Genomic DNA, 48,808 nt, shown 5'->3' on the forward strand with positions numbered 1-48,808 from the left:
TAAATCTAAAAAGTTCATGGCAAAAATTGAAGAGTGGAGAAGAAATGATCTGTTGATTTATTTCCTCCCTCCATATTCACCGGAATTGAACCTGATAGAAATCCTGTGGCGGAGAATCAAATATCAATGGTTGCCTTTTGAAGCTTATCTCAGTTTTCAGAATCTCAAAGAACGCTTGTCGTACGTTTTGAATAATTTTGGTCCCAAATACGACATTAAATTTTAATCGTTACTAAATTGAGGTGTGACTCTAAATAATTTGATACTGTCTGTAGATAATCAACATGTGACGACAAATTATTTGATGTTGACACCAAATAATCGCCCCTGGTGTCTCCGTGAATTCGTGTTAAAATTAAAGTTGTGCCCCTTCTCATTTTCCCTCTCACACACGTCTCGTCTCACCCTCGTGTCTTTGCGTCCGCGCGTTTAAAACAGAATTGATCCCTGGCAATGTCAACCGTTGATCAACGGTTATCGAACCAGCTGCGTTGCTTATCGATCTTGAGGTCTTTCAGCATAGCCGACGAAGCGTTGATGGTGAAGCTGTAGCTTTTGCGTTGCCCGAAAGGCACAAAGTTGAAACTCATGTTCCAGCAGTGTAGCCGCCGGTTCACATTGAAGGTCGTGAAAGAGAATTCGCGGGCCTGCACATCAAAGTTGGTGGTTAGCGACATGTTCCATTCGCGGGTTAAATTTAAGCGTCCGCTAAAATTCAAACTCTGGTTGATCTGCGCGTCGTGATAAGGGCTTCGCTTGGAATAACTCAAGCTGTAATCGAAGCGGAAATCCCAAGGAATGTCAAAGTCATAGTATTCAATGTAGCCATCCGGATGAACGATTTGCTCTACATTGTCGCCTTCGCCTTCCTCCTTATTCTCCTCCTTTTTCGATTTAAAGGACATTCCAAACGACAAGTTGGCATTGGTTAGCCGCCCAAGTTTGGACAAACCCGAGCTTTCGTTCCACATGTACTTATTAATCTTATTGCCATTCAAATCGGTAGCGTATGGATCCAGCGTTCCCCCAAAATTAAGGTTGACCCCTTTGATAGTCGTCCGTCCGCTAATCCGGATATTACTCAGGTTTAACGAATCCGCAATCAGGTTATAGGAGCCGCTGAAGCCCAGGTTGTCGATAATTTTCACCTTTTCGAATTTATCTTCATCCGAAGTAATGGTGTCACTTTTAGCCGCGACTTTAGCTTCCAGGTTATTGGTCAAACCGAAATTGATTGAGCCACTTTCCCGCCCGGTAGCCGAGCCAAAAATCCCGTCGCGAAAGCGGTTGTAGGCAACCTCTTTTCCATTTTCATCAATATAGGTATCCCAAAAGCCGTACTTCGGATCGGTAAAATCAGGATTATAGCTTAAACTTACCGAGGGCGACATTTTATGCCGGATGGCTTTCACCCGCGAGTTGGGGTTTTTAATCTGGTACATCCCATAAATATTGGTTTGCGAACTCAATGAAAAGGAATAGTTGTAATTCCGTTTAAAAGCGTAAATCGTATCCAACCATAAGGTTCCCTCTTCAGCAATGTGGTCGTAGGCATAACTCTGCTCGATGTAGTTGGTGTACCAGCGTTCCGAATAACTGATGCTCGGACTAACGTTGATGTACTTAAACAAATTGAAGTTCGGCAGCGAGATCGGGATCGAGTGCTTCCATCCGTTTCGCCAATCCGTAATCAACGACTTTTTCAGAATTTCTTCTTCATGCGCAGTGATCGAATTTTTGATGTTCCCCGTATAACTAAAGCCGATTTTCTCGTACCACTTAGCCGCGCCTATCCTGCCCTTTTGTTTAAACGGGTATATTTTCGACATTGAAAAAGTAAGCTCAGGGAAGCTGAGTGAAATGGTCGAATCGCGCGAGTTTTGCGAATGTCTGAAACTGGAGGACATGTTAAAAGGTGAGTTTTCCCACTTCTTGGAATAGGAAATACTCGACGACTTGGTAGTCTGCAAATAGCTTTGCACATCGTTCGAGTTCTGTTTGTCGTAACTCGTTGTTGAAAGGTTGACGTTGGCCGAAAAGGTTTGAAACGGGTTGGCCTTTGCATCCTGCGAATGCGACCACTGCACGGAAAAACCCGGAGATCTGCTAAAATCGGGCAAGCCTGGATCACTGTAGCGGTTCACATTATAGCGGAAGTCGAAGCTTCCGGAGAATTTGTACCTTTTTTTATAATTGGTGTGCAGGTTACTTCCCCATGATCCTTTCGAGTAAATATCACCTTTTACTGTCAAGTCGAAATACTGGCTGGCCGCCCAGTAGTACCCACCTTCGCGCAAAAAGAAGCCCCTATTTTGTTCTTCGCCGTATGTTGGAATGATTATTCCCGAGGAATAACTGGGCGAGTTTGGAAAAAAGCCAAAGGGTATCATTGGAAAATAAATCGGAAAATCTTCGAGCACCAAATATGCCGGACCGGTAATGATTTTTTTATTCGAAATTACCTTGGCTTTGGTCATACGCAAATAGAAGTGCGGATGATCGGCATCGCAAGTGGTGTATTTTCCCCTTTTCAGAATAAAAGACTCCGCATCAATTTTCTTTGTCCGGTCACTGTGCACATAACCATCGCCCTGTTGGGTTTTGACATCGGTAATAATCCCTTTTTGAGTTTCGAAATTATAGCGCAAGGTTTTACTCTCAAACTCCTCACTCCCATCTTTAAACACCGGGGTTCCCTGAACCACGTCTGCAGAATCCGGAACGCCTTCGGCGTAGACCTCTTTGGTCTGCAAATCCAGCTCAATGTAATCGGCCTTCAACTCAATAGTTTGGTAGTTAACCGTCGCCCCTTTATACAGGAAAACTTTTTTGCCATCCAGCGAAACCAGAATTGAATCTTCGGCATTGTATGTGATCGGAGCTTCCAACACTGTTTTTTGGCGTGGCTCTTTTTCTGCAATCGTATCCTGGGATGCCTCCATCTGTCTTAAAAGAATGGAGTCAGGCTGCAATTCCAATTCGGGAGTGATCACCGGGATGGTATCAGTCAATTCCTGTGCATACGAGGAAAAACACAATAAAAGCAGCAAATATGTAATTCGAATTTTTATCAAACCAGGTATAATGTTAGCCATCGCGGTTACATTGGATTGCAAAAATATAAATTCAATGCAGACAAATGGGTGAACAAATGCAAAATAATTTTAATATTTCTATTTTTGTTTCGTTCTACTTATTATGCATATGGATATTACAAAAAAGTTGATCTTTGTTTTTGCTGTCGTTGTTTTTAATCTTTCTCCGGTTGCTCAAGCAAAAACCGCACCAGACACCGCACCAGACAGACCATTTACGGTGATCATTGATCCCGGGCATGGGGGAAAGGATCCGGGTGCCGTATATAAACAGATCAGGGAAAAAGATATTGTTCTTGGAATTGGGTTGAAACTCGGAAATTACATCCGCGAACATCTGCCCGATGTTAAAATAATTTACACCCGCGACCGGGATGTTTTCGTGCCTCTGCACGAACGCGCCGAAATTGCCAACAAAAACAAAGCCGACCTATTTGTTTCGTTGCATGCCAATTATTGCGGTACACCATCGATCACCGGAACCGAAACTTTTGTGTTGGGCTTACACCGAACACAGGAAAACCTTGAGGTTGCTAAAAAGGAAAATGCCGTAATTTTAATGGAGGACGACTACTCCACCACATACCAGGGTTTTGACCCGAATTCTTCAGAATCGTACATCATGTTTGAAATGGTTCAGGACGAACACCTGTTTCAGAGTATAAATCTGGCAGCCGAAATACAAAGTCAGTTTAAAAACCGGGCCGGCAGAAGAGACCGAGGCGTGAAACAAGCCGGTTTTTTGGTTTTGCGCCGCACCAGTATGCCCAGTGTACTAGTTGAAGCAGGCTTTTTAAGCAACAGCTACGAAGCCAACTATATGAACAGCGACGATGGACAAGCCTATCTTGCTTCGGCTATTTTCAGAGCTGTAAGAGACTATAAAAAAGCCATCGACAGTAAAAGCGACTATAAACTTTTGGCTTCAAACACAGAGACCGAAACACCTGTCGTTGAGCATCCGACACTAGAAAATGAAACCGTCGAAAGTCGGGTTGAAGGCATTTATTTTCGAATTCAACTAGCCGCAACCAGCAAAAAAATTGAACCCGCAGCTTCAAACTTTAAAGGACTCAGCAACGTTGAACGAATGCAAGTAAATCCGGTTTATAAATATTTCTATGGCAAAACAGAGTCTTTTGAGGAAATACAAACCCTGAAAAATCAGATTGTCTCCTTATTTCCTGATGCCTTTGTTGTTGCTTTTGAACACGATGAAATCATTCCGTTGAAAAAGGCACTCCGAAAAATAAAACCATAGTTCGCAGATCAATGTTTGTATACTATTGTAATGCTTACTAATATTGTATTAAACAAGCTGAAAACAACTATGAAACTGTCCAAGTACACCAAATTAGGTCTGTTGATCGTCTTTAGTTTCGCCATCTTTATTTGGGGAATGAACTACCTCAAGGGCATCGATTTCTTTAAGAAAAACACTACCTACAATGTTCTTTATGAACGTATTGACGGACTGCTCGAATCCAGCGCGGTAATAATGAACGGATACCAGGTTGGACAAGTAAAATCAATTGATTTCTCAGACAAGAATGATGGGAGCCTCGTTGTAAGTTTTTCTCTTGAAGGTGATTTCAGAATCCCGAGAGGCTCAACTGCCCGGATTATTTCATCCGACATTATGGGAACAAAATCCATCAAACTTCAGATTATACCCTCCAATTCGTACTATCAGCCCGGCGACACGATTCCTGGCAGTATCGAGGAGGATCTGAAAGAACAGGTGAGCATGCAGGTGCTCCCTTTAAAAAACAAGGCAGAGCAGTTACTGGCTTCGCTCGACTCTGCGATCACTGTCATAACCTATGTGTTTAACGCCGAAGCCCGGAAAAATCTTTCAGAAAGTTTTACACGAATAAACCAGACTATCCTCAACCTTGAAACCGCTTCGAATGAACTGAGCGACATTCTGGTTTCCGAAAAGTCAAACCTTAAAGGGGTCATTCAAAACATGAATGAACTTACGGCAAACCTAAATGAAAATAGCGATGATTTTTCGAACATTGTCAGTAATTTTTCATCCATCAGCGATAGCCTGGCTGCCGCAGACATGGCAAAATTGGTAGTTGAACTGCGTGGGTCGGCCGAAGGAATTAATAGCATCATCGAAAAGGTGAATGCAGGAGAAGGCTCTGCGGGCAAACTGATAAGCGATGAAGAATTGTACAGCAACCTGACCGAAATGAGCCAAAGTCTCGACTACTTGCTAAAAGATATTCGGAACAACCCCAAACGTTACGTCCATTTCTCTGCTTTCGATTTGGGAAAAAACGTTTATGTTTCACCTCAAACTGCCAAATCCGGAAGCAAAGATGATTACCGACTCAAAGTTCACTTGATCTCCAGTCCATCCAGACTTTCCCTTGAAAATTCAATGTTCAGTGAATTTGATCAGGTTGAAGAAGTTGAAATCTCCGGCGTTTACAGCTATTTAACAGGCAACACATCGGATATCGAAAAAATTATGAAAACTCACACGGAAGCTAAAGTAGTTTTCCCGGATGCCAGTATTGTAGCTTTTAAAAATGGTCGAAATGTAAGGCTGGAAAAGGCTTTAAAGAAATTAGGAAATTAGCATCTTAAATTTTCTCAAAAAAAGTTAAAATCCGCAACCGACTCTAAATACAGACGTTTCAAACACTGCTCATTCTAAATAGCTAATAATGTGATTGTTATACAGCATAAAAAAAACAAAATTCTTAACTACTTGACTAATAAGTAGGTTATATTGGTTTGTTAAAAGTCAAGTCAATTTTCATTTTTTTAATACTTTTTTTTTCACAAAATTTGTTTCCGGGAATCCAAATAGGGAAAATTTTTGTCGAATATATATTAATCCTGCTGTTCAAAATGAGTAACAATCATCTTGCTGTATGGAATCGTTGTCTTGCTGTAATTAAAGATAATGTTCCTACAATTAGTTTTAAGACCTGGTTTGAGCCAATTGTACCGGTGAAAATTAACGATCAAGTGTTGACCATTCAAGTGCCAAGTCCATTCTTCTATGAATATTTGGAAGAACAATACATTGACTTGTTGCGAAAAACCCTGCGTAAAGAGGTTGGTAACGATGCCAAACTCGAGTATGTTGTTGTTATGGGAAATAACCAAAGTAATTCGCAGCCTTACACGGTTAAATATCCAACCAACAACAACAGTAAGATCCAGAATAAACCGCTCAACATTCCCCTAAAAACAGAGGGAAAGGCTTCTATCAGAAATCCTTTTATCATTCCCGGTATTCAAAAGCTTCAGGTTGATCCCCAACTGAAGGCTGACAACACTTTTGAGAATTTTGTTGAAGGAGAATGCAACCGCCTGGCACGAAGCGCCGGTTATGCCGTAGCACAAAACCCAGGGGGTACAGCCTTTAACCCGTTGATGATTTACGGAAACTCCGGACTTGGAAAAACCCACCTGGCACATGCCATTGGTATTGAGGTAAAAGAACGCTTTGCCGACAAAATCGTTCTGTACGTCAACGCCAATAAGTTTCAAACCCAGTTTACCGAAGCCATTCGGAACAATAACAGGAATGATTTTCTTCACTTTTACCAGATGATTGATGTGCTGATCCTCGATGATGTACACGAATTTGCAGGGAAGGAAAAAACGCAGGAAACATTCTTTCACATTTTCAACCATCTTCACCAAAGCGGCAAACAATTGATCCTTACATCAGACAAACCACCGATCGAGCTTAAAGGAATGGAACAACGCTTGCTTTCCCGATTTAAATGGGGTTTGACGGCTGATTTGCAGGTGCCCGACTTTGAAACCCGCATGGAAATCCTGAAACGGAAAACTTATAAAGATGGCATTGAAATAAGCGACGAAGTTCTGGAATACATTGCCTCACACATCGGCAACAATGTGCGAGAGTTGGAAGGAGCATTAGTCTCACTTTTGGCGCAGTCAACCTTGAACCGCAAGGAAGTAACCATTGAGCTGGCGAGCGATATGGTTAACAAACTGGTTAAAAGCTCCAAACGGGAATTGTCAATCGATTACATATCAAAAGTAGTATGTGACTATTTCAATATGCCGGTTGATTCTCTTCAGGCCAGGACACGCAAACGCGAAATTGTTCAGGCTCGCCAATTGGCGATGTATTTTTCCAAAAGCCTGACAAAATCATCATTGGCCTCTATTGGAGCACAAATTGGCAAAAAGGACCATGCCACCGTATTGCACGCTTGCAAAACGGTCAACAACCTGAAAGACACGGACAAAAATTTCAAGTTCTTTGTCGAAGAAATAGAAAAGAAATTAAAAATGTAACTGTAACTAGTGCTGGCAGATCAAAACGATCTGCCTTTTTTATAATCCAAAAATGACAGACTCATTTCTGACCATTGCAAAAGCCGAAGAAGGATTGTATAAAGACAAAGGTAGTAAGTTCATTGCCTATGCTTTTCCTGTTGAGTCAGAAGATGAAATTAAAGACCACATCCAGAGTCTGAAAAAAGCGCATCACTCGGCACGTCACCATTGCTATGCATGGCGGCTGGGAGCCGAAAAAACACACTTCCGGGCAAACGATGATGGCGAACCTTCATCAACAGCGGGCAAACCAATTTTAGGGCAAATCATACGATTAGATCTGACGAATATTTTGATCGTGGTTGTTCGCTATTTTGGTGGCACCCTGCTGGGTGTTGGTGGCCTGATTAACGCATACAAAGCAGCAGCAGCTGATGTTTTGGCGCACTCAAACATTATTGAAAAGCTCGTTGAGACCAGTATTACCATAGACTTTGACTATCCTAACATGAATGCGGTGATGCAAATTTTCAAAGAGGAAAATCTGGATCAAAAGGAAAGCCAATTCGAACTCCGCTGCAAAATCAAAACATCGGTTCGAAAAAGTGAAGCCGAACGAATTACTGAAAAGTTTCGAAAAATCGAAGGCGTTGATGTAGGCCTTCTTGATTAATGCCTGCTTTGTTAATAAATCGGTGATAAAACCTACATCCAATTATCGCTTAACAAGGAACAAATTATTTAATTTTGGGTTTTGATGAAGCGTTTAAACGTTCGATATAATTTCCCAACTGGTGACCAGGATCACCCGAAAAAAAAATTCCCTTTATTTAAACGTTCTATCAAAGCATTCAAGAGACATTATCAGGCTCAGCAAATTAGTTTATTACCGGCATATTACCCGGATAATGAAAAACCAACAGTGATTTTTAATCCTGTTGGTTTTTTTTTGAACCCATTTTAATGAAAGAAAACATATGAGTAAAAAAGATTTAATTTCCATCATGGATTATTCGAAGGAAGATTACCTGAGAATAATGGATATGGCTGCTGATTTTGAAGAAAATCCGAACCAGACCCTACTGGAAGGCAAGGTTGTAGCCTCGTTGTTTTTCGAGCCCTCAACCCGTACCCGGTTGAGTTTTGAAACAGCTATTAACCGGATGGGCGGACGTATTGTAGGCTTTTCTGACTCTGGCTCCTCCAGTGTGTCAAAAGGAGAAACCCTGCACGATACCATCCGCATGGTTTCGCAATATGCCGATTTAATTGTCATGCGGCACCCACTGGAAGGAAGTGCCCGCTATGCCGCAGAAGTCTCCTCAGTTCCGGTGATTAATGCTGGCGATGGAGCCAACCAGCATCCAACCCAAACCCTGCTGGATATGTACTCTATTTTGAAGACCCAAAAGACCTTCGACAACCTGAATATCTTTATGGTTGGCGACCTCCGCTACGGACGCACGGTTCACTCGCTTTTGATGGCCTTGTCGCAATTCGAAAATCCAATTTTCAATTTCATAGCACCCGAAGAACTTCAAATGCCGGAAGAATACAAAATCTACCTGCGTGAAAAAGGAATCCGCTTCTTCGAACATCGCGAATTTACAAACATCATTTCAGAAGCTGACATTGTTTACATGACCCGCGTTCAAAAGGAACGGTTCTCCGATCCTATGGAATACGAAAAAGTTAAAAATGTCTACATCCTCAGAAATAGTATGCTGAAGAATACGAAACCGAACATGCGCATACTGCATCCGCTGCCACGAGTCAATGAAATTGCCACCGATGTAGATCAAAATGAAAAAGCATATTACTTCCAACAGGCGCGTAACGGAGTATTCGCACGCGAAGCTATTATTTCTCATGCACTAAACTTAAAGTAATTGTCATGAAAGAGCAGAAAAAGAAATTAAAACTCAAGGTAAGTGCCATTAGCGAGGGCACAGTGATTGACCACATTCCTTCTGAGAGTTTATTCGATGTCATCTCTATTCTGGAGCTGGACAAAACCCGCAATATGATCACCTTTGGAGCCAACCTCGACAGCGGGAAACTCACCAATAAAGCCATCATCAAAGTGTCAAACCAGTTCTTTGAAAATGACGATATCAATCGAATCGCGCTGATTGCTCCCCATGCAAAGCTGAATATCATTCGCGACTACGAAGTGGTGGAGAAAAAGGTCGTCGAAGTTCCAGACCGGGTAGTTGGTATTGTCAAATGCTTCAATCCTAAATGCATCACCAACGCAGAACCGATCACAACCTCATTTTTGGTGATTTCAAAGGAACCAATTACATTGAAATGTAAATATTGCGAGAAAATTACGCATGAAAAACAAATGGTAATCAAGTAGTTAAAAAACAAAATGAAAACAGATTTTTCAGAAACGCTAAATCAGATAAAAGATCTGGTGAAAAGCAACCCGGAGAATTTGCGCTTGCAAATTTGCCAGTTGTTAAAAGAAGAAGTTTACCACTACGATTGGGTCGGGTTTTATCAATTAAATGACGGAGTACTGCATCTGGGCGACTATGCAGGTAAAGCAACTGATCATACCCGAATAGAAGTTGGTAAAGGTGTTTGCGGACAGGTGGCCGAAAAAAAAGAGACCATTATAGTGCAAGATGTCAGCCAGGAAGACAACTACATTGCCTGTAGTCTGGATGTTCAATCCGAAATTGTAGTTCCGATATTACGGCGGGGCGAATTTATTGCCGAGCTGGATATCGACAGCCACTCGCCTGCCCCATTTTCTGAGGATGATCAAATTTTTCTGGAACAGGTTTGTGCCTTAGTTGCCGATAGCTTTTAACTAAAAAGGTTCGTCCGGGAAATCCCAGACGAACCAATATTTTTAGTACAATATAAAAGCCACAAAATTAATAGCGATCTCTTCTCGGAGATCTTTCCGGCCGGGGCCGGGCCTTATTAACTTTTATATTCCTTCCATTTAGTTCAGCTCCATCCAGTTCTGCAACAGCCTTATCACCTTCTGCTTCAACGGCCATTTCAACAAAGCCAAAACCTTTAGCTCTACCAGTTTCACGGTCCTTTACGATTTTCACGGAAACAACTTCTCCGTACTCAGCAAAAATTTCACCCAGTGCTTCTTCTTGAAGATTGTAGTCCAGGTTACCTACGTAAATGTTCATAATTTAAGAATAAAAATTAGAAATGAATAAAAACATAACTGGTGGAGTAAGAAATGTGGACCGGAAACCTTTACTTTGAGATTTTAAAATTATTACCGAAGTCTGGCATGTTCAACCCCACCCAAAATACATAAAACAACGTTGACAGCTGGGAATGAATTTGAATTCATTTTATGGGAAAAGGCCTGATTTTATCTTAAAAACTTCCAGTTCTCAACCATACTATATACAAAAATAAGTATTGTTTTGAATCTGCAAATTTTTTAAATGTTTTTTTTACGATAAGATTCTTAAGAAGTGGTAATGTTATCTTGCAGTTAATCAATGTACAAAACCAATCCTTTCAGATATTCTCCTTCCGGATGGTAAATATTGACAGGGTGGTCGGCCGGCTGATGAAGCTGGTGTAAAATACGCACCTTCCGCCCAGAAATGGCCGCCCCGGAGAAGACTGCTTCTCAGAATTGATCCTTGCTAACAACCTGCGAACAACTAAAAGTAAATAAAACCCCACCAGATCGAATTTGCTCAAAAGCCTTGGCATTTAAGCGCTTGTATGCCTGTAGTGCCGGGCGCAAAGCTCCGCGGTGCTTGGCAAATGCCGGCGGATCAAGAATAATCAGATCATAGCAGTTTTTCATGTCGCGTATAAAGTCGAATGCGTCGGCTGCAAAAGCCTCGTGTCGCTGATCGTCTTTAAAATTCAGGGCTACGTTTTGATTAGTCAACTCAATTGCTTTTGCCGATGAATCAACCGAATGCACCAGCTTAGCGCCACCCTGCATGGCAAAAAACGAAAATCCCCCACTATAGCAAAACATATTCAGCACATCGCGTCCTTTTGAAAAATGTTCAACCAACTTTCGGTTTTCCCGTTGATCGATGAAAAAGCCGGTCTTCTGGCCTTCAATCCAATCGACGTGGTACGAAAGACCATATTCCTTCACCACACCAGGGCCGGAAGATCCCAGTAGATAGCCATTCTCTGGCTGAATATCAGCTTTAAAGGGAAGCGTTTTGTCACTTTTATCGTAAACAGCGATCAACGAGTCACCCATCAACTTTTTTAGAAGTTCTGCCAACTCGTAACGAATATGATACATACCCACAGAATGAGCCTGATAAACCGCCGTGCCGTTATAAAAATCAACAATTAAGCCCGGCATCCCATCGCCTTCGCCATGAATCAGACGAAAAACATTGGTTTGCTCACTTCCCAGCAACCCCAAGGCACGCCGAAGATTGAGCGCTTCCAAAAGCTTTTTCTCCCAAAATGCAGCATCAATGGCAACATCCTCGAAAGAGACGATGCGAATAGCAATGGACCCAATTTGATAATGACCAATCGCCAGAAAATCTTGCTTGCTGGAAACCACCCGAACCAATTCGCCTTCTTCAAGTTCCTGACTGACAAAGTTAATGGCACCCGAGAAGATCCAGGGATGAAACCGATTCAGCGACTGTTCTTTCCCCGGTTTCAGTGTTACGATTGGTATGGTCATGATTGTGCTGTAATTAGCGAATTGAATATCTCACAGGAAACCCAGGCGTCGGTGGCAGCATAACTAAGTTGAGCTTCTGTTAGTTGATCGGCTTCCCAGTTGGATAGCCGTTGCGATTTTGAAATACGGAATCCCAACACGATTCCGGTAATCTTCTTCAGACTGAAATCCTGGATGCCATAATCTTTTACTTCATCTTGCAATTCGATAAAACCACGGGGAATGAAGCGGTTAATTTTTTGTAAAGCTTTGATATCATCACGAATGGCCACACCAACTTTGGTGATGTTTTCATCAGCGAGAATGTCTTTCAGCACATTGGGCAACCCAATTTTACTAACTCTGATGATGAAAGCTTTATCACAAGTTGACAGCTGCAACAGTGCTACCTGATGGACCTGTCCGCGTTTAAAAGAAGGTTTCGTTTCGGTGTCAAATCCCAAAACATCCTGATTTTTAAGATAATTGATCACTGATTTCAGCTGTTCTTCATTTTCAATCAGAACAATCTCCCCGTCAAAGGCATGTAAAGGTAAGTCGGCCAGTGCTTCTTTCGTAATACTTTCTATAAACATATCTAATCTCCCTGGTTGTTAAATAATTGATTGAGCCAATCTGGCTTACTACTTCCCCCGGATTCATCATCATCATCATTTTCAGATGCCAGCTTCATATGAGCATCTAAATCTTTGTCGCTATAAACAAGCGAATGAACAGCCCGCAATGAATTGACCAGGCGTTGTCCCCAAAAAGTCTTGAAGTTATCCATGCACAGCCACAAGGCCTCCTGCATAACCAGCTCATCGCCGGTTCGGTAGGACATTAGGAAATCCTTCAAATCTTGGTAAATATCGGATAAGCATTCCGAAATACTTGCAACTAACGGCGCATCGCTAAATTGCATTTCAGTATCAAAAACCTCCTGGAAATCATCATGCTCACCCAACAAATTCATGACCTTCTGTTGCAAAAAATTATAATCCACCTCGCTCACAAACTTCTCAAGTCCCATTTCCTCGTAGCTTTCCACTTCGGGCAAAACCGAGATTTTCAGATAGAGCAACGGTAACATCTTTTGAACTTTATCCAGAAAAGCACGTGGAGTCAGTGTCCTGGCTGCTTCCAGAAAGCTACAGTACTCATTGGCTACGGTAACGAACTCAATTACATTTTTCGAATATACTGTTGGATTTAAACTTTCCTCGGCCATAATATTCACATTAATCCTGCAAAAATAATAAGATTTTCCGTTTCACTCGGGTTTTGCACCATTTGCCTGCTGATTTCGCTTCCATTCCAGCTTATTATCAATGCGCTTAACAATTTTACCGTTATCCATCAGCCAATGAATAACTTTAATCTTGCGGTCCTCATTCCCTTTTAACTTCATGATCAGTTCTTCAAAGGAACACGCCTCAGTCAGGTTTTCCCTAATCTCTCCCGCAAGGCGGTCAAACTCCAGCTTGCTCAAACCCAACTCATTTCGCTCCAGGCAAACATCACAATTACCGCAGCGAACCGATTCATCTTCACCAAAATACTGTAACAATACCTGGCTGCGACACTTCAGCTTTTGGGTTGAATAATGAATCATCGCTTCCACCCTTTTCTGGTAATCATGTTTACGATCGGTGTAATGCTCCTTCGAAATTTTTAACCGGCTGATATCAATCCGCTCTTTTGGAAAATAAATATAGGGCGTATTTTTCCGGGGAATGTAATGAATGATCTTATAGGAATTTAAATGATTCAGAAACCGATAAACCACCTCAACCGTAAGCCCTGCACGCTTGGCCAGCAACTCTTCATTGATCGGAACATAATCGGTAAACAAGCCCGAGTAGGAACGAAGAATCAACTTGATAAATCCATCAAAGCTGGCATTGGCCACCTGAAACTTGTACAAATCATCGCGGCCAACAATAAAAATCAGCCGGGACGGATTGTCAGATTCATCCGTCAACTCCAGATACCCCTCACGCTGCAAAATCTTGATGCTGTTGTAAATGGTCTGAATCTGCATGGTATATTTCGATGCAAATTCACCCAAGTTGAAATCCCTTGTTTGATTGATTCCATAACCAACAGCCAACTGAAAAGTATTGCAAAGTGCCTGGTACACGTTTTTAATCACCTGAATTTCGGGAAACGATTTCTCGATATTTTTCTTCAGAGCCAGCACGTCCGACTTGCTATAAATTAACACAGCATAGGCTTTGTTTCCGTCACGTCCAGCCCTGCCCGCTTCCTGAAAATACGCTTCGGGCGAATCGGCTGGCCCATAGTGAATCACAAAGCGAACATTCGCCTTATCAATTCCCATTCCAAACGCGTTGGTGGCGACAATTACCCGTGTTTTTCCCGATTTCCAATCGTCCTGCTTCTTCTCGCGGTTTAAGCTACTCAAACCGGCATGGTAATAATCAGCCGAGATGTTATTTTTACGTAAATATTCGCTGATTTCTTTTGTCAATTTGCGGCTACGGACATAAACAATTCCTGTTCCTTTGGCCCGCTGGACCGATTGCAGTAAGTACGGCATTTTGTCTTCGCGTTCGCGGACAATATAGATCAGATTATCGCGGAAAAAACTTTTCCGAAGCACATGCTCTTTCTTGAAATCAAGCTGTTTCTGAATATCTTTTTCCACCTCTCGGGTCGCCGTTGCCGTAAGTGCCAAAACCGGTACATCAGGCAACAGTTTCCGAAGTTCGGTGATTTTTCGGTAGCTCGGTCTGAAATCATAGCCCCACTGCGAAATACAATGAGCCTCATCCACCGTAATAAGGTTGATGTCCATATTGGCCAGATGATCTTTAAACCGCTCGGTGTTGACACGTTCTGGCGACAAATACAGAAACTTGTAATCGCCCCAACTGGCTTTATCGAAGGCAATTTTAATTTCGCGCTGGCTCAATCCCGAATGAATAGCCAATGCCTTAATTCCCTTTTTATTCAGGTTTTCTACCTGATCCTTCATCAGCGAAATGAGTGGCGTAATCACCAGGCAAATCCCCGGTTTGGCAAGGGAGTATACCTGAAACGTGATGGATTTACCTCCTCCGGTTGGCATCAGACCAAGCGTATCATGCCCGTCAGCAATCGACTGGATTATCTCTTCCTGCAAAGGGCGAAAATTAGAATAACCCCAATAACGAGTCAATATGGACTTAAAATCACTCACACGAACGAATTTTTTGCAATGATTATAAAAACAGATTCAACTTAACAAATTTTAATGAAATTTAATTTTTTTAATGGAGACTTGCAACGCCATAGCCAAAGCTTAATCCGGTTATTTTTTGTAGTTTTGGCCTATTAATTTCAACTAAAAATCCGCTTCATGTCGTTTCACACAGATAAGATCGTTTCAGAGGGGCTAACATTCGATGATGTTCTGCTAATTCCCTCCTATTCTGCTGTTTTGCCCCGCGATGTGGATTTGAGCTCGTCATTTTCGCGCTCCATCAAATTAAACACGCCCATTGTTACAGCTGCTATGGATACGGTTACCGAATGGACCATGGCAATTGCCATTGCACGCGAAGGTGGTATTGGAGTCATTCATAAAAACATGAGCATAGAAGAACAAGCCCGGCAGGTAATTTCGGTCAAACGTGCCGAAAATGGTATGATTTACAACCCAATTACCATTGAACGGGAAAAACTGGTCCGCCATGCGTTGGAAATTATGAGAACGTACAAAATCGGTGGTATCCCCGTGGTCGATTCCAACAACATCCTAGTCGGTATTGTCACCAACCGCGACCTGAGGTTTGAACAGGACATGGACCGACCGATTGCCGAAGTTATGACTTCCGAAAACCTGGTTTACACCGCCGAATCGACGGATTTGGAAAAAGCGGCTGAAATTCTTCAGAAATACAAAATTGAAAAGCTACCGGTTGTTGATCAGCATAAAAAACTGATAGGACTGGTTACTTACAAAGATATTACCAAAGCTAAAGACAAGCCTTTGGCCTGCAAAGACGAGAAAGGCCGGCTGCGTGTCGCAGCCGGAGTAGGCGTCACCGCTGATACGATGGATCGGATTGACGAATTGGTCAAAGCGCAAGTGGATGCCATTGTGATTGATACAGCGCACGGACATTCGAAAGGCGTGTTGGAGACTTTGCGTCAGGCCAAGGCAAAATACCCGGAGATTGACTTTATTGCGGGAAACATTGCTACAGCCGAAGCAGCCACCGACCTGGTTTTAGCGGGTGCTGACGCGGTAAAAGTTGGCATTGGCCCCGGATCGATCTGTACAACCCGCGTGGTGGCCGGAGTCGGAATCCCGCAACTATCGGCGATTTACGATGTGGCAAAAAGCTTAAAAGACAGTGATGTTCCGGTGATTGCGGATGGCGGCATCCGGTATTCAGGCGATATTGTAAAGGCCATTGCTGCCGGGGCCAACTCCATTATGGCCGGATCGCTGTTTGCCGGAGTGGAAGAATCGCCCGGAGAAACCATCATTTTTCAGGGACGAAAATTCAAATCTTACCGAGGCATGGGTTCGGTTGAAGCCATGCAGGCGGGATCGAAAGACCGCTATTTTCAAGATGTTGAAGATGATATCAAAAAACTGGTTCCTGAAGGAATTACTGCCCGAGTGCCTTACAAGGGAACCTTGTATGAGGTGCTTTACCAGTTGATCGGTGGACTGAAGGCTGGCATGGGGTATTGTGGCGCAAAAGACATTGAAGAATTGATGCACGCCAAATTCACCAAAATTACGGCATCCGGGGTTCAGGAAAGTCACCCACATGATGTTTCCGTTACGCGCGAAGCTCCCAATTACAGCACCCGTTGAGGGTTACCGTTCCAAATCGTGACAGACAAATTTAACTGATATTCATTCTATGCATCGTCTCATTTTCTTGTTTTTTGCCATTTTAACCACCACAACCGGACTTGGACAGACAGATTCGGACATCCTTGTTCAAATTGATGACCAAGCCATAACCAAAGAGGAATTTGTGTGGCTCTATAAAAAAAACAACAGCTATTTATTGAATGACTCAGATAAAAAGACACCTTCCGAATACCTCGATTTGTTTATCAATTTCAAACTAAAGGTGATGGAGGCCCAGCGTCTGGGATACGATACCATTCCAGGCTTTGTAAGCGAACTGAAAACCTATCGCGAGGAATTGGCCAAACCCTACCTGACAGCGATTCAGTACACCGACCAAATGGTGGAAACAGCCTACGAACGCATGAAAACCGAAATAGATGCCAGCCATATTTTAGTTTTACTTGATCAATCCGCGATGCCCAATGACACCCTGCAAGCCTGGAACAAAGTGATGGAAATTCGAAACCAGCTGCTCCAGGGAGCTGACTTTGGCGAACTGGCCGTCAAGTATTCCGAAGACCCCTCATCCAAACAAAACAAAGGAAGACTTGGCTATTTCAGCGCTTTTCAAATGGTTTATCCATTTGAAGATGCGGCATATAAAACAGCTGTCGGCGAAATCACCCAGCCTGTTCGAACCTCATTTGGCTACCACCTCATCCGGGTCAATGGCCGGCGGCCGGCGAAAGGCCAGATTAAGGTGGCCCACATCATGAAACGATTGGATGAACACACCAGCGAAGAGGCCGTCAATCAACAAAAACAACAACTGGATAGCCTTCTCGCTGAGCTGAAAAGCGGATCCGATTTCGCGACGTTGGCCCGGCAACATTCAGACGATCGGCGCACAGCCCAAAACGGAGGTGAACTCTCTTGGTTTTCTTCGTCAGGCATGATGCCCGAATTTGCTGACCCCGCTTTCGAGCTAGAAGATGACGGCGATCTCTCGCACGTTGTCCGCACCCCTTATGGCTGGCATATTATCAAGCGCATTGAATACCGCCCGGTGCCTGACTTCGATAAGCTTCAGGATTTTTTGAGCGAGAAAATTCGCAACAACGCAGAGATCAGTCAGCACAGTTCCGAAATTTTCATTCAAAATCTGAAAAAGGAATACAACTTTGAACAGGATCATCAGTGCTTGGATCAACTAAATGCGGCGATCGCATCCAGCACCCTCAAATCCTTTCGTCCCGGTAATCCAGACGAAGTCCTGTTTCAATTTGCTGATCAAAAAGTATCGACAAAGGAGTTTGCAGATTTCCTGAAAGAAAAAGCAAACGACAAAGTTTCAGCCCAACAGGCCTATGGGAATTTCGTGGCCAGAACGCTCACGAAATACGAAAACTCAAGACTGGAAGCGAAATATCCGGAATTCCGGTTTTTAATGCAGGAGTACCATGATGGCATTTTGCTTTTCAATCTCTCCGAAGACACGATTTGGGATGCAGCAGCAAGGGATTCGGTGGGCTTGGAGGCTTTCTATCAAAAGAACAAATCGAAATATCACTGGGAAGAGCGATTTCATGGGTGGAGTATCAAATGTGAAAACCAGGAGGTGAAAGACTTCGTCGAGGCTGTCTTTGAAGAAGATCCGGAAATAAGAGAAGATGAGTTGAGCGACCTGTTGAAAAATCATTTTGAAAAAACCAGTGCCAAAATTCGCTTCGGATACTTTGAGAAAGGCGCTGACAAATTGGTTGATCACCTGGTGTGGAATGCGCCAAAACCGGATGATTTCAAAGATGGTCTGCATTTTGTAAGGGGAAACAAAGTATCACAACAGCCCAAAACGCTCGGAGAAGCACGTGGATTATACATTTCTGACTACCAGAACCAGCTTGAGGAACAGTGGATCAAGGAATTGCGAAAACGATATCGGGTAAGAATAAACCGAAAAGTATTAAAAAAAATTGAACAGGAACAATGAGGCTGAAGCTATTTTATGTGATCTTGTGGCTTTTCGTCGTTTCTGCCTGCTCGGAGGAGCAGGAGAAAATTCCTTTGGCACAGGTTGGCTCCAGATTTCTGTATCTCGAGGAGGTTGAAAAAGTATTGCCTGAAAACCTTCCGGAGCCTGAACGCAGCTTATGGATGGATGATTTTATTCAGAGATGGGTACAAAGCGAATTGATGGTTTTAAATGCTGAAGAGAATCTCACAGCAGCGCAAAAAGATGTCACCCGCGAATTGCAGGAGTACCGCAACTCGCTTATCACCTTCCGCTATAAGAAGGCGCTAATGGAGCAAAAGATGGACACGGTGATTACCGATTCGGCCATTGAAGCCTACTATGAAGGCCATAAAAATGAATTTGTCCTTAAGAATGATATCGTCAAAGCGGTATATTTGAAAACTCCTTTGGAGGTGGCAAGGCCTGAATTGGTGAAAAGTCTGTGCATAGACAATGATCCACAAAAGTTGCAGGAACTGGACGAATACGGTATTCGTTATGCCAAAACTTACGACCGTTTCGATGATAAGTGGATTGATGCCAGCCAGATTTTGGTTCAAATTCCGCTGGAAATTGACAACCTCGAGCGTTTTTTACGCAGAAACAAGTTTATCGAAAGCGATGATACAGATTATTATTATTTTATTTGTATCCGCGATTTCAGATTTGAAGGAGAATATGCACCCATTGAGTTTGTCAAATCATCTGTTAAAAATATCCTTCTGAATCAGCGTAAGATCAACTTCCTGAAAAAAATTGAGGAAGACGTTTATCAGGAGGGACTGAAATCGAAGAAATTTAAACTTTATAATATTCAAAACTAAAAAATATGTTCAGAAAAGTATTAGCTGGTATTTTGTTCTTCAGTTGCCTTACAACCGTATCGCTGGCTCAAGATAAAACGATCGATCAGATTGTCGCTGTTGTCGGTAGCAACATTATCCTCAAATCGGATATTGAAAGCATGTACATCCAGCAGCAGGCTCAGGGAATAGTCTCTGACGGCGATATGAAGTGTGAAATTCTCGAAGATTTTTTGGTAGAAAAACTCTTGCTGGCCGAAGCCGAACTGGACACCAACATCATTGTAAGCGATAGCCAGATTAACCAAAGCTTGGACCAACGGATGCAATATTTTGTTCAGCATCTGGGTTCAGAGCAAGCCGTTGAAGCCTATTTCAAAAAACCCCTCTCACAAATTAAAGCAGACCTGGAAGAGGTAATCCGGAATCAATCCATGACCAGCCAGATGCAGGGAAAAATTGTGGATAAAGTGCAGGTTACGCCCTCTGAAGTGCGGTATCACTTCCGGAATATGAAGAAGGAAGATATCCCAATGGTTGAACCCATGGTAGAATATGCACAAATCACCGTATTTCCTCCCATTGAGCTGGAAGAAGAAAACCGGATCAAAGCACGTTTACGCGAATTCAAAGAGCGCGTTGAAAATGGCGACAACTTCGCCACGTTGGCTGTTCTTTATTCCGAAGGACCTTCGGCAGTAAATGGTGGCGAACTTGGTTACATGGGACGTGCCCAACTTGACGCTAATTACGCAACAGCCGCTTTCAACCTTAAAGGCGACCGGGTATCAAACGTTGTAAAAAGTGAATTCGGTTATCACATCATTCAGCTGATTGACCGTCGGGGTGACCAAGTGAACACACGCCATATACTGCTGAAACCAAAGGCGAATATTGAAGCGATGGAAGAAGCAAAAAACCGGCTCGACAGCCTGGCAAACTTTATCCGCAAAGAAGAAGTTACATTTGCTGAAGCAGCCATGCGCTATTCATTCGATAAAAACTCCCGAAACAGTGGCGGAAAAGTAATCAATCCGCAAACCATGTCAACAAAATGGAGACAACAAGAACTTGATCCTGACGTAAGCAAAGTACTTGCCAATCTAAAAGTGAACGAAATATCAGAACCCTTTAAAACCATCGACGACAAACAACGCACGGTTTATAAGATTGTCAAACTGGTAGACAGGACCGAACAACACCGGGCGAACTTGCAGGAAGACTATCAATTGCTGACCGAACTCTATCTGCAGGAGAAACAGGAAGAAGCCATGAATCAATGGATTTCGGCACAACAGGCCAAAACCTATATCAGCATTGACAGGACTTATGCAAATTGCAATTTCAAATTCAAAGGTTGGGAAAAATAAACTTGAACACACGCTATGAATTTCAAAAATGACGTAGAAGCCGTCGATGCCTTTAAAGAAAGAATTGATTTACTTCAGAATGAGATTAGAAAGCGTATTTACGGCCAGGATGAAATTATTAAGCAAGTGCTCATTTCGCTCTTTAGCCGCGGACATTGCTTATTGATAGGCGTTCCCGGCTTGGCAAAAACCCTGTTGGTAAATACCATTGCGGAGGTGTTGGGCCTAACATATAGCCGGATCCAGTTTACCCCTGATCTAATGCCCTCTGACATCATTGGCACTGAAATACTGGATAAGGACAGGGAGTTTAAATTTATCCGGGGGCCCTTGTTTGCCAATATTGTTTTGGCTGATGAAATTAACCGCACTCCGCCAAAAACGCAGGCCGCCTTGCTCGAAGCGATGCAGGAACGAGCCGTAACTGCAGCTGGCGAGCGGTTTCTGCTGGACAAACCTTTTTTCGTATTGGCCACGCAAAATCCTATTGAGCAGGAAGGAACCTATCCCCTGCCCGAAGCACAGCTCGACCGTTTCATGTTTTCGGTTTGGCTCGATTATCCGGCGTTCGACGATGAACTGACCATTGTCCGGAACACCACTTCAGACCATGTGGCAGAACTAAAAGAAATTCTATCGGCTGAAGAAATTAAGTACTTTCAGAAGCTGGTATTGAAAATTCCGATCAATGAACACGTGTTGAATTATGCGGTGGCGCTTTCGGCCAAAACACGGCCGGGAACAGAGATGGCTGCTCCCATATCCGATAAATACCTGAAATGGGGAGCTGGTCCAAGGGCTTCACAATACCTGGTGCTCGGAGCGAAAACACATGCAGTCTTGTCGGGTAAATACTCACCCGACATTGAGGATGTAAAATCGGTGGCCAAATCAATCCTGCGTCACCGGATCATCAAAAACTATAAGGCCGAAGCCGAGAATATATCAGTTGATCAAATTATACAGGAATTGCTGTAATTCACAATTGAATGAATCCGAAAATTCGCTACAGTAAACTTATACTATTGCTTTTGTTGCTCCCTGTTTTTTCTCTGGCACAGACAAAGAAACAGGTTAACATTGAACAGGCAGACTTTCTGGAATTCAATGAAAGAATTATTGCCAATGCGCAACGCTTGATTGGCAATGTTATCATCACACATGAAAACATCCGCATGTGGTGCGACAGTGCCTATTCCTATACCGACACCAATATGGTCGATGCCTTTGGCCACGTGCACATTCTGAAAGATGACACGCTGCACTTGTATTCCGATTTTCTGAATTATAATGGCGATGCCAAGTGGGCAATTGCCATTGGTAACGTCCGCCTGATAAACAAAACGACAACCCTGACAACAGATTCACTTGAATTTGACATGGATCGAAATGTTGGCTATTACGACGATTATGGGACAGTTGTCGACAGCTCGAGCACCTTGTACAGCAAAATTGGCGAATACTATGCCAATGAAAATAAAGCTTACTTTAAAACTGAAGTAGAAGTTTTGTCCGATGATTATACACTGACATCGGATACCCTGATTTACGATACCAAAACACGCGTGATTTCCATTGTTGGGCCAACCAACATTCGGGATGAAGAAAACAACATTTACGCGGAAAGAGGATTCTACAACAGTGACTCGGGAGATGTGGAATTATATCGGAATCCTGAAGTTCTTGGCAAAGAACAAAAAATCAATGCCGACTCCATTTTTTACAACAAAACAACAGGTGACGGACGGGCCATTGGAAATGCCCGGATTGAAGACTTTAAAAACCGAATGATTGTGAAAGCAAACCGGGTGGTTTACAACGATCAGACTGAAATATCCATGGCTACCGACTCCGCTCACTTTTTGCTTTATTCTGAAAAAGATACGCTCTTTCTTCATGCCGACACCTTAAAATCGGTGCCCGACACCATTCCTGAGGAAAAGTTAGTGATGGCATACTTCGACGTTCAGTTTTTCAGGGAAGATATGCAAGGAAAATGCGATTCGATGGTCTATTGGTCGATGGATTCTACCATTCAGTTTTTCCATGATCCGGTGATTTGGTCGGACAATAATCAAATGACTGCTGATTACATCGAAATGGTCACACAAACCACTGCCCCCGACCTGGTCCGAATGGAACAAAATGCCTTTATTGTGGCGATGGAGGACTCAGGCATGTACAATCAAATTAAGGGCCGAAACATGCTGGGCTATATCCGCGACAACGAGCTCTATAAAATTGATGTGGATGGAAACGGCCAATCAGTGTATTATGCCCGCGACGATGAAGGAATTATCGGTCTAAACAAAGCCCAAAGCAGCTCGATTGTCATTCATCTAGACAGCAGCAAAGTCAGCCGGATTGTATTCATTAAATCACCCGATGGCCAATTGCTTCCGCTGATCAACATCCCCGACGAAGACAAGGAACTTCCGGGATTTCAATGGTACGATGCTATTCGCCCCAAGCGCATGGAAGATATCTTCAGAAAACACAAATAGCAAGGACATCGCCTTGCTATTTTTATTTTCTAATCACCCGAAAAATTAATCAATATTCATCTTCATTGAAAAAAAAGTCGTCCTTGCTAGGATAATCTGGCCAAATATCTTCAATACTCTCATAGATCTCCCCTTCGTCTTCTATTTCCTGCAAGTTTTCAATCACTTCAAGCGGAGCTCCCGATCTTATTGCATAGTCAATCAACTCATCCTTGCTTGCAGGCCAAGGGGCATCCTCTAATTTTGAAGCTAATTCTAATGTCCAGTACATATTCGAAGGAATTTTAGTTTTGATTCTATTTTTTTGATTTTGCGAATATATAAAAAATAACATCATAACCTAGAAAAAATTTGTTTTAACTCAAACACCCGAATCCCATGGGGTTTCAGGCGCCCGATCATCCAAAGATATCTTTCGGGCAAGGACAAAAAGATAGTCTGAAAGGCGATTAATGAATTTGATCAGGTTTTTATTGATTTCTGTTTTTTCAGAAAGTTCAATCATCCGACGTTCGGCCCGGCGACAAACTGTTCGCGCAATTTGGGCATGGGCCGCTGGCTGGCTGCCTCCCGGTAAAATAAAATGATTTAACTTGGGTAAAACCTTAAACATATTATCCATCTCCTGTTCAAGCATTTCGATCATTTCATCCTTGCAGGGAATTTGCTTTTTAAAATCAGCCGCCGAGTCATCGGTAGCCAATTGGGCTCCAATGGTGAATAATATCGATTGAATCTTCCTTAAAACCGTTTTGGCATGCTCATCAATGTTCATCGAAATGATTAGTCCGAGATAGCTGTTCAGCTCATCGACCGTTCCGTATGCTTCGAGCCGAATATCATATTTCTTAACCCGCGCACCTCCAATTAGTCCGGTGGTACCGTCGTCGCCTGTTTTAGTATAAATTCTTACTTCCTTATCCATCAAATCACTGGGTTTGGATTAATTTCATCCGATTCAACCTGTCCGTCCTTCAACCGGATTACCCGGTGTGCATGCAAAGCAATGTCCTCTTCGTGGGTAACAACGATCAGGGTGTTTCCCTTCCGGTGTATTTCAGCAAACAGATGCATGATTTCTTCCGAAATCTTTGAGTCCAGGTTTCCGGTTGGCTCATCGGCCAGCAAAATGGCTGGTTTGTTTATCAAGGCGCGTGCCACCGCAACCCGCTGACGCTGCCCGCCAGAAAGCTCATTGGGTTTATGCTCAATCCGGTCTGCCAATCCAACATCAGTTAGGATCTGTGTTCCTCGCTCCAGTCGCTCTTGTTTTTTCACGCCCGAATAAACCAAGGGCAACATCACATTGTCGAGCGCGGTGCTTCGGGGAAGCAAATTAAATGTTTGAAAGATGAACCCAATTTCGCGGTTACGGATGACAGCTAATTCATCGTCAGTTAGATCACTTACGTTGTGCCCATTTAAGACATATTTTCCACTTGTCGGTGTATCTAAACAGCCAATCACATTCATCAGGGTTGATTTTCCCGAGCCCGACGCGCCCATAATGGCCACATACTCTCCTTCGTTAATGTGAAGGCTAACCGAGCGAAGGGCCCGTACGATCTGGGTTCCAACCTTATAATTCTTAACGATATCGGTCAGATCGATTACTTTTTTCTTAGTTTCAGACATATCCAGTACTTGATTGTAAAATGGGGCTTCCATTGTTATTTTTCTTTGGTTGGTAAATATAGCGATATCGGCTTAATTTATCACTTAACGAAAGTTTTTCTCGTTTTCAAAACTGCGTTTCAAGCAAACAAAAACCATGCAATTGCTTCCATTTACAAACAGAAAAATCTTAATAACTCATTTTTCTCACGGTCGACTGCTCCCCATAGTTTTTTATCTTTGCTTTATGCCGGAGTATTTAGATCAAGACATTAAGTTTTTGGCAGGGGTTGGTCCCAAACGAGCCGAACTACTCAACAAAGAGTTGGGTATCTACACGTTTCGCGATCTGCTTTACTACTTCCCGTATAAATATATCGACCGGACACGCTTTCATAACATTTCTGAAGTCAGGGCCGATCAGGCATACATTCAGGTTAAAGGTAAGATCCGCTCATTTGAATTGCTGGGCGAAGGACGAAAACAGCGACTGAGCGCTGTTTTTTATGATGAGACAGGCAGCATGGACCTGATTTGGTTCCAAGGAATTAAATACATCCGCGAAAACCTGCTACCCGGAAAAACTTATGTGGTGTTTGGGAAACCTTCAGTTTTTAGCGGGCGAGTCAACATTATTCACCCGGAGGTGGAGGACAAAACCAGCGAACAATTTAAAACAGGCGTTCTACAGGCGTTTTATAATACGACGGAAAAGCTAAAAAAACGTTTTCTGAATACCAGCGCACTGAATAAAATTCAGTATAACCTGGCAAGGCAAATTCAGGGGAAAATTTATGAAACTCTTCCTGTGAAAGTTAAAGATCCGCTAAAGTTAATGGATTTAAAAGACGCCTTGCTTCAGATTCATTTTCCAGCAAGTACACACCTATTGCAAAAGGCAACTTTCAGGTTGAAATTCGAAGAGCTGTTCTACATTCAACTGAAAATTTTAAGTCTGAAACATCGGCGCCACGAGGCGTTCAAAGGATTTGTTTTCTCCGATGTTGGCTACAACTTCAACCATTTTTACGCCAACAATCTGCCGTTTGAACTGACCGGCGCTCAAAAAAAAGTGATCAGGGAAATCCGCAAAGACTTGGGCTCGGGCAAACAAATGAACCGGCTCTTGCAAGGTGATGTGGGAAGTGGTAAAACCCTGGTGGCTTTAATGATCGCCTTGCTGGCTTTCGACAATGGTTTTCAGGCCAGCCTGATGGCCCCGACTGAAATTCTGGCCATCCAGCATTTCAACACCATTGAGAAAATGCTTCAGGGATTGGGAGTGAACATGGCCTTGCTCACCGGCTCAACCAAGAAGAGCCAGCGTAGAATCATTCATGAGCAGCTCGAATCAGGAGAATTACAGCTATTGATTGGCACCCACGCTCTGATTGAAGATGTAGTCAGTTTTGATAGGCTGGGCTTGGTAATTATTGACGAGCAACACCGATTTGGCGTGGCCCAGCGGGCCAAACTATGGAAAAAAAACAGTGGCATTCCTCCCCATATTTTGGTGATGACAGCCACCCCGATTCCGCGAACCCTGGCCATGACCTTGTATGGCGATTTGGAAGTGTCGGTCATCGATGAACTTCCGCCAGGACGAAAGCCCATATCAACGCGTCATTATTATGAGAACAGGAGGAAAGAGGTATACCAATTCATCCGCTCGCAAATCGAGACTGGACGGCAAGCCTATATTGTTTATCCGCTGATCAGCGAATCAGAGAAGATGGACTATAAAAACCTTGAAGATGGTTATGAACTAATGAAACAGGTTTTTCCCCGTTTCAAAATCAGTATGGTACATGGGCGCATGAAACCTGCCGAAAAAGAAGCAGAGATGCAGCTTTTCAAGGACGGCAAAACACAAATCATGGTGGCTACCACAGTCATTGAAGTGGGCGTAGATGTGCCCAACGCGTCGGTCATGGTCATTGAAAGTGCCGAGCGATTTGGGCTATCACAACTGCACCAACTGCGGGGACGTGTAGGGCGAGGAGCCGATCAATCTTACTGTCTGCTAATGTCGTCCTATAAAATCAGTAACGAAAGTCGCAAACGCCTGGAGACCATGGTGCGAACCAACGACGGCTTCGAAATTGCTGAAGTTGACCTGCAATTACGTGGTCCCGGGGATATTGAAGGCACACAGCAAAGTGGGCTGGGCTTAAACCTGAACATTGCAAACCTGGGAAAAGACGGAGAAATCCTACGCATTGCCCGAAACATGGCCAGCGATATTCTGGATGACGACCCTCGGCTGGCAAAAGAAGAGCACAAATTACTACGCTATCATTACCTGAAAATGAAAAACACTGAGTTCAACTGGAGTGTGATTAGCTAAGAACAGTTGACAACTTTTCCTAATTTTTGCTTGCTCGATTGGCTAATATCAGCTCAATATTGCAAAACAGAGATTAATCAATCTTTAAAATACTGCAATCCACAGATAGCAAAAAACAGACAAAATCAATGATTTGTATCACACTTATTCGTATACATCTGCTAGTCAGTCCATTGCATTGTACATTAAAAAACCCATTATTTAAAACAAATATAAATAACTGAAGATGTTTTAAAAATGGCCTAAAGTAGGATTCCAGTTATCTAAACATCTTTAGTTTTGCAGTCATAAAAATGCAAGGAAGTGGAAATAATGTCGGGAGAGATTTCACACAAAGGAATTATTAAATCGCTTACGGATCAGCAAATCGTAGTCAGCATTGTCAACGAGTCTGCCTGCTCTTCCTGTCACGCCAAAGGAGCTTGTTCTGCAGCCGACATGCAAGACAAGGAAATTGAAATCCGAAATTTTTCAGGCGATTACCGCGTAGGGCAAACGGTGCAGGTCGTTGGGAGAACCTCTCAAGGGTTTAAAGCCTTGTTTTACGGCTATGTTTTCCCATTCTTAATTATCATGCTTGTTTTAATCACCCTGACCAGTTTGCAATTCAGCGAAGGAATTAGCGGTCTGATCTCCCTGTCTGTACTGCTCCCCTACTATTTAATTTTATACCTCACCAGAAATAAAATACGCAAAAGCTTTGAATTTGAAATTAAGCCTTTACTATGAGTGAAACGATTATTTATACGATGATTGCTTTGAGCGCTATTGGCATTTTGGCTGCTGTCATTTTGTACTTTGTGGCTCAAAAGTTTAAAGTATACGAGGATCCACGGATCGATGAAGTAGAAACGACGCTTCCTGGTGCTAACTGCGGCGGATGCGGTTTTGCGGGCTGCCGGGCCTTTGCCGAGGCTTGTGTAAAAGAAAACGATCTTGCCGATCTTTTTTGCCCCGTAGGTGGAAACGATTGCATGACTGATGTCGCTGCCGTATTGGGGCTCGAAGCAGTAAAGCAGGATCCACGTGTTGCTGTTGTACGTTGCAACGGATCGTGCGAGCACCGGCCAAAAACGAACCAATACGACGGAGCGCTGTCCTGCGCGGCAGCTGCGGCTCTGTATAGCGGCGATACGGGCTGCCAGTACGGTTGTTTAGGACATGGCGATTGTGTGGCCGCCTGCGACTTCGATGCCATTCACATGAATCCGGAAACCGGCCTACCTGAAGTGGTAGACGATAAATGTGTGGCTTGTGGCGCCTGTGTCGAGGCTTGTCCAAAAACATTGATTGAACTTCGGAAGCGAGGTCCGAAAGACCGCAAGATCTTCGTTTCGTGTCGAAATGAAGACAAAGGTGGTGTAGCCAAAAAATCATGCGAAGTAGCTTGTATTGGCTGTTCCAAATGCTTCAAGGTTTGTCCGTTCGACGCCATCACCATGAATAACAACCTGGCATTTATCGATTCAGATAAATGTAAACTGTGTCGCAAGTGTGTGGTTGAATGTCCGACCAATGCCATCATCGAAGTTGGATTTCCGCCACGAAAAATAAAAACAGACCTGCCACCCAAACCGGCAGCAAGAAAGGAAGCTCCTGTTAGGCCAGAAGCCAAAGCTTCCGAAGAAACCAAAACCGATAATTCAGATCAAAAATAGGAGGCCATCGTGTTAAAAACATTCAAACTCGGAGGGGTACATCCGGCTGAAAACAAACTCTCGGCCAGCAAAGCCATCGAAAAACTGGCTTTGCCCAAAAGTGTTTTTATCCCCGTAGCCCAGCATATTGGAGCACCAGCACAAGCCCTGGTGAAAAAAGGCGATCAGGTAAAAGTCGGACAACTCATTGCCAAATCAGGCGGATTTGTTTCGGCCAACATTCATTCATCCGTTTCGGGAACAGTAAAAAAAGTTGATTTGGCGATGGACAGTTCGGGCTATCCCAAGCAAGGTATTTTTATTGATGTTGAAGGCGATGAATGGGAAGAAGGAATTGATACTTCTTCAACCCTCATTGAAAACTTCGAAGCCGACAGCAAAAAAATCATCGATAAAATTAATGCAGCTGGCATTGTTGGACTGGGCGGAGCAACCTTCCCCACGCATGTAAAGCTGATGCCACCACAAGGCATGAAAGCCGAAATGTTGCTCATTAATGGGGTGGAATGCGAACCTTACCTGACTTCGGACCACCGGGTGATGCTTGAAAAAGCACCCGAACTGCTGGTCGGCATTCGTCTGCTGATGTGTGCTCTTGAAGTTAAAAAAGCTTATATCGGCATTGAAAACAATAAGCCGGATGCCATTGACCACCTTCGTGAACTAACCAAAGCAGAACCATCCATCCAGGTTGTCCCGCTGAAAGTGAAATATCCGCAAGGCGGTGAAAAACAGCTCATCAAAGCGGTTACCGGTCGCGAGGTTCCTTCGGGAGCCCTGCCCATTGCGGTTGGCGCGGTGGTTAACAACGTTGGAACAGCGCTGGCTGTTTATGAAGCAGTTCAAAAAAATAAACCATTGATTGAACGGGTGGTTACCATCACCGGAAAATCCGTGGCTAATCCTTCCAACTTTCTGGTGCGGGTGGGAACACCGGTTCAGGAACTGATTGATGCAGCTGGCGGACTACCTGACGATTCCGGAAAAATAATCAGTGGTGGTCCCATGATGGGAAAAGCCGTAGCCAATACCGATATCCCGGTTACCAAAGGAACCTCGGGAATCCTGATTATGCAGGACAAGGAAGCGAAGCGCGAAAAGATGAAAACCTGTATTCGCTGCACCCGCTGTGTAACGGTTTGTCCGATGGGACTGGAGCCATACTACTTGATGACCGTTTCAGAAAAGCAAATTTGGGAAAAAGCCGAAGACCATCATATCATGGACTGCATTGAGTGTGGTTCATGCAGTTACACCTGCCCGGCCGACCGGCCGTTGCTTGACTACATCCGTTTAGGAAAAGGGAAAGTCGGCAACATCATCCGGTCACGAAAACAATAAAATGATCAAGAATCAAGTATCAAGAATCAAGTATAATCCTATGAGTAAACTGCTAACCATATCCCCTTCACCGCACGTGCACACCAGCGACTCGGTGAATAAAATTATGTACCGGGTAATCCTGGCTTTATTGCCGGCGCTGGCCTGGTCGGTTTTTATGTTTGGATTCGAAGCCATCCGTGTTACCCTGCTGGCTGTTGCCGCATGCATGGCTTTCGAGTTCCTGATTCAGAAATACATCATGAAGGAAGTGCCGCAAATTACCGATGGTTCTGCTGCACTAACTGGTATTCTGCTGGCTTTCAATGTGCCGGCCAGTCTGCCAAGCTGGATGATAATCGTGGGCGCGCTCGTCGCCATTGGCGTTGGAAAACTTTCGTTTGGAGGGTTGGGAAACAACCCATTCAACCCCGCATTGGTGGGACGCGTATTCCTGCTGATTTCCTTTCCGGTACACATGACCAGCTGGCCTGTCACCCAACATGCAACAGTTGACGCACTCACTACCGCCACCCCACTCGCTCTGTTAAAAGAAGGTGTTAACGCCGGCCAACCAGTAAGCGAAGTATTACTGAATCTGCCTTCGAATCTGGAGATGTTGTACGGTAATATGTCCGGCTCACTCGGCGAAGTTTCGGCTTTGCTGCTTTTGCTGGGATTTGCCTATATGTTGTGGAAGAAAGTCATTACCTGGCACATTCCTACTTTCGTGTTGGGAACGATTTTCATTTTTCAGGGCGCCCTTTGGATGCTAAACCCGGAAAATTTTGTTGAACCCGTTTTCCACCTGCTTTCTGGCGGAGCCATGCTTGGCGCCATTTACATGGCCACCGACATGGTAACTTCACCCATGACTGTGAGAGGACAACTTATTTTTGGCGTAGGAATTGGCGTGCTTACGGTGCTCATCCGAAATTTCGGCGCCTATCCCGAAGGAATTTCGTTCGCGATCCTGATTATGAATGGCTTTGTTCCACTCATCAACGCATACATTAAACCGAAAAGATTTGGAGGGCAGAAATAATGGCACAAAAAGAATCGACATTTTTTAACATGACCTTGACCCTTTTTGTAGTAACCTTTGTTGCTGCAACTGTCTTGGGTTTTGTGCATGACCTAACCAAAGTAGATATCGCGCTGGCCAAACAGCAAGCCCAACAGAAAGCGATCGAAAGCGTTTTACCAGCCTTCGACACACTGGGTGAATCGTACAAGATGTTGCCAGAAGACAGCTCCGACAGCCTGGAGTTTTTTCCAGCCTACGATGCCAATCAAAAACTGGTTGGTGTGGCCGTGAAAACTTACACGAAGAACGGGTTCAGCGGCTTGATCAGCATTATGGCTGGTTTTTCACCCGAAGGTACAATCACCGGATTTGAAGTGCTGGAGCATAAGGAAACACCGGGACTGGGCTCAAAAATGAATGCCTGGTTTAAAGATGAGAACAAACCCGGCCAAAACATCATCGGAAAAAGTCCGGCCACTTCAAAGTTTGAAGTCAAGAAAGATGGCGGCGACGTGGATGCCATCACAGCTTCAACGATCACCAGCCGGGCCTTTCTGGAAGCTGTTGTGCGTGCGCACAAAACCTACCAAAATGCGCAGGAGCAACCCGCAATCAGTAATAACCCCACAAAAGCAGGAGGACAGTCATGAATCAATTGCAAAACTTTACCAAAGGATTTATCAAAGAAAACCCAGTTTTCGTGCTGCTGCTGGGGATGTGCCCTACGCTGGGTGTCACTTCCTCAGCCATCAACGGACTGGGAATGGGGCTTGCCACCACCTTTGTTTTGGTCATGGCCAACCTCGTTGTTTCAATGATTAAAAGCGTGATTCCGAGCAAAGTCCGGATTCCCAGTTTTATTGTCATCATCGCGGCTTTCGTAACCGTTGTGGAACTGACCATGCAAGCCTATCTCCCATCGCTTTTCGAAAGTCTGGGCCTGTTTATCCCCTTGATTGTGGTTAACTGCGTGGTGCTTGGACGTGCCGAAGCCTTCGCTTCAAAAAACAACATTGTTTCATCGGTTATCGATGGATTGGGCATGGGACTTGGCTTCTCGTTTGCTTTGACCTTGCTGGGTGCCGCCCGCGAACTTTTAGGCAGCGGAAGGATTTTCGACATGATCATCTTTCCTGAGGATTATGGCATGCTGCTGTTTGTTCTGGCTCCCGGAGCCTTTATCGTGCTGGGTTACCTCATTGCCTTAATCAACCGTTTGAATAAAGCATAGGAGATTTTATTATGGAATATATTATTATCATTGTCGCCGCCATTTTTGTCAACAACATTGTACTCAACCAGTTTTTGGGAGTTTGTCCTTTTCTTGGCGTATCGAAAAAAATCAGTACGGCCGTTGGGATGACCGGTGCTGTAACCTTTGTAATGGTGATCGCCACCATGGTTACTTATTTGATTCAGGTGTACATTCTGAATCCGTATGGCCTGCAGTTTTTGCAAACCATCTTCTTCATTTTGGTCATTGCCTCACTGGTGCAGTTGGTAGAAATTATTTTGAAAAAGGTCAGTCCTTCGCTTTACCAGGCGCTGGGTGTGTTTTTGCCGCTAATTACCACCAACTGTGCCATTTTGGGTGTAGCCATTCTAACCTATCAAAAAGAATTCAACCTGATGCAGGGCGTTGTATTTGCGATTGCCAATGCCATTGGCTTTGGTTTGGCCTTGGTTCTTTTTGCCGGATTGCGCGAACACCTGGATTTGATGAATGTTCCGAAAGGATTGAAAGGAACACCCATTGCACTCATCGTTGCCGGTATTCTGGCAATGGCTTTCATGGGTTTCAGCGGCTTGGTATAATTGATCGATGACCAGATTTAAATATTAAAAGCTATTTTTCAGACTTATCAACAATTAAAATCCAACAATTCGATTGAGAATAGGTCAAAGGCAACATCATTCCGGTGTTGCTTTTTTTTTCGACTTCAACCATTCACGCAAAAACTTGTTTACCTAGTGTACTTAAAAAAGGAACTATGTTTAAACGTCTGAAGGAAAAGTGGGAAGTTGAATCGAATCTGCAACTCATCCTTATTTTCCTTGTATTCTCTCTGGCAGGCAGTGGCGCGTTGGTCATCCGAAAACTGGTTTTCCATTGGGTTGACTATACACCCGACTGGCCATTTTGGTTAACAGCGCTAACCTATGTTTTAACAATTGTGCCGGCCTATCAAATCATGCTGATTTTCTTTGGAGCCCTCATGGGTCAGTTTTCATTTTTCTGGAAATTCGAAAAGAAGCTGCTGCGTCGATTTGGCCTTAAATTAAACGAATAATTCCACTTCCATGGCTTTTAAATCCTTGATCATTATACTGATCTTGGTCATCGGACCTGGGAATAAAAATAGGAATACAATGGAACTTGCAACATTTGGTGGTGGCTGTTTTTGGTGTACCGAAGCAGTTTTCAAAGAATTAAAAGGTGTCGAATCCGTAACCTCTGGTTATTCCGGCGGACACGTTATCAATCCGGCTTATCGCGAAGTAACCAGCGGAAGGACGGGACATGCCGAAGTTATTGAAATTGAATTTGACTCGGCAATTGTCAGCTTTGAGGAATTACTCAAAGTATTTTGGGCAACACACGACCCCACAACACTGAACCGACAGGGAGCTGATGTGGGGCCGCAGTATCGCTCGGTTATTTTCTACCACAACGAAAAGCAAAAGGAGATTGCAGAGCAAATCAAGCGAAAGCTCAATGATGAAAAGGTATTCGACAAACCGGTAGTTACCGAAATTAGCCCATGGGAGAACTTCTACCGGGCCGAGAACTACCACCAGGATTACTACGAAAACAATCGGGAACAAAGCTACTGCCAATTCGTAATTGTTCCGAAGCTGGATAAATTCCGGAAGATTTTTAAGGACAGACTAAAATAAGTTAGTCATTGGGCATGAATTCGTTGACCATTGGCAATTGGTCACTGGTGATCGTCCATAGCTTGTGGTTGGACTTTTGGAATGTGAAAACTCATGAATTGGTCAATCTTGAATGTGTCTCAATCCTTGGAATTTGAGCTTCTTTAAAACCCCAAATTCATGCTTTTTTTGATCCACAAACACCGTGAAGCTGCACGGCATGAGAAAGAAAGGTCTGCATGCATGTCGGACAAATCTCAAAATACGCATTTCGACTCTCATCTTATCCAATTGTAAAGAGATGAACCCCTGTTGTAGCAAAGTGTTGTTATTTCAAAGAGGAACGCTATCTTAATGAATCAAAGGCAGCGGAAAAACTTTTGTGCTATGAATACACCATTTCTGAAAAAGCTCGACCCGTATTTGAGACATCTGCAACCAATGACTGTTCGTCCGACCGGAGCAGTGGCGAATTGCCGGAAAGACGAGACAATCAAGGCGGTCATTTTTGATATTTACGGCACCCTGCTTATTTCGGCTTCAGGCGATATTATGCAGGATTCTTATGATGCAAGCATGTTTAGCCGGGCACTTGCGAGTGCAGGATACTTCATAAAAGTACCCGAATCAGCGCTGATGGCTATTCACCCACTTTTTGAAAGACAGGTGCTCGATGGAAAAAAACAAGCCCGTGACCTTGGCACACCTTTCCCTGAGTTGGATCTGGTTGAGATTTGGGGTAAAACACTGGCCCAAGCCCAGAAAAAAGGTCTGATAGCCATTCCTGATGAAGCAGACCCCCGGCTTTACACCATTTTGTTTGAACTGAGCAGCAACCAGGTCTGGCCCATGCCCAAGATGAACGAAACGCTGGCCAAACTGAAGCAAAAGGGATATCCGCTCGGAATCGTTTCAAACGCCCAGTTTTATACACCAATCATCATGAATTATTTTTTGGATGGCCAATTGAAAGAATCGGAATGGATTGACGGTTTTGAAAGAGATCTGTCCGTTTTCAGCTATAAACTGCTGAAAGGCAAACCAGATCCGTCTATTTTTGCCGGGCTTATCGCTCCGCTAAAACGACGCGGACTGGCCCCAAAACAGGTTTTATATGTTGGAAACGACATGCTGAAAGACATGTATGCAGCAGCGCAACATGGATTTAAAACCTGCTTTTTTGCCGGAGACCGACGAGCTTATCGCTTACGACAAAATCATCCGGAGGCATCGGCGATGAGGCCTGATTTCACGATCACCGCATTGGATCAACTCAATGAGATTTTGTAATAAATAAACGATCACACGATGGGAGATTTTCATCAGAACGGTAACATAACCACGCTTCATAACCTGGACTATTCGACCTTGGAATACCTGGAAAAAAAGCTTATGAATTTTTCGCACAGCAGAAAGATGGGCTTAATAATTCCGGCTCTGTATTCCGAACTGGAAAAGCCAGCTTTGCAAAATATTGTCAACATCCTGAAAGATGTCCCTTATATCACCGAAATCACCATTGGGCTTGACAAAGCGGATGACCGACAATACGAACACGCGAAGCAGTATTTCTCGGTTCTAAATACGCCCAAAAGGCGATGCCGGATCATATGGAACGACGGGCCGCGAATGCGTAAAATCCAAAAGCTATTTGAAAAGGAAAAAATCTACACAGGCGACCCCGGGAAAGGCCGCAATGTTTGGTTTTGCTTTGGTTACATGATCGCTTCGGGACGTTCAGAGGCCATCGCTCTGCACGATGCCGACATCATTACCTACACCCGGGAAATGCTGGCGCGTCTGCTTTATCCGGTAGCCGACCCCACCTTTAACTACAAATTCTGCAAAGGCTACTATTTCCGTTCCGACGGAACCAAGCTCAACGGGCGCGTCACCCGACTCATGGTTACTCCACTAATCCGCTCGCTCAAAAAAATATTTCCGGCCAACGATTACCTCGATTTTCTGGATCATTTCAGGTATATTTTGGCTGGTGAGTTTTCTATGCGGGCCGACATCATGAAAACCGTCCGGATTCCTTCGGATTGGGGTCTCGAAGTAGGAATCTTATCCGAAGTCCAGCGGAACAACGCCATCAACCGGATTTGCCAGGTTGAAATTGCCGATGGCTACGACCACAAACACCAACCCGAGTCGTATGACGACCCCAATGCCGGCCTCTCGAAAATGAGTTTCGACATTGCCCGGAGCATTTACGCCAAGTTGGCCACCCAAGGTTCCGTTTTCAGTAAGGGCATCTTCCGCACCGTTCGCGCCACCTACCTTCGGATGGCTCTCGACATGGTTGAGCAGTACGCTGCCGATGCGGCCATCAACGGCTTGACCATGGATCGCCATAAAGAAGAACAAACCGTTGATGTGTTTGCAGGCAACATCTACCGGGCCGGCATTGAGTACCTCGACAATCCCAACCTCATCCCCTTCATTCCCTCCTGGAAAAGGGTAATGGATGCCATCCCTGAGATTTTAGACCAATTTAATGAAGCTGTGGAAGAAGATAATAAAAGATAGTGTACCGATGGATATCAGACTGAAAACGAAACTCTTTAATCGTCTTAACCGAATCTATCAAAAGAAGTTAACGGAGAAATGGCTGGATGATTTTATCGCTTTTGTTGAAGCGCATAAAAACCAACATCCCAAACGGCAGGAAATCTGGAACGAGCGTAAAGTGATCTTGATTACCTATGGCGACGTATTGAAAACCGAAGGTGAATCGCCACTGGAAACCCTGCGCCACTTTTGCAACAACTATTTACGAGGCTGCATTTCGACCATCCATATTTTACCATTCTTCCCCTACAGCAGCGACGACGGTTTTTCGGTCATGGATTTCTACCAGGTGAACCCCGACCTGGGAGACTGGAAAGACATTGAAGCACTGGAGAAAGACTTTGTTTTGATGGCTGACCTGGTGGCCAATCATGCCAGTAGCCAGGGGGTTTGGTTCAAACAGTTTCTTAGCAACGAAGCGCCGGGAAAAGATTATTTCTTTTGTCCGCCTGCCGACTTCGATTCGTCTCAGGTCATCCGCCCCCGCAGCAGCCCTTTGCTAACGCCATTCGAAACCGCTGACGGCCCTAAAAAAGTATGGACCACGTTCAGTGCCGACCAGGTTGATCTAAATTATGCCAACCCCGAAGTTTTGAAGGAAATGCTCCAAGTCTTTCTTTTTTACCTGTCGAAAGGAATCCGCGTCATTCGGCTCGATGCCATCGCTTTTCTGTGGAAAACTTCGGGAACAGCCTGTATTCACGAACCCGAGACTCACGAAGTGGTATCGCTCTTCCGCGAAATCATGGACTATTGCTATCCGGGCGCATTGCTGCTAACCGAAACCAATGTACCACACAAAGAGAACATCACCTACTTTGGTTTGGGAGATGAAGCCCACCTGATCTACCAGTTTGCCCTCCCGCCTCTGCTTTTGCACGCCCTGCATTGGGGAAACGGTGACCACCTGACCCAATGGGCCAAAGAGTTGGGCGGTACTCAGGAAGGCATGACTTATTTAAACTTCACTTCTTCGCACGATGGTATTGGAGTCCGTCCGCTCGAAGGCATTATTCCTGAGGCTGAAATCTCGGCAATGATTGAAAAACTAAAAGCGCTTGGAGCACGAGTCACCACGCGGAAATTAGGTAGACGGGAAGTGCCGTATGAAATCAATGTAACCTATTTCGATGCGCTGAAAGGCACTAAAGATGGCCTGGACGAATTTCAAGTGGCCCGATTTCTGCAATCACAAACCATTATGCTTTCTTTGCAGGGCGTTCCCGCCTTTTACTTCCTAAACCTATTTGGTATCGAGAATGACGAGAAGGGCGTTGAAGCAACAGGAATTAACCGATCTATCAACCGGCGCAAGTTCAAGCTGGAAGAATTAACAAGCTTGTGGAAAGAGCGTCCGGTACACCAGACTATTCTAAAGGAATTATCTTTCCGGACGGGAATCAGACGAAACATGGCTGCATTTTCGCCCGACACACAGCAGCTTGTATTGAAACTGGGCAGCTCCTTTTTTGGTATCTTGCGAAAAACAAATCGGATGGAGAATTCGGTGGTCTGTATTTACAACCTGACCAATCGAAAACAGAAACTGGCTTTGCCTCCGGGGCTCATGGAGTTCAGCCGCGACCTGCTAACCCGAACGCTCCTCGACACCGAAAAAATTGAACTGAAACCATACCAGAGCTTGTGGCTCATTACACGCTTTTTATTACCTAAATGAAATTGAAATGAACATACTTTTGGCTCCTGATTCATTTAAAGATTGTCTGTCAGCTACGGAGGTTTGCCGCTACCTGGACCACGGGATCAGAAGGATTTACCCGCATGCCGAGATTAAAAGCATCCCGGTCGCAGATGGTGGAGAGGGCTTTGTTTCCGCCATGCTTACGGCATTGGGTGGAACGGAAATCACCTGCCCGGTGCGCGATCCTTTAGGCCGGAAGATCCATGCTTCATACGGAATTCTAGGGGACAAACAAACAGCAGTGATTGAAATGGCCGCGGCCTCAGGAATTGAACTCTTAAAGCCGGATGAACGAAACCCACTTGTTACCTCCACCTTTGGTACGGGGCTGCTCATGCGCGATGCTATAGAACGTGGATGTCGGAAACTAATCATCGGCATTGGCGGCAGCGCCACCAACGACGGGGGTACCGGCATGGCCAAAGCGCTGGGCTATCGTTTTCTGGATCACAACGGTGAGGAGATTGATTCGGGAGGTGGCAATTTAAATCAGCTTGCCCACATTGATCATTCATCGGTTTTTCCCCTACTGAAGGAAACCGAAATTCGAACTGCCTGCGATGTAACTAATCCGCTAACCGGAAAGCATGGTGCAGCGGCTGTTTATGGGCCGCAAAAAGGTGCCCCCCCTGAAATGGTTGCTATACTGGACCAAAATCTGGAGCATTTAGCACAGATCATCCAACGTGACTTGCAGGTTGATGTATTGAAACTTGTCGGCGGTGGTGCTGCCGGCGGCTTGGGCGCCGGGCTGGTTGCTTTTTCCGACGCCAGGTTACAAGCCGGATTTGACATTGTAAAAGAACAAACCGGTCTGGAAAAAGCGGTTCAACAAGCGGACATCATCCTTACCGGCGAAGGGAAAATGGATCATCAAACCAAAGAGGGAAAAACGCCTTGGGGTGTTGCTCAGCTTGCTTTAAAACACAGCAAACCCTGCATCGGAGTCGCCGGCTCTCTGGGCGAGGGATACGACGAGCTTTACGAGGAAGGGTTTACGGCACTGTTTGCCTTGCCCAACGGACCGCTGAGTTTACACGAAAGCCTTGCTCAGGCCCCGCAACTGTTGGCCGACACCGTGGAGCAAATCTTTCGAATTATCCGGATGACCCAGCGGGGATAAAACAGGGACCTTCCCGCATACATTTTATACAACACACGATGCACGAATTTTCGGAATGAAAAGATTCGTAATTTAAGCCCATTAGCCTTCAGCATCTTTTTATGCTGTTGATTGTTAAAACCTAAAAATAACGCATGAAGATTCTGCTGACAGGCATTACCGGATACGTAGGCAAGCGCATTTTGCCACTTTTGTTGGAACAAGGACATCAAGTGATCTGCTGTGTTCGTAACCTTGACAGAGTAGAAGAAAATTGGCTCAATCACCCGCAGATTCAATTCGTTGAGATTGACTTTCTCAAAACCGACAGTCGCCAGGATTTTCCCAAAGCCATTGATGTAGCATACTACCTCATTCATTCCATGGCTTCAACATCCGGTGATTTTGAAGAACTGGAGCTGCAGGCTGCACGAAACTTCCGGAATTTGGTGAGCCAGTCAACAGCCAAACAGGTGATCTATCTCGGAGGAATTTCGAATGACAAATACCTCTCCAAGCACCTGAGGTCGCGGCTCAATGTGGAAAAAGAGTTGCAAAAAGGCGATTACGCCTTAACCTCCTTACATGCCGGAATCATCATTGGGTCCGGCAGCGCGTCGTTTGAGATTATCCGTGATATGGTTGAAAAATTGCCGGTGATGATCACGCCCAGGTGGGTGCTCACCTTATCACACCCCATCAGCATTCGCGATGTTTTGAAGTTTTTGATTGGTGTGATGAACAACGAGGCCTGTTTCAACAAAACCTTTGATATTGGCGGGAAAGACGTCCTTACCTATGCCGACATGCTGCTGCAATATGCCGAAATCAGAAAGCTCAAACGACGCATCATCACCTTGCCTATCATGACTCCCCGACTGTCGTCGTATTGGTTGTTTTTCATCACATCCACTTCATACAAACTGGCCATTAATCTGGTGAATAGTCTGAAAGTAGAAGTGATTGCTAAAGATAATTCTCTGGCCGAACTGCTTAACATTGAGCCCATGACCTACCGCGAAGCTGTGGAAGCCGCATTCACCAAAATCAGGCAAAACCAGGTTTACTCCAGTTGGAAAGACGCATTAAGTTCTACCGAATTTGACCCAAACTATGCCGACCAGATTGATGTGCCCCAATATGGCTGTTACTGGAACAAACAGTCGGTTGTGTTCACTGCCGATCCGGAGAAAGTATTAAGCACCATTTGGTCAATTGGCGGTGATAACGGGTGGTATTACGGCACTTGGCTATGGCAAATAAGAGGCTATATGGATAAGCTCTCCGGGGGAATTGGCTTGCGACGGGGTCGAACCAATCCCGATGAAATAATGAATGGCGATGCTCTGGATTTTTGGCGCGTTTTGCTGGCCGACAAACATAAAAAACGCCTGCTGCTTTATGCCGAAATGAAACTTCCGGGTGAAGCCTGGCTTGAATTCAAAATCGTTGAAACCAACAACGAAAAGAGGCTGATTCAAACGGCTACCTACCGCCCCAAAGGCGTTTGGGGACGATTTTACTGGGGCCTTTCCTGGCCATTTCATTTGTTTATTTTCCGCGGAATGGCCCGAAATATTGTCAAAAAGAGCCAATAGCAGGTCAGCTAACGGCTTTCAGTCCTTTTCTCGACCAATCTGAATTCTGACTACTTCAAATTTTAGTGGGATAACAAGCTGATTCCGGAAACGATTCCATATCGAGATGTGTTTTTAATGCTCAACCAAGGTTAGAGCGTCACCAATCAAGGTTAGAATGTCGACAACTACTAACGACCTGTAATCATCTCAAGAATTTGTAACCACAATCGAGTTGTCCGCTTACTTTTCTTCCTGTGCTTCCAGTTTAACCACTTTTTCGGCATCGCCGTGTTTACTTTCGGACCGTGCTGCCAAAATAATGGCAACAACGACCACAGCAATGGTGACAAATACAAAATTTGGTACTTCCGGTGAATCACCCGACGCGTAGGAATGCATGCCAGACAGGTAGTAGTTCACCCCGAAAAAGGTCATCATCACCGAGCTGAACCCAACCAGGGCCATGGTACTCAACGAAAAATGGGTGTACATTCCCGGAACTTTGCGCAGATGAATAATAAACGAGTATACCAAAATCGTTACCAGTGCCCAAGTTTCCTTTGGGTCCCACCCCCAGTAGCGCCCCCACGATTCGTTGGCCCAAACACCGCCAATAAAGCAGCCGATGGTCATTAAGACCAAGCCAACAATTAATGCCAATTCAATAATCAGTGCCAGTTCAACAATGGTAAACGAGGCTTTTTTCAAGTTTTTTGGCGTGCGTAACATCATAATGATCAGATTCAGGAATCCAAGCAGTGCTGCCACCCCGAAGAAACCGTAGCTAGCTGTAATAATGGCCACATGAACAATCAACCAATAGGATTTCAGCACAGGCACCAGGTTGGTAATTTCGGGGTTCATCCAACTCATGCCGGCCACCATCAGAATTAAGGAAGCCAAAATGGTAGTCACGGCCAGTGTGATATGTGACTTTTTAAGAAATACAAAGCCCGAAAGCAAAGTGGCCCAGCCAATATATAGCATGGTTTCGTAACCATTGCTCCAGGGTGCATGTCCCGAAACATACCAACGAATAGCCAAGCCTGCGGAGTAGGCTAAGAACACCAACGCGACCAAGGCAGTACCAACGGTCAAGTATTTTCTTAATTTCAAATTGTTGCTGAAGATCCCTAAAAAATGGACGATCAACAGGAAGAAACCGACGACTCCGCAAATCTTTGATAACAAACCAAAAATGTTCCAATTATTGTAGCGAATTTCCCAATTAATTTTCGATTGACTGGGCATAATATCGCTACCGTGAGTCCGCTGGAAGTCTTTTAAGACGTTCAATTTCTGATTGGCTAACCGATAGTCGTTTTGGCTAATGGCAACGTTGACTGCCTGAAAATAGTCAGTTAGCAAATGAACGCTGTCGGTTCGATGTGATGGTTTGGCGTAAAATTCCTTTTCGCTGACCCATTTATTGTTCTCATCATTTAAAACCGGAAATACTTTTAGAAAATCGCCCTGAAAAATTTGATAAACGATATTCATCCGTTCATCTAAACTGAGTACTTCCTTGTCATACTTATTTCGTTGGGTGGGTTGCTTCTTGTTTGTTTCTTCAACCAATTTCTGCAGCTTGTACACGCCAGTCTGCGGATCGAGTATTTGATTGAACGACACCGTTTTTTCTCTTAGCCCAAGTTGCTTTTGCAGTTCACTGTTCGAAATTCGTATAATGGGCACATTTCCCCAGGCCGCCGGACGAACACTCATGCCAAGAAATACTTCCGAAGCCGACATGCCTTCAAACTCACTCTTCTTATTAATTTTACGCAACACCTTGTCGGCCAAAGTATTGACAGGCTCAACACGTCCTTTTGGATCCTGCACTAACAAAGTCTCGAACTCGGATACATGACTTTTATCGATGGTAAACGGCTGGCTGTTTTGAGCATTAAGCGCTGCTGGCAAAATTAGCAAGAATCCTAAAACGAAACTGGTAAATGCTTTCTTTTTCAAATCTTTCAGTCGGTTTCCTGAACGCAGCAAAGCTTGAAAACGGCTCTTCTTATTGAAAAACATGAAAATCATTCCCAGGGTCATCAAAAAATAGCCTATATATGTGACCACCGTTCCCAGATAATCGTAGCTCACAGAAAGTACTGTCCCCTTTTCATCGGTATCATAAGAGGATTGAAAAAAGCGAAAGCCTTCGTAATCTAAAATATTATTCATAAAGATCCGGTATGGCATTTCCACCTCGCTGCGCTCATCAATCAAGGTCACTTCACTGGCATACGACGACGGACTCATACTCCCGGGGTAGCGCTCCAACTGAAAATCATTCAGATGAATTCTGAATGGAAGTTCAATCATTTTCGGACCAAAACTAACATTGATGGCTACGTTTCCAATGCTGGCACGCGACGGTCGGGGCTGCTCTCCCGAATTTTTATAAACGACCACCTGCTTTTGCTTGCCATCCAATTCCAACCCAAGCATGATGGCGTCACTGGCCTGCGAAGCGGCGTTTCCTGTAGCTGTTGACAATACTCTGCGCGCATGGGGAATGTAAGATTTCAGGACAAAAATATAATTGCCTAGCTGGTACATCCCACGGCTGTTTAAGGCAATTTCTTCGCCCGGAGCTACCTGCTGTTCGGTTGTTCCGCTCATCGAAACCACCCGGACGCTATCCCTTGCGGTCATGATCAAACCATCGGTTGAACGACGAAGATATAAGGCTGCGTTTTGATCTTCTCCCTCAAAACTGATTCGAAACGAACCGAATGCCATCTCTTCATTCAAAGCAATCACCCGGTCGTCGCGCGAAGCATTACGATTGACTAAAATAAATGAAAGCAGTGGATCTCCACCTTCGTCGGCCACAATGCTTTCAACAGCCGACGGCACGTAATCCAGCATGTCAATCTCCAGTTCCTTGCCGCCAAACTCCAGTTCGTTACTGAAAGCATTGCGGGTGTATGGCGAAAACATCACTTTCCACTGATTATGCACAACTTGGCTTTCGTCTCGAGCTTCAACTTTGATGTACGTATCGGTTGAAATTAGTTGATTTGAGGCCTGTCCCTCGCGGATATGCATCATGCCTTCGTAACTGTTAAAGCGAGTGATTCCGGCACCGATCAGGATAATAATAAATGCCAAATGGAACAAGACCATACTCCACCGCTTCAATTGGAATGACTTATAATACAGCAAACTACCCACGAGGTTGATGGCGGTAACCCCCAACAGAATATTAAACCACCATGCATTGTACACCAAAATTTTGGCTGTTTGCGTACCGTAGTCGTTTTCGATAAAGGTTGCATAGGCAATGGCTACTGCGAAAATCACCACCAGACAAGAGCTGGTTAACATGGAAAATAAAGCCGATTTAATTTTTTTCATTCTCTCCGCGCTTAAATAATAAATCTCTCATACATCAATTCCTTCACAAAAAATTACTCCAGCCTAAAATCGAAGGCTGAAGTACTTTATTTTCTTTTTCAGACTAATTTATGACACGATCAATCCGTTGTCAAAATAACTAAATAATACAGTTAATACAAACTAAAATGGCACTCAGAGCAGAATGTTGTCCGCCATTGTTCGTTTATATCTACCGGATGTTTAAATTCCAACGGATTTTCTGTCGTTCCATAGGCTAATTGTCCGGCGGTTCCCTGAGCCAAAATATCGTGGCACAGGTTGCAGTCGCGCGAAATGATTTCACCTGTTGCTGTTTCGTGCTTGTCGTTGTGGCACCGGTAACAACCATCCGTTTCCAAATGTCCCAGATGATTGGGGTAAACAGTCCAGTTAACTTTCATCTCGGGAAAAGTGTTCTTTTTGTACCCGGTTTTTATGGCTTCCATTGCCTGGTCATAAAGCTCCTTCTTTTCGGTTAAAACTTCCGGATACATAATTTCATAATATTCGCGGGCATAGGCTTCAATCCCATTCATTGCACTGTCCACTGTAGTATAATCAGTACTCAGGGCATCCATCGCCACCACTTTAATATCAGGCAACTTGTGCGATATCGCACCTGAAGTAATGTAGTCATCAACAAAATTAGCCGGTGATTGATAGTTATGGGAAGGTCGGTTATGGCAATCCATGCAATCCATTATGCGCATTTCAATTGTCTCCAAGTCCACGCCTTCGGTGTCAATTGACCGGTCTTCATAAATCTTTACTTCCCCGGTTTTCAAATTGGTGTATCGCACCCACGGAATAGAGTGTCTCCCTTCGTCGGCAGCGCGGTATTCAATTTTGATGTCCGGATTGATGTGCCAGTGAATCCCCTCCTGTAGTCCCTGTGCACTATAGGTAGCACTCGTTTTCATCATTAGGTGGATATCCCACTCTGAGGTGCTTTCATCAGCCAGATAGGATCTTTTCGTATTGATTTTGCGGGCGTAGAATTTTTCTGTCCAGTGACATTCCTCGCATGTTTCGCGTGCCGGTCGTAAACTATGAATTGGCGTAGGGATTGGTTTAGGATATTTGTTAAACATCACCGAGTAAACCTGGTACAAACCTGAAAGCTTGCTTTTGACATACCACCCTGCTCCAGACCCCACATGGCATTCAACGCAACCAACCCGTTCGTGAGCTGATTGCTGGTAAGCCGTATATTCCGGCTCCATAACCTGGTGGCAAAGCTTCCCACAAAACTCATCCGACTCGGTTAAATGAAAAGCCTCATAGCTCCCGATAGCGGATAGAATCAGGAAACAAATTGTACCGGCAACAAAAATAATCGTGGCATTGCGTACCGCCGGTTGGTTAAAGTCTATTACGGGCCAATCCTTGGCCCCAGCCTCTTCGGGATGTTTCTTCAACCGTTTCTTTTCCTTCAAAACTCCTACTGGGATCAGAATTAGTCCAACTACCAAAACCATTGGCAAGGCAATGTAAATGAATATTCCCAAATAAGAACTTCCAATGTCGAAAATAGCTGAGACGACAAACAGGAACAAGATAATCAGTAAACTGATCAGGGCGATGGAGGCACCGATAACCGAAGTTAAATTTCTGACGGATTGAGGTAGTTTCATAAGGATAGCTTTTAGAATAAATGTTATTTCATTTGCAGATATATCCTCGTTCATTCAAGCCTAAATTCAACCTGAACTACTGTTGCACCAAACCAAAAACTGTCCTTAACGCAATATCAACTACTTCGTTGTTCCCTTATCTTTTTCAGATGGGTGAACATCATGATAGCCATTGATGATGCTCCGGAAATTATCCAGTGGATTTTTACCTATTGAAGCCACATAAATATGGATCAACAGGAAGATCGAAATAAGAAATCCAACAGATCCGTGCAAAACTGCCGTTAAAAAAATACCACTAACGGAGTATACCTTTTCAATAATCAATTCGGGAAACAAAAGGGCGATACCCGTAGCAATTGCAACAGGAACAAACACGTACATCACAAAAATATAAGCATACTTCTGCAAGGGGTTGAATTTTCGTTTCTCAGAAATTGGAAAGGGACTTTCCTCTCCTTTAAACAAACCAGAGATATAATAATCTACCTGCTTGGTGATGCGTTTTACCAAACCTTTAGGTTTGATCTTATAGTATTTCTTATTGGGTGTAATCAGGTTCCCGATAAAGAAGACAAAATAATTGACCGTTACAATTATGCCAAAGATATTATGAAGTTGTACCGCAAGTTTAAAATCCATCGGCATCAAGCTCAATTCAGAATATTGAAGTCGAATACCGGTTAAAATCAATAAAATAATTCCGATGGCATTGATCCCATGCCAAATACGGAGCCAAATCGGATAGAGGTATATTTTGTTGTTCTCAGCAGTCATAATTACTTACTTTTTTTAACGATTCGGAAAATCCAGTGGATGGCGATCCCGATCACAGCCAGGCCAAAAATAATAAAGCTAAACAGTTTCAGCAACGGATTTTGGTTTGCACCAATAATATATGCTTCGTTGGTAATTAAAGCTCCGATTGTCCCATCTTCCGAACGAGCCTGTAAATTTTCATACTTGTATAACGATGCTTTCAACATCGAATTTGATGAGTGACAGTCGTTACAATCTCTTAAAGCCTCTTCTTTAGGCAAAATATTGTGCGAAACCATAAAAGAATCCACCACAACGGTATGACATTCAATACAGCGAACCTTATCGAAGTGTAGCTCCTGGTTTGGTAACCAATCGTGTACCTGGCTGAGCTTTGGACTTTCTTCGGAAGACACAGTCTCAAATCTCAATGCATTGTCATGACAAGACAAACACATCTTATTATTGTAAGAAACAATTTCGGAAACGGTATTGCTTGTTCGCGCCGTTGCCCGGTAGTAGTGTTGGTCATGGCACTTTGAGCATGTAAAACTTTCACCGCTTTTCTGAAAGTGAATGCTCTTTTGAAACTCTTCTTCAATTTTGTCGAACTGGTAATCGGCATAAGTGTCGTCGCCCCCATGACAATCAATGCAAGTTGCCAATGGCTCCAGTTTCAATTCGGCGTTGTGTGGGTAAGTTTCGTAATCAGGCGAATGACAATCGGTACAGCTAAAACCTCCGTGAACGCCGGCCACATAATTTACCGAATCTAACACATAGAAAGGATTCATCATCCGTTTGGTTTCCACTTCCAGCCATTCATTAAAAAACGAATACGTATGATTGGCATGACAATTTAAACAATGACTATTTTCGGCGGGCATTTCTTTATCCTGCCCATTGGATAAATTCCCTACTGAAAGAAATGCAATGAGTAAAAAACTCCTGAGAAAAGTTGACATTTGTTTGTGGAGATTAAAAGCCGGAAGCCTCAGCTTCCGGCTTATCAAGTTCTTACTTCAGTGTTTTGATATAATTAACTAGCGCCCAGCGATCTTCTTCGTCTGGAATTTTGCTTTCGTAGTTTGGCATTTCGTCACGACCAATGACTGTTTGGTAGTAGATTACACCGTCCGCTTGTTTTTTAAATTCTTCGGAAGTAAATGAATGAATTTTTGTTTTCATGCTGGCGGCCTTTGGTCCGTCACCTTCACCGTTGTTTCCGTGGCAAGAACGACAATGCTTGATATAGAGAATCTTTCCTACCCGATCCAGCGATTCATCACCGGCATAGGGATTTTCCATTTTCACATACTTCTCTGGCACATCCCATGGGGCTGGATCTTTTTGATCTTGTACCGTTATAAACGACAGCAATAAACTGCCTAAAAATACGACGACTGACAAAGTCAATAAATTTCTGTACTTTTTCATTTCCTTCATTTTTTATTTATTATTAGAAACTCCACAAACGGGTAATTGTAAACCCTATCGCAAAGTTATCAAAATCGATGCCAGTATTATTATTAATCATCATGTCCTGCAACAACATAGCTGGCGAGCTACCCATGTAAATCTGAAAGGCGTGGGTACTGGTAGACACTTCGTAACCAAAAGAAAGGTTTGGCTCCGGATGATATGGTCCTGCCCATCCAGGATTATCTGTTGAATTCCAGGCTGGATTTTGTTCCGA

The 48,808-nt window shown here is 44.0% G+C and carries 45 protein-coding genes; 30 read left to right on the forward strand and 15 right to left on the reverse strand.

Going from position 1 to position 48,808, the window contains the following annotated elements:
- Positions 1 to 226 (forward strand): transposase (locus AAC033_RS07000; protein WP_339736635.1); only part of this gene is annotated, 226 nt, incomplete at its 5' end.
- Between the two features lie 241 nt (positions 227 to 467).
- On the opposite strand, the gene AAC033_RS07005 is transcribed toward AAC033_RS07000, so the two are convergent.
- Positions 468 to 3,095, reverse strand: a complete 2,628-nt coding sequence (locus AAC033_RS07005; RefSeq protein WP_339736636.1) for a putative LPS assembly protein LptD — start codon at positions 3,093 to 3,095, stop codon at positions 468 to 470.
- A gap of 109 nt (positions 3,096 to 3,204) precedes the next feature.
- Here AAC033_RS07005 and AAC033_RS07010 point away from each other — a divergent pair, with 109 nt between their 5' ends.
- The 8 genes from AAC033_RS07010 (at position 3,205) to AAC033_RS07045 (ending at position 10,197) form a co-directional block, all read left to right on the forward strand.
- Positions 3,205 to 4,356: an N-acetylmuramoyl-L-alanine amidase gene (locus AAC033_RS07010; RefSeq protein WP_339736637.1), complete on the forward strand. Its 1,152-nt coding sequence runs from the start codon at positions 3,205 to 3,207 to the stop codon at positions 4,354 to 4,356.
- 69 nt (positions 4,357 to 4,425) lie between these two features.
- Entirely contained in the window at positions 4,426 to 5,688 is a 1,263-nt protein-coding gene (locus AAC033_RS07015) for an MlaD family protein (protein WP_339736638.1), read from the forward strand.
- Between the two features lie 275 nt (positions 5,689 to 5,963).
- On the forward strand, positions 5,964 to 7,394 hold the full coding sequence (gene dnaA, locus AAC033_RS07020) for a chromosomal replication initiator protein DnaA (RefSeq protein WP_339736639.1): 1,431 nt from the start codon (positions 5,964 to 5,966) through the stop codon (positions 7,392 to 7,394).
- 52 nt (positions 7,395 to 7,446) lie between these two features.
- Positions 7,447 to 8,049 (forward strand): YigZ family protein, encoded by a 603-nt coding sequence (locus AAC033_RS07025; RefSeq protein WP_339736640.1) that lies wholly within the window; start codon positions 7,447 to 7,449, stop codon positions 8,047 to 8,049.
- Positions 8,050 to 8,133: 84 nt separating this feature from the next.
- A complete protein-coding gene (locus AAC033_RS07030; protein WP_339736641.1) occupies positions 8,134 to 8,340 on the forward strand; it encodes a hypothetical protein in 207 nt (68 codons plus the stop codon).
- Positions 8,341 to 8,353: 13 nt separating this feature from the next.
- Positions 8,354 to 9,265, forward strand: coding sequence for an aspartate carbamoyltransferase (gene pyrB / locus AAC033_RS07035; RefSeq protein ID WP_339736642.1), 912 nt, complete (start codon positions 8,354 to 8,356; stop codon positions 9,263 to 9,265).
- A gap of 5 nt (positions 9,266 to 9,270) precedes the next feature.
- Positions 9,271 to 9,738: an aspartate carbamoyltransferase regulatory subunit gene (gene pyrI, locus AAC033_RS07040; RefSeq protein WP_339736643.1), complete on the forward strand. Its 468-nt coding sequence runs from the start codon at positions 9,271 to 9,273 to the stop codon at positions 9,736 to 9,738.
- A 12-nt stretch (positions 9,739 to 9,750) separates the two neighbouring features.
- A complete protein-coding gene (locus AAC033_RS07045) occupies positions 9,751 to 10,197 on the forward strand; it encodes a GAF domain-containing protein (RefSeq protein ID WP_339736644.1) in 447 nt (148 codons plus the stop codon).
- Positions 10,198 to 10,264: 67 nt separating this feature from the next.
- Here the strand turns inward: AAC033_RS07045 and AAC033_RS07050 are convergent, their stop codons facing one another.
- The 5 genes from AAC033_RS07050 to AAC033_RS07070 form a co-directional block, all read right to left on the reverse strand.
- Positions 10,265 to 10,537 carry an RNA-binding protein gene (locus tag AAC033_RS07050; protein ID WP_339736645.1) on the reverse strand — a complete coding sequence of 91 codons (273 nt, stop codon included), beginning with the start codon at positions 10,535 to 10,537 and terminating at the stop codon, positions 10,265 to 10,267.
- Positions 10,538 to 10,995: 458 nt separating this feature from the next.
- Positions 10,996 to 12,039, reverse strand: coding sequence for a class I SAM-dependent rRNA methyltransferase (locus tag AAC033_RS07055; RefSeq protein WP_339736646.1), 1,044 nt, complete (start codon positions 12,037 to 12,039; stop codon positions 10,996 to 10,998).
- Positions 12,036 to 12,614, reverse strand: coding sequence for a 3'-5' exonuclease (locus tag AAC033_RS07060; RefSeq protein WP_339736647.1), 579 nt, complete (start codon positions 12,612 to 12,614; stop codon positions 12,036 to 12,038). Before AAC033_RS07060 ends, AAC033_RS07055 begins: the two co-directional genes overlap by 4 nt.
- A 2-nt stretch (positions 12,615 to 12,616) precedes the next feature.
- Positions 12,617 to 13,249, reverse strand: a complete 633-nt coding sequence (locus AAC033_RS07065) for a DUF5063 domain-containing protein (protein ID WP_339736648.1) — start codon at positions 13,247 to 13,249, stop codon at positions 12,617 to 12,619.
- 42 nt (positions 13,250 to 13,291) lie between these two features.
- Positions 13,292 to 15,223, reverse strand: coding sequence for an ATP-dependent DNA helicase RecQ (locus tag AAC033_RS07070; protein ID WP_339736649.1), 1,932 nt, complete (start codon positions 15,221 to 15,223; stop codon positions 13,292 to 13,294).
- A gap of 159 nt (positions 15,224 to 15,382) precedes the next feature.
- Here AAC033_RS07070 and guaB point away from each other — a divergent pair, with 159 nt between their 5' ends.
- From guaB to AAC033_RS07100, 6 genes are read left to right on the forward strand one after another with little or no spacing between them, the layout of a single operon-like run.
- Positions 15,383 to 16,855: an IMP dehydrogenase gene (gene guaB, locus AAC033_RS07075; protein WP_339736650.1), complete on the forward strand. Its 1,473-nt coding sequence runs from the start codon at positions 15,383 to 15,385 to the stop codon at positions 16,853 to 16,855.
- A gap of 49 nt (positions 16,856 to 16,904) precedes the next feature.
- On the forward strand, positions 16,905 to 18,830 hold the full coding sequence (locus AAC033_RS07080) for a peptidylprolyl isomerase (RefSeq protein ID WP_339736651.1): 1,926 nt from the start codon (positions 16,905 to 16,907) through the stop codon (positions 18,828 to 18,830).
- Positions 18,827 to 19,678 carry a hypothetical protein gene (locus tag AAC033_RS07085; protein ID WP_339736652.1) on the forward strand — a complete coding sequence of 284 codons (852 nt, stop codon included), beginning with the start codon at positions 18,827 to 18,829 and terminating at the stop codon, positions 19,676 to 19,678. The genes AAC033_RS07080 and AAC033_RS07085 overlap by 4 nt, the downstream gene beginning before the upstream one ends.
- Before the next feature lie 5 nt (positions 19,679 to 19,683).
- Complete coding sequence (locus AAC033_RS07090; RefSeq protein ID WP_339736653.1) at positions 19,684 to 21,027, forward strand: peptidylprolyl isomerase; 1,344 nt, start codon at positions 19,684 to 19,686, stop codon at positions 21,025 to 21,027.
- A 15-nt stretch (positions 21,028 to 21,042) separates the two neighbouring features.
- Complete coding sequence (locus AAC033_RS07095; protein ID WP_339736654.1) at positions 21,043 to 22,005, forward strand: AAA family ATPase; 963 nt, start codon at positions 21,043 to 21,045, stop codon at positions 22,003 to 22,005.
- 11 nt (positions 22,006 to 22,016) lie between these two features.
- Positions 22,017 to 23,531 (forward strand): OstA-like protein, encoded by a 1,515-nt coding sequence (locus AAC033_RS07100; protein WP_339736655.1) that lies wholly within the window; start codon positions 22,017 to 22,019, stop codon positions 23,529 to 23,531.
- 49 nt (positions 23,532 to 23,580) lie between these two features.
- On the opposite strand, the gene AAC033_RS07105 is transcribed toward AAC033_RS07100, so the two are convergent.
- From AAC033_RS07105 to AAC033_RS07115, 3 genes are all read right to left on the reverse strand, one after another.
- Positions 23,581 to 23,802, reverse strand: a complete 222-nt coding sequence (locus AAC033_RS07105) for a DUF2795 domain-containing protein (RefSeq protein ID WP_053183863.1) — start codon at positions 23,800 to 23,802, stop codon at positions 23,581 to 23,583.
- 90 nt (positions 23,803 to 23,892) lie between these two features.
- On the reverse strand, positions 23,893 to 24,456 hold the full coding sequence (locus AAC033_RS07110) for a cob(I)yrinic acid a,c-diamide adenosyltransferase (RefSeq protein WP_339736656.1): 564 nt from the start codon (positions 24,454 to 24,456) through the stop codon (positions 23,893 to 23,895).
- Positions 24,456 to 25,199 carry an ABC transporter ATP-binding protein gene (locus AAC033_RS07115; protein ID WP_339736657.1) on the reverse strand — a complete coding sequence of 248 codons (744 nt, stop codon included), beginning with the start codon at positions 25,197 to 25,199 and terminating at the stop codon, positions 24,456 to 24,458. The genes AAC033_RS07110 and AAC033_RS07115 overlap by 1 nt, the downstream gene beginning before the upstream one ends.
- A gap of 193 nt (positions 25,200 to 25,392) precedes the next feature.
- Here AAC033_RS07115 and recG point away from each other — a divergent pair, with 193 nt between their 5' ends.
- From recG to AAC033_RS07190, 15 genes are all read left to right on the forward strand, one after another.
- Positions 25,393 to 27,492: an ATP-dependent DNA helicase RecG gene (recG, locus tag AAC033_RS07120; RefSeq protein WP_339736658.1), complete on the forward strand. Its 2,100-nt coding sequence runs from the start codon at positions 25,393 to 25,395 to the stop codon at positions 27,490 to 27,492.
- Positions 27,493 to 27,804: 312 nt separating this feature from the next.
- A complete protein-coding gene (locus AAC033_RS07125) occupies positions 27,805 to 28,221 on the forward strand; it encodes a SoxR reducing system RseC family protein (RefSeq protein ID WP_339736678.1) in 417 nt (138 codons plus the stop codon).
- The gene (locus AAC033_RS07130; protein WP_339736659.1) at positions 28,218 to 29,150 is read left to right on the forward strand and encodes a Fe-S cluster domain-containing protein; all 933 of its coding nucleotides are present in this window, start codon (positions 28,218 to 28,220) and stop codon (positions 29,148 to 29,150) included. The genes AAC033_RS07125 and AAC033_RS07130 overlap by 4 nt, the downstream gene beginning before the upstream one ends.
- A 9-nt stretch (positions 29,151 to 29,159) precedes the next feature.
- Positions 29,160 to 30,491 carry an electron transport complex subunit RsxC gene (gene rsxC, locus AAC033_RS07135; protein WP_339736660.1) on the forward strand — a complete coding sequence of 444 codons (1,332 nt, stop codon included), beginning with the start codon at positions 29,160 to 29,162 and terminating at the stop codon, positions 30,489 to 30,491.
- A 40-nt stretch (positions 30,492 to 30,531) separates the two neighbouring features.
- The gene (locus AAC033_RS07140; protein WP_339736661.1) at positions 30,532 to 31,515 is read left to right on the forward strand and encodes an RnfABCDGE type electron transport complex subunit D; all 984 of its coding nucleotides are present in this window, start codon (positions 30,532 to 30,534) and stop codon (positions 31,513 to 31,515) included.
- Positions 31,515 to 32,147, forward strand: a complete 633-nt coding sequence (locus tag AAC033_RS07145) for an RnfABCDGE type electron transport complex subunit G (protein ID WP_339736662.1) — start codon at positions 31,515 to 31,517, stop codon at positions 32,145 to 32,147. The genes AAC033_RS07140 and AAC033_RS07145 overlap by 1 nt, the downstream gene beginning before the upstream one ends.
- A complete protein-coding gene (locus AAC033_RS07150) occupies positions 32,144 to 32,728 on the forward strand; it encodes an electron transport complex subunit E (protein ID WP_339736663.1) in 585 nt (194 codons plus the stop codon). The genes AAC033_RS07145 and AAC033_RS07150 overlap by 4 nt, the downstream gene beginning before the upstream one ends.
- A gap of 11 nt (positions 32,729 to 32,739) precedes the next feature.
- Positions 32,740 to 33,312, forward strand: a complete 573-nt coding sequence (gene rsxA / locus AAC033_RS07155) for an electron transport complex subunit RsxA (RefSeq protein WP_339736664.1) — start codon at positions 32,740 to 32,742, stop codon at positions 33,310 to 33,312.
- Between the two features lie 176 nt (positions 33,313 to 33,488).
- Positions 33,489 to 33,788: a DUF6787 family protein gene (locus AAC033_RS07160; RefSeq protein ID WP_339736665.1), complete on the forward strand. Its 300-nt coding sequence runs from the start codon at positions 33,489 to 33,491 to the stop codon at positions 33,786 to 33,788.
- 79 nt (positions 33,789 to 33,867) lie between these two features.
- Positions 33,868 to 34,395, forward strand: coding sequence for a peptide-methionine (S)-S-oxide reductase MsrA (msrA, locus tag AAC033_RS07165; protein ID WP_339736666.1), 528 nt, complete (start codon positions 33,868 to 33,870; stop codon positions 34,393 to 34,395).
- Between the two features lie 366 nt (positions 34,396 to 34,761).
- On the forward strand, positions 34,762 to 35,664 hold the full coding sequence (locus AAC033_RS07170) for an HAD family hydrolase (protein WP_339736667.1): 903 nt from the start codon (positions 34,762 to 34,764) through the stop codon (positions 35,662 to 35,664).
- Positions 35,665 to 35,682: 18 nt separating this feature from the next.
- Positions 35,683 to 36,906 carry a hypothetical protein gene (locus tag AAC033_RS07175; RefSeq protein WP_339736668.1) on the forward strand — a complete coding sequence of 408 codons (1,224 nt, stop codon included), beginning with the start codon at positions 35,683 to 35,685 and terminating at the stop codon, positions 36,904 to 36,906.
- A gap of 7 nt (positions 36,907 to 36,913) precedes the next feature.
- Positions 36,914 to 38,626, forward strand: a complete 1,713-nt coding sequence (locus tag AAC033_RS07180) for a sugar phosphorylase (RefSeq protein WP_339736669.1) — start codon at positions 36,914 to 36,916, stop codon at positions 38,624 to 38,626.
- Between the two features lie 7 nt (positions 38,627 to 38,633).
- Positions 38,634 to 39,773, forward strand: a complete 1,140-nt coding sequence (locus AAC033_RS07185) for a glycerate kinase (RefSeq protein ID WP_339736670.1) — start codon at positions 38,634 to 38,636, stop codon at positions 39,771 to 39,773.
- A gap of 134 nt (positions 39,774 to 39,907) precedes the next feature.
- Entirely contained in the window at positions 39,908 to 41,350 is a 1,443-nt protein-coding gene (locus AAC033_RS07190; RefSeq protein ID WP_339736671.1) for an SDR family oxidoreductase, read from the forward strand.
- 222 nt (positions 41,351 to 41,572) lie between these two features.
- On the opposite strand, the gene ccsA is transcribed toward AAC033_RS07190, so the two are convergent.
- The 6 genes from ccsA to AAC033_RS07220 all read right to left on the reverse strand — a co-directional run.
- Entirely contained in the window at positions 41,573 to 44,698 is a 3,126-nt protein-coding gene (ccsA, locus tag AAC033_RS07195) for a cytochrome c biogenesis protein CcsA (RefSeq protein ID WP_339736672.1), read from the reverse strand.
- Positions 44,699 to 44,850: 152 nt separating this feature from the next.
- Positions 44,851 to 46,353 (reverse strand): NapC/NirT family cytochrome c, encoded by a 1,503-nt coding sequence (locus AAC033_RS07200; protein WP_339736673.1) that lies wholly within the window; start codon positions 46,351 to 46,353, stop codon positions 44,851 to 44,853.
- A gap of 120 nt (positions 46,354 to 46,473) precedes the next feature.
- Positions 46,474 to 47,130, reverse strand: coding sequence for a cytochrome b/b6 domain-containing protein (locus AAC033_RS07205; RefSeq protein ID WP_339736674.1), 657 nt, complete (start codon positions 47,128 to 47,130; stop codon positions 46,474 to 46,476).
- Positions 47,131 to 47,132: 2 nt separating this feature from the next.
- Complete coding sequence (locus tag AAC033_RS07210; protein WP_339736675.1) at positions 47,133 to 48,077, reverse strand: cytochrome c3 family protein; 945 nt, start codon at positions 48,075 to 48,077, stop codon at positions 47,133 to 47,135.
- Positions 48,078 to 48,129: 52 nt separating this feature from the next.
- Entirely contained in the window at positions 48,130 to 48,549 is a 420-nt protein-coding gene (locus AAC033_RS07215) for a cytochrome c (RefSeq protein ID WP_339736676.1), read from the reverse strand.
- Positions 48,550 to 48,571: 22 nt separating this feature from the next.
- On the reverse strand, positions 48,572 to 48,808 hold a 237-nt coding region (locus AAC033_RS07220), incomplete at its 5' end, for a DUF5777 family beta-barrel protein (RefSeq protein ID WP_339736677.1).

This window comes from uncultured Sunxiuqinia sp., from assembly GCF_963974515.1.
Lineage (GTDB): Bacteria > Bacteroidota > Bacteroidia > Bacteroidales > Prolixibacteraceae > Sunxiuqinia.

What these genes read in the sequence shown, in the direction of transcription:
- AAC033_RS07005 (WP_339736636.1), bottom strand. Translation starts at nt 3,095, where the DNA reads ATGGCTAACATTATACCTGGTTTGATAAAAATTCGAATTACATATTTG.
- AAC033_RS07010 (WP_339736637.1), top strand. Translation starts at nt 3,205, where the DNA reads ATGGATATTACAAAAAAGTTGATCTTTGTTTTTGCTGTCGTTGTTTTT.
- AAC033_RS07015 (WP_339736638.1), top strand. Translation starts at nt 4,426, where the DNA reads ATGAAACTGTCCAAGTACACCAAATTAGGTCTGTTGATCGTCTTTAGT.
- dnaA (WP_339736639.1), top strand. Translation starts at nt 5,964, where the DNA reads ATGAGTAACAATCATCTTGCTGTATGGAATCGTTGTCTTGCTGTAATT.
- AAC033_RS07025 (WP_339736640.1), top strand. Translation starts at nt 7,447, where the DNA reads ATGACAGACTCATTTCTGACCATTGCAAAAGCCGAAGAAGGATTGTAT.
- AAC033_RS07030 (WP_339736641.1), top strand. Translation starts at nt 8,134, where the DNA reads ATGAAGCGTTTAAACGTTCGATATAATTTCCCAACTGGTGACCAGGAT.
- pyrB (WP_339736642.1), top strand. Translation starts at nt 8,354, where the DNA reads ATGAGTAAAAAAGATTTAATTTCCATCATGGATTATTCGAAGGAAGAT.
- pyrI (WP_339736643.1), top strand. Translation starts at nt 9,271, where the DNA reads ATGAAAGAGCAGAAAAAGAAATTAAAACTCAAGGTAAGTGCCATTAGC.
- AAC033_RS07045 (WP_339736644.1), top strand. Translation starts at nt 9,751, where the DNA reads ATGAAAACAGATTTTTCAGAAACGCTAAATCAGATAAAAGATCTGGTG.
- AAC033_RS07050 (WP_339736645.1), bottom strand. Translation starts at nt 10,537, where the DNA reads ATGAACATTTACGTAGGTAACCTGGACTACAATCTTCAAGAAGAAGCA.
- AAC033_RS07055 (WP_339736646.1), bottom strand. Translation starts at nt 12,039, where the DNA reads ATGACCATACCAATCGTAACACTGAAACCGGGGAAAGAACAGTCGCTG.
- AAC033_RS07060 (WP_339736647.1), bottom strand. Translation starts at nt 12,614, where the DNA reads ATGTTTATAGAAAGTATTACGAAAGAAGCACTGGCCGACTTACCTTTA.
- AAC033_RS07065 (WP_339736648.1), bottom strand. Translation starts at nt 13,249, where the DNA reads ATGGCCGAGGAAAGTTTAAATCCAACAGTATATTCGAAAAATGTAATT.
- guaB (WP_339736650.1), top strand. Translation starts at nt 15,383, where the DNA reads ATGTCGTTTCACACAGATAAGATCGTTTCAGAGGGGCTAACATTCGAT.
- AAC033_RS07080 (WP_339736651.1), top strand. Translation starts at nt 16,905, where the DNA reads ATGCATCGTCTCATTTTCTTGTTTTTTGCCATTTTAACCACCACAACC.
- AAC033_RS07085 (WP_339736652.1), top strand. Translation starts at nt 18,827, where the DNA reads ATGAGGCTGAAGCTATTTTATGTGATCTTGTGGCTTTTCGTCGTTTCT.
- AAC033_RS07090 (WP_339736653.1), top strand. Translation starts at nt 19,684, where the DNA reads ATGTTCAGAAAAGTATTAGCTGGTATTTTGTTCTTCAGTTGCCTTACA.
- AAC033_RS07095 (WP_339736654.1), top strand. Translation starts at nt 21,043, where the DNA reads ATGAATTTCAAAAATGACGTAGAAGCCGTCGATGCCTTTAAAGAAAGA.
- AAC033_RS07100 (WP_339736655.1), top strand. Translation starts at nt 22,017, where the DNA reads ATGAATCCGAAAATTCGCTACAGTAAACTTATACTATTGCTTTTGTTG.
- AAC033_RS07105 (WP_053183863.1), bottom strand. Translation starts at nt 23,802, where the DNA reads ATGTACTGGACATTAGAATTAGCTTCAAAATTAGAGGATGCCCCTTGG.
- AAC033_RS07110 (WP_339736656.1), bottom strand. Translation starts at nt 24,456, where the DNA reads ATGGATAAGGAAGTAAGAATTTATACTAAAACAGGCGACGACGGTACC.
- AAC033_RS07115 (WP_339736657.1), bottom strand. Translation starts at nt 25,199, where the DNA reads ATGGAAGCCCCATTTTACAATCAAGTACTGGATATGTCTGAAACTAAG.
- recG (WP_339736658.1), top strand. Translation starts at nt 25,393, where the DNA reads ATGCCGGAGTATTTAGATCAAGACATTAAGTTTTTGGCAGGGGTTGGT.
- AAC033_RS07125 (WP_339736678.1), top strand. Translation starts at nt 27,805, where the DNA reads ATGTCGGGAGAGATTTCACACAAAGGAATTATTAAATCGCTTACGGAT.
- AAC033_RS07130 (WP_339736659.1), top strand. Translation starts at nt 28,218, where the DNA reads ATGAGTGAAACGATTATTTATACGATGATTGCTTTGAGCGCTATTGGC.
- AAC033_RS07140 (WP_339736661.1), top strand. Translation starts at nt 30,532, where the DNA reads ATGAGTAAACTGCTAACCATATCCCCTTCACCGCACGTGCACACCAGC.
- AAC033_RS07145 (WP_339736662.1), top strand. Translation starts at nt 31,515, where the DNA reads ATGGCACAAAAAGAATCGACATTTTTTAACATGACCTTGACCCTTTTT.
- AAC033_RS07150 (WP_339736663.1), top strand. Translation starts at nt 32,144, where the DNA reads ATGAATCAATTGCAAAACTTTACCAAAGGATTTATCAAAGAAAACCCA.
- rsxA (WP_339736664.1), top strand. Translation starts at nt 32,740, where the DNA reads ATGGAATATATTATTATCATTGTCGCCGCCATTTTTGTCAACAACATT.
- AAC033_RS07160 (WP_339736665.1), top strand. Translation starts at nt 33,489, where the DNA reads ATGTTTAAACGTCTGAAGGAAAAGTGGGAAGTTGAATCGAATCTGCAA.
- msrA (WP_339736666.1), top strand. Translation starts at nt 33,868, where the DNA reads ATGGAACTTGCAACATTTGGTGGTGGCTGTTTTTGGTGTACCGAAGCA.
- AAC033_RS07170 (WP_339736667.1), top strand. Translation starts at nt 34,762, where the DNA reads ATGAATACACCATTTCTGAAAAAGCTCGACCCGTATTTGAGACATCTG.
- AAC033_RS07175 (WP_339736668.1), top strand. Translation starts at nt 35,683, where the DNA reads ATGGGAGATTTTCATCAGAACGGTAACATAACCACGCTTCATAACCTG.
- AAC033_RS07180 (WP_339736669.1), top strand. Translation starts at nt 36,914, where the DNA reads ATGGATATCAGACTGAAAACGAAACTCTTTAATCGTCTTAACCGAATC.
- AAC033_RS07185 (WP_339736670.1), top strand. Translation starts at nt 38,634, where the DNA reads ATGAACATACTTTTGGCTCCTGATTCATTTAAAGATTGTCTGTCAGCT.
- AAC033_RS07190 (WP_339736671.1), top strand. Translation starts at nt 39,908, where the DNA reads ATGAAGATTCTGCTGACAGGCATTACCGGATACGTAGGCAAGCGCATT.
- ccsA (WP_339736672.1), bottom strand. Translation starts at nt 44,698, where the DNA reads ATGAAAAAAATTAAATCGGCTTTATTTTCCATGTTAACCAGCTCTTGT.
- AAC033_RS07200 (WP_339736673.1), bottom strand. Translation starts at nt 46,353, where the DNA reads ATGAAACTACCTCAATCCGTCAGAAATTTAACTTCGGTTATCGGTGCC.
- AAC033_RS07205 (WP_339736674.1), bottom strand. Translation starts at nt 47,130, where the DNA reads ATGACTGCTGAGAACAACAAAATATACCTCTATCCGATTTGGCTCCGT.
- AAC033_RS07210 (WP_339736675.1), bottom strand. Translation starts at nt 48,077, where the DNA reads ATGTCAACTTTTCTCAGGAGTTTTTTACTCATTGCATTTCTTTCAGTA.
- AAC033_RS07215 (WP_339736676.1), bottom strand. Translation starts at nt 48,549, where the DNA reads ATGAAAAAGTACAGAAATTTATTGACTTTGTCAGTCGTCGTATTTTTA.